This is a genomic window from Pandoraea horticolens (assembly GCF_902459555.1).
In the GTDB taxonomy this organism is placed as follows: domain Bacteria; phylum Pseudomonadota; class Gammaproteobacteria; order Burkholderiales; family Burkholderiaceae; genus Pandoraea; species Pandoraea horticolens.
The window spans coordinates 1-57,671 of the sequence record NZ_CABPSM010000024.1 but is presented as its reverse complement, the minus strand read 5'-3'; the positions used below and the strand labels follow the sequence as shown (position 1 = coordinate 57,671).

37 protein-coding genes, 1 tRNA gene and 7 pseudogenes (1 of these 45 running past the window's edge) are annotated in these 57,671 nt (G+C 60.8%); 15 read left to right on the top strand and 30 right to left on the bottom strand.

The window, feature by feature from the left end:
* Positions 1 to 775: the 5' end (the start) of an acyltransferase family protein gene (locus tag PHO31112_RS24925; RefSeq protein WP_150624118.1), read on the bottom strand. The gene continues 812 nt to the left of window position 1, outside the view; only the first 775 of its 1,587 coding nucleotides appear in the window; the start codon lies at positions 773 to 775; the stop codon falls past the left edge of the window.
* 935 nt (positions 776 to 1,710) lie between these two features.
* On the opposite strand from PHO31112_RS24925, the gene PHO31112_RS24920 reads away from it, so the two are divergent.
* Positions 1,711 to 3,081, top strand: a complete 1,371-nt coding sequence (locus PHO31112_RS24920) for a hypothetical protein (protein WP_150624116.1) — start codon at positions 1,711 to 1,713, stop codon at positions 3,079 to 3,081.
* Between the two features lie 258 nt (positions 3,082 to 3,339).
* Here PHO31112_RS24920 and PHO31112_RS24915 read toward each other — a convergent pair whose 3' ends face one another.
* The gene (locus PHO31112_RS24915; protein ID WP_150624114.1) at positions 3,340 to 5,652 is read right to left on the bottom strand and encodes an NEL-type E3 ubiquitin ligase domain-containing protein; all 2,313 of its coding nucleotides are present in this window, start codon (positions 5,650 to 5,652) and stop codon (positions 3,340 to 3,342) included.
* A gap of 370 nt (positions 5,653 to 6,022) precedes the next feature.
* Between PHO31112_RS24915 and PHO31112_RS24910 the strand changes: the two genes are divergently transcribed.
* Positions 6,023 to 6,466, top strand: coding sequence for a hypothetical protein (locus tag PHO31112_RS24910; RefSeq protein WP_150624112.1), 444 nt, complete (start codon positions 6,023 to 6,025; stop codon positions 6,464 to 6,466).
* A gap of 135 nt (positions 6,467 to 6,601) precedes the next feature.
* On the opposite strand, the gene PHO31112_RS24905 is transcribed toward PHO31112_RS24910, so the two are convergent.
* Positions 6,602 to 7,846 (bottom strand): MFS transporter, encoded by a 1,245-nt coding sequence (locus tag PHO31112_RS24905; protein WP_150624110.1) that lies wholly within the window; start codon positions 7,844 to 7,846, stop codon positions 6,602 to 6,604.
* Entirely contained in the window at positions 7,843 to 9,798 is a 1,956-nt protein-coding gene (locus PHO31112_RS24900) for an IucA/IucC family protein (protein WP_150624108.1), read from the bottom strand. Before PHO31112_RS24900 ends, PHO31112_RS24905 begins: the two co-directional genes overlap by 4 nt.
* Positions 9,799 to 10,377: 579 nt before the next feature.
* On the opposite strand from PHO31112_RS24900, the gene PHO31112_RS28295 reads away from it, so the two are divergent.
* Positions 10,378 to 10,839, top strand: a complete 462-nt coding sequence (locus tag PHO31112_RS28295; RefSeq protein WP_150624106.1) for a hypothetical protein — start codon at positions 10,378 to 10,380, stop codon at positions 10,837 to 10,839.
* Positions 10,840 to 11,157: 318 nt separating this feature from the next.
* Positions 11,158 to 11,538, top strand: a complete 381-nt coding sequence (locus PHO31112_RS24890; RefSeq protein ID WP_150624104.1) for a hypothetical protein — start codon at positions 11,158 to 11,160, stop codon at positions 11,536 to 11,538.
* 26 nt (positions 11,539 to 11,564) lie between these two features.
* On the opposite strand, the gene PHO31112_RS24885 is transcribed toward PHO31112_RS24890, so the two are convergent.
* Positions 11,565 to 22,850 (bottom strand): Tc toxin subunit A-related protein, encoded by an 11,286-nt coding sequence (locus PHO31112_RS24885; RefSeq protein ID WP_174995878.1) that lies wholly within the window; start codon positions 22,848 to 22,850, stop codon positions 11,565 to 11,567.
* Positions 22,851 to 22,950: 100 nt separating this feature from the next.
* Here PHO31112_RS24885 and istA point away from each other — a divergent pair.
* Positions 22,951 to 23,463 (top strand): annotated as a pseudogene (gene istA / locus PHO31112_RS24880) (IS21 family transposase); the annotation flags it as partial.
* Positions 23,464 to 23,489: 26 nt separating this feature from the next.
* Here istA and PHO31112_RS24875 read toward each other — a convergent pair.
* Positions 23,490 to 23,882: pseudogene (locus PHO31112_RS24875) on the bottom strand (integrase core domain-containing protein); the annotation flags it as partial.
* A 437-nt stretch (positions 23,883 to 24,319) separates the two neighbouring features.
* Entirely contained in the window at positions 24,320 to 24,553 is a 234-nt protein-coding gene (locus PHO31112_RS24870) for a hypothetical protein (RefSeq protein ID WP_150624100.1), read from the bottom strand.
* Between PHO31112_RS24870 and PHO31112_RS24865 the strand changes: the two are divergent.
* A pseudogene (locus tag PHO31112_RS24865) lies at positions 24,461 to 25,301 on the top strand (IS110 family transposase). The gene PHO31112_RS24870 and the pseudogene PHO31112_RS24865 sit on opposite strands and share 93 nt — an antisense overlap.
* Before the next feature lie 189 nt (positions 25,302 to 25,490).
* On the opposite strand, the gene PHO31112_RS24860 reads toward PHO31112_RS24865, so the two are convergent.
* Both PHO31112_RS24860 and PHO31112_RS27815 read right to left on the bottom strand, forming a co-directional pair.
* Complete coding sequence (locus PHO31112_RS24860; protein WP_150624098.1) at positions 25,491 to 26,546, bottom strand: TRAP transporter substrate-binding protein; 1,056 nt, start codon at positions 26,544 to 26,546, stop codon at positions 25,491 to 25,493.
* Between the two features lie 222 nt (positions 26,547 to 26,768).
* Positions 26,769 to 26,870 (bottom strand): annotated as a pseudogene (locus PHO31112_RS27815) (site-specific integrase); the annotation flags it as partial.
* 249 nt (positions 26,871 to 27,119) lie between these two features.
* On the opposite strand from PHO31112_RS27815, the gene PHO31112_RS24850 reads away from it, so the two are divergent.
* Positions 27,120 to 27,365 carry a BTB/POZ domain-containing protein gene (locus PHO31112_RS24850; RefSeq protein WP_150624094.1) on the top strand — a complete coding sequence of 82 codons (246 nt, stop codon included), beginning with the start codon at positions 27,120 to 27,122 and terminating at the stop codon, positions 27,363 to 27,365.
* Between the two features lie 94 nt (positions 27,366 to 27,459).
* Here the strand turns inward: PHO31112_RS24850 and PHO31112_RS24845 are convergent.
* The 10 genes from PHO31112_RS24845 to PHO31112_RS24795 form a co-directional block, all read right to left on the bottom strand.
* Positions 27,460 to 27,533 (bottom strand) — tRNA-Gly (locus PHO31112_RS24845).
* 871 nt (positions 27,534 to 28,404) lie between these two features.
* Complete coding sequence (locus tag PHO31112_RS24835) at positions 28,405 to 28,737, bottom strand: winged helix-turn-helix transcriptional regulator (RefSeq protein WP_150624092.1); 333 nt, start codon at positions 28,735 to 28,737, stop codon at positions 28,405 to 28,407.
* 68 nt (positions 28,738 to 28,805) lie between these two features.
* Positions 28,806 to 29,351 carry a hypothetical protein gene (locus PHO31112_RS24830; protein ID WP_150624090.1) on the bottom strand — a complete coding sequence of 182 codons (546 nt, stop codon included), beginning with the start codon at positions 29,349 to 29,351 and terminating at the stop codon, positions 28,806 to 28,808.
* Positions 29,352 to 29,593: 242 nt separating this feature from the next.
* Entirely contained in the window at positions 29,594 to 30,520 is a 927-nt protein-coding gene (locus tag PHO31112_RS24825; RefSeq protein WP_150624088.1) for a S1 family peptidase, read from the bottom strand.
* Positions 30,517 to 32,073: a hypothetical protein gene (locus PHO31112_RS24820; protein WP_150624086.1), complete on the bottom strand. Its 1,557-nt coding sequence runs from the start codon at positions 32,071 to 32,073 to the stop codon at positions 30,517 to 30,519. Before PHO31112_RS24820 ends, PHO31112_RS24825 begins: the two co-directional genes overlap by 4 nt.
* Before the next feature lie 879 nt (positions 32,074 to 32,952).
* Positions 32,953 to 33,150: a hypothetical protein gene (locus PHO31112_RS24815; protein WP_010808136.1), complete on the bottom strand. Its 198-nt coding sequence runs from the start codon at positions 33,148 to 33,150 to the stop codon at positions 32,953 to 32,955.
* 271 nt (positions 33,151 to 33,421) lie between these two features.
* A complete protein-coding gene (locus PHO31112_RS24810) occupies positions 33,422 to 33,703 on the bottom strand; it encodes a hypothetical protein (RefSeq protein ID WP_150624084.1) in 282 nt (93 codons plus the stop codon).
* 79 nt (positions 33,704 to 33,782) lie between these two features.
* Complete coding sequence (locus PHO31112_RS24805; RefSeq protein WP_010808134.1) at positions 33,783 to 33,995, bottom strand: cold-shock protein; 213 nt, start codon at positions 33,993 to 33,995, stop codon at positions 33,783 to 33,785.
* Positions 33,996 to 34,294: 299 nt separating this feature from the next.
* Positions 34,295 to 34,615 carry a hypothetical protein gene (locus tag PHO31112_RS24800; RefSeq protein WP_174995877.1) on the bottom strand — a complete coding sequence of 107 codons (321 nt, stop codon included), beginning with the start codon at positions 34,613 to 34,615 and terminating at the stop codon, positions 34,295 to 34,297.
* Between the two features lie 41 nt (positions 34,616 to 34,656).
* Positions 34,657 to 35,370 carry a glycosyltransferase family 87 protein gene (locus PHO31112_RS24795; RefSeq protein ID WP_174995876.1) on the bottom strand — a complete coding sequence of 238 codons (714 nt, stop codon included), beginning with the start codon at positions 35,368 to 35,370 and terminating at the stop codon, positions 34,657 to 34,659.
* A 232-nt stretch (positions 35,371 to 35,602) separates the two neighbouring features.
* Here PHO31112_RS24795 and PHO31112_RS24790 point away from each other — a divergent pair, with 232 nt between their 5' ends.
* Both PHO31112_RS24790 and map read left to right on the top strand, forming a co-directional pair.
* Entirely contained in the window at positions 35,603 to 35,857 is a 255-nt protein-coding gene (locus PHO31112_RS24790; protein WP_150624080.1) for a ParD-like family protein, read from the top strand.
* Complete coding sequence (gene map, locus PHO31112_RS24785) at positions 35,857 to 36,687, top strand: type I methionyl aminopeptidase (RefSeq protein ID WP_150624078.1); 831 nt, start codon at positions 35,857 to 35,859, stop codon at positions 36,685 to 36,687. Before PHO31112_RS24790 ends, map begins: the two co-directional genes overlap by 1 nt.
* A gap of 36 nt (positions 36,688 to 36,723) precedes the next feature.
* On the opposite strand, the gene PHO31112_RS24780 is transcribed toward map, so the two are convergent.
* From PHO31112_RS24780 to PHO31112_RS24755, 6 genes are all read right to left on the bottom strand, one after another.
* Entirely contained in the window at positions 36,724 to 37,551 is an 828-nt protein-coding gene (locus PHO31112_RS24780) for a hypothetical protein (protein ID WP_150624076.1), read from the bottom strand.
* Positions 37,552 to 37,763: 212 nt separating this feature from the next.
* On the bottom strand, positions 37,764 to 38,885 hold the full coding sequence (locus PHO31112_RS24775) for an HPP family protein (RefSeq protein ID WP_150624074.1): 1,122 nt from the start codon (positions 38,883 to 38,885) through the stop codon (positions 37,764 to 37,766).
* Positions 38,886 to 39,453: 568 nt separating this feature from the next.
* Positions 39,454 to 41,013, bottom strand: a complete 1,560-nt coding sequence (locus tag PHO31112_RS24770) for an efflux transporter outer membrane subunit (protein ID WP_150624073.1) — start codon at positions 41,011 to 41,013, stop codon at positions 39,454 to 39,456.
* 12 nt (positions 41,014 to 41,025) lie between these two features.
* A complete protein-coding gene (locus PHO31112_RS24765; RefSeq protein WP_150624071.1) occupies positions 41,026 to 44,211 on the bottom strand; it encodes an efflux RND transporter permease subunit in 3,186 nt (1,061 codons plus the stop codon).
* A gap of 110 nt (positions 44,212 to 44,321) precedes the next feature.
* Positions 44,322 to 45,671: an efflux RND transporter periplasmic adaptor subunit gene (locus tag PHO31112_RS24760; RefSeq protein WP_150624068.1), complete on the bottom strand. Its 1,350-nt coding sequence runs from the start codon at positions 45,669 to 45,671 to the stop codon at positions 44,322 to 44,324.
* Positions 45,668 to 46,615 (bottom strand): alpha/beta hydrolase, encoded by a 948-nt coding sequence (locus tag PHO31112_RS24755; RefSeq protein WP_150624066.1) that lies wholly within the window; start codon positions 46,613 to 46,615, stop codon positions 45,668 to 45,670. Before PHO31112_RS24755 ends, PHO31112_RS24760 begins: the two co-directional genes overlap by 4 nt.
* A 241-nt stretch (positions 46,616 to 46,856) precedes the next feature.
* Between PHO31112_RS24755 and PHO31112_RS24750 the strand changes: the two genes are divergently transcribed.
* The 4 genes and pseudogenes from PHO31112_RS24750 to PHO31112_RS24735 all read left to right on the top strand — a co-directional run.
* Positions 46,857 to 47,870, top strand: coding sequence for a LysR family transcriptional regulator (locus PHO31112_RS24750; RefSeq protein ID WP_150624064.1), 1,014 nt, complete (start codon positions 46,857 to 46,859; stop codon positions 47,868 to 47,870).
* Complete coding sequence (locus PHO31112_RS24745; protein ID WP_150624063.1) at positions 47,867 to 48,433, top strand: GNAT family N-acetyltransferase; 567 nt, start codon at positions 47,867 to 47,869, stop codon at positions 48,431 to 48,433. The genes PHO31112_RS24750 and PHO31112_RS24745 overlap by 4 nt, the downstream gene beginning before the upstream one ends.
* A 517-nt stretch (positions 48,434 to 48,950) precedes the next feature.
* Positions 48,951 to 49,313 carry a hypothetical protein gene (locus tag PHO31112_RS24740; protein WP_150624061.1) on the top strand — a complete coding sequence of 121 codons (363 nt, stop codon included), beginning with the start codon at positions 48,951 to 48,953 and terminating at the stop codon, positions 49,311 to 49,313.
* Positions 49,314 to 49,479: 166 nt separating this feature from the next.
* Positions 49,480 to 49,993 (top strand): annotated as a pseudogene (locus PHO31112_RS24735) (IS6 family transposase); the annotation flags it as partial.
* A 227-nt stretch (positions 49,994 to 50,220) separates the two neighbouring features.
* Here PHO31112_RS24735 and PHO31112_RS24730 read toward each other — a convergent pair.
* The 5 genes from PHO31112_RS24730 to PHO31112_RS24710 all read right to left on the bottom strand — a co-directional run bounded on the left by PHO31112_RS24730 (position 50,221) and on the right by PHO31112_RS24710 (position 53,857).
* On the bottom strand, positions 50,221 to 51,945 hold the full coding sequence (locus PHO31112_RS24730) for a DUF8189 domain-containing protein (RefSeq protein ID WP_150624059.1): 1,725 nt from the start codon (positions 51,943 to 51,945) through the stop codon (positions 50,221 to 50,223).
* 406 nt (positions 51,946 to 52,351) lie between these two features.
* Positions 52,352 to 52,573 (bottom strand): hypothetical protein, encoded by a 222-nt coding sequence (locus PHO31112_RS24725; protein ID WP_150624057.1) that lies wholly within the window; start codon positions 52,571 to 52,573, stop codon positions 52,352 to 52,354.
* Positions 52,574 to 52,696: 123 nt separating this feature from the next.
* Positions 52,697 to 52,972, bottom strand: coding sequence for a type II toxin-antitoxin system RelE/ParE family toxin (locus PHO31112_RS24720; RefSeq protein ID WP_150624055.1), 276 nt, complete (start codon positions 52,970 to 52,972; stop codon positions 52,697 to 52,699).
* Positions 52,972 to 53,238, bottom strand: coding sequence for a CopG family ribbon-helix-helix protein (locus PHO31112_RS24715; protein ID WP_150624053.1), 267 nt, complete (start codon positions 53,236 to 53,238; stop codon positions 52,972 to 52,974). Before PHO31112_RS24715 ends, PHO31112_RS24720 begins: the two co-directional genes overlap by 1 nt.
* Positions 53,156 to 53,857 carry a GIN domain-containing protein gene (locus PHO31112_RS24710; protein ID WP_150624051.1) on the bottom strand — a complete coding sequence of 234 codons (702 nt, stop codon included), beginning with the start codon at positions 53,855 to 53,857 and terminating at the stop codon, positions 53,156 to 53,158. Before PHO31112_RS24710 ends, PHO31112_RS24715 begins: the two co-directional genes overlap by 83 nt.
* A 216-nt stretch (positions 53,858 to 54,073) precedes the next feature.
* Between PHO31112_RS24710 and PHO31112_RS24705 the strand changes: the two are divergent.
* Positions 54,074 to 54,624: pseudogene (locus PHO31112_RS24705) on the top strand (recombinase family protein).
* Between the two features lie 2 nt (positions 54,625 to 54,626).
* Positions 54,627 to 57,599: pseudogene (locus PHO31112_RS27990) on the top strand (Tn3 family transposase).
* Positions 57,600 to 57,671: the final 72 nt, after the last annotated feature.

Below are 57,671 nucleotides of genomic sequence, written 5' to 3'. Positions count from 1 at the left end.
CTGTGCTCGCATAACTATTTTCCATGGCAACGCGGCGCGACGGGAAGCCTGCGCTAAGGAAGTTGCCGTAGCCCATGGCGACCGCAAAGAGTGCAACGGCGCAAAGGGCAATCGTCTTGGCTGATGCGTTACCCCCAAGCCGGATTGGACGCTCCACTAGCCGATATGTCAGCCATGCAAGAAGAATACTGACGCCGACAGCTACAAGTCGCAGTGTAAGCGGCGCAGATTGTCCATCGATGATGCGTAGAAATGAGAGGATCGGCCAGTGCCAGAGATAGAGCGGATAGCTGATGATCCCGACAAAAACCATGACTCGATTGTCCAATAGCGTGCGATTTATCCACGCCGTTGGACCTGCGAGCAGAAGCAGGAAGCTTCCTGCTACCGGTAGGACCGCCCACCACCCGGGAAACTGCATGTTGGAATTGAGGCCGAATACTGCACCAATGACCAATACGATCCCGGCGATAGACAGCGTGTTTCGTGCCAAATCACCTGACCCGCGCGCGAGAAATTTCCCCTGTAATAGCTGAATCTTAGCTGCCTCGAACATCTGAGCATATGCAAGGAATGAGCCAGCAAGAAGTTCCCAAAAGCGCGTTTGCGGTAGGAAGAAGGTGCGAACTGGATCCGTTTTCACCCCCTGGACGTTCAGGAGGAACGACACGGTAGTTTGCAAGACCAGTACCGATAAGACATTCCGCCGTAAGCGCCAAGCAGCAAATATCAATAGCGGGTAGCCACTTAACCTGTGCAGGTTTCGCTGGATCATTGCATGGCCTCCTGGGACATTTTGATATCTCTCGACAGGCAGCACCGATAGTTCGTGATCCCAGCATAGACACGAGCCCAAAGTGCCTTCTTCGGCGCAGCTATGGACGGATGATCGGGTCGACTCGTAAAAGGCCGGTTGTACCAGGCGTAGCGGCGCACGGGAAAGCGGCCAAGTGGGTCTGGCAGGCGCACGGCGGGAGCTACGGCTTGCCACCCCAGTGAGCGATTCATGCAAGCGCTGATGGCGAGCTTATGTAACAGTGAGACTGCCCACAATGGGCCATCTGGCGATGGCAGGCACATCGCGAACAAGAACTTCTATCAGGCAACGCCATGCTTCCCGTTTCCGGCGCAGAGGCCCGGCGCCTCCAGCCCTCAGTGGCTGCATCAATCTCAGCATCGCCCCGACAGAGCGCACTACCGCCGATTACGCTGGCCGCCAGCGTGTACGCGGTGTATCAGACCAGTGAGTCATCCGGCATGCCATCGAGCTCGCCTCAACGCCCGTCTCGCCCCTCAACAGCAGCAATACTTGACGCGGTGCTGGACATGCAAGGGATACCGGCATCGCATACCGGTGCGTTCTCTGGCATGCCGCCGAGTTCGCTTCAATATCCATCTCGCCCCTCGACAGCAGTAATACTTGACGCAGTGCTGGACATGCAAGGGATACCGGCATCGCATACCGGTGCGTTCTCTGGCAGGCCGCCGAGTTCGCTTCAACATCCATCTCGCCCCTCAACAGCAGTGATACTTGACGCAGTGCTGGACATGCAAGGGATACCGGCGTCGCATACCGATGCGTTCTCTGGCATGCCGTCAACCTCGGCCCAACGATCGCCGCACCCCGAAACTCAGGGGCTGCATGCCAGCGGTTGCCATCGAAAGCGCGTAGCGCCACAGGACGCAGACAGTGGGAGATGTGCCGGTTTAATGCCTCCACCGGCCCAAATCCTCCGCAAAGAAACTGGCACGGGGCGCGCAAGAGCGACAGTCACCGTCGAGATGTTGCGGGCGTGGCAGCGCCTCGGCGAGCAAGGGATTGATGAGGCGGGCGGGCTTGACGGCGTGGCCAGACAGTACGGCGTCGCGTCAGGCGCGCTGAGAAATTACCTGCGCGCAGACGGCACGCTGACGAAGCGCGGCGAGGACCGGCTCAACCCGCCTGGCGGGGAAGTCACCCTCGAGATGTTGCGGGAGTGGCAGCACCTCGGCAAGCAGGGGCTTGGTAAGGCGGGAGGGCGTGACGGCGTGGCCAGGCAGTACGGCGTCGCGTCCAGCACGCTGAAATATTATCTGCGAGCAGACGGCACGCTGACGAAGCCCGCCGAGGACCGGCTCAACCCGCCGGGCACGGAAGTCACCCTCGCGATGTTGCGGGAGTGGCAGCGTCTCGGCAAGCAAGGGATGGATGAGGCGGGCGGGCTTGACGGCGTGGCCAGGCAGTATGGCGTCGCGTCTGGCGCGCTGAAACATTACCTGCGTGCAGACGGCACGCTGACGCAGCGCGCCGAGGACCGGCTCAATCCGCCGGGCACGGACATCACCCTCGAGATGTTGCAGGAGTGGCAGCACCTCGGCAAGCAGAGGATCGATGAGGCGGGGGGGCTTGACGGCGTGGCCAGGCGGTACGGCGTCGCATCGGCCGCGCTGAGAAATTACCTGCGTGCAGACGGCACGCTGACGAAGCCCGCCGAGGACCGGCTCAACCCACTTGGCACGGAAGTCACCCTCGAGATGTTGCGGGAGTGGCAGCGTCTCGGCAAGCAGAGGATTGGTCAGGCGGGGGGACTTGGCGGCGTGGCCAGGCAGTACGGCGTTGCGTCCAGCGCACTGAAAATTTACCTGCGCGCAGACGGCACGCTGACGAAGCCCGCCGAAGACCGGCTCAACCCGCCTGGCGGGGAAGTCACCCTCGCGATGTTGCGGGAGTGGCAGTGCCTCGGCAAGCAGGGGATTGGTCAGGCGGGGGGACTTGACGGCGTGGCCAGGCAGTACGGCGTCGCGGCCAGCACGCTGAAACATTATCTGCGAGCAGACGGCACGCTGACGAAGCCCGCCGAGGACCGGCTCAACCCGCCTGGCATGGAAGTCACGGTCGGGATGTTGCGGGAGTGGCAGTGCCTCGGCAAGCAGGGGGTTGACAAGGCGGGTGGGCTTGACGGCGTGGCCGGGCAGTACGGCGTCACGTCTGGTGCGCTGAGAATTTACCTGCGTGCAGACGGCACGATGACGAAGCGCGCCGGGGACCGGCTCAACCCGCCTGGCACGGAAGTCACCCTCGAGATGGTGCGGGAGTGGTAGCGTCTCGGCAAGCCGGGGGGTGACAAGGCGGGCGGGGCTTGACGGCGTGGCCAGGCAGTACGGCGTCGCGTCCAGCGCGCTGAAAATTTACCTGCGCGCAGACGGCACGCTGACGAAGCCCGCGGAGGACCGGCTCCGCAAGGATGACGTGGGGCCGATGTGAACCGCAGGTTGTCTCGCGGACTGCTTGGTCCGAAACCGGCCGGCGAAGGCCCCTGACCGCTTGTACCTCGCTGACGTTGAGAGGTGCCGGCGCTGTCACCGGTTGCCAGCGCCCATGATCCGGTCCATGAGCACCTCCTCACCCCGCTTGCACAAGAACTCCCGAGAGAGCTCTTTATAGACCTCCAACTGCTGCGCCTTCATGATACCGACCCCAGCCTGCGCCTGCGCATCATGATCTTTCGGCAGACTAATACTGGCCAGTTGCGCCGCCACTTCTTGCTCATATCCGAGGAGCATGTCCTGTAATTTTTGATGGGCTCGCTCGGTCCCCTCAGGGTCCAACCGCGCCAGCACCTGCTGCCAAGGTGCCCATTCCACCAGGAAATATTGAGCGAACTCCGTGGACTCTCGAGCGCGAACCTCTTGCTCGGCGTCCATCAGATCGTTCGGCGCCACCCCTGCGACGTGGAAGAAGCGCATGTTTGCGATGTCAGTGGGCAATTCCAGCCGGTCGCGCAACTGGACCTGATAGGCTAGGTAGACCTCGATTTCGTCAACCAGCGATAACGTTTGGGCTTTCTGGCGGGCGATCTTCTCCAGCGCGTCCAAGCGAAATGCGCCGCGCCCACGGTCGACGATCTCGTCGAGCCTGGCATCGCACTCGCCACGGGTGACGGCGTGCGCATGGCTGAGTTTCGTCAGGGTGTTATAAGTGAGCGCGACCCGATCCTCACAGGACTCGGTGGCCCCTTGAACGACCTGGAAGGCCAGCTGCCGAAGCTCCCCATCCTGGGCGAGCCTGGATAACCAACTGGCGACGGCCTTCTTGAAGTCAGCGTTGTAATTGACGGACTCTCTCAAACGGTCCAGAAACCGAGAGAACTCCGCCGCGTGCGCTTCCTCGCCGTGCATCCGCCATTGGCTCATCTGCGCCTGCTCATCGTTGGTGAACCAGTCCCGAACCGCGTCGGGAAGCGGGCGCGTCGCTGCGATGCTCACGCCGGCAGTCGCCATGGAGAAGTGGATCCGAGGCCCGCTGTATCCTGGTGCCGACAGCGCAGCACGCAATCGTTGCAGGTAGGCAGGCGAGAATGGGTTGTTATCGACAAATACCTGACCACTGTATGGCAAGCTCAACACGCTTGGCGGCAGGCGAGTCAACTGGTTGTTACGGGTGTCCAACCTCCCGAGGCTCGCGGGCAAGGCCGGCAGCTCGGTCAGATGGTTGCCATACACACAGAGATCCATGAGGTTCGCGGGCAAGGTCGGCAGTGCGGTCAGCTGGTTGTCACCCACGCTGAACAGCTTGAGACCCGCCGGTAATTCCGGCAGCTCGGTCAGATGGTTATCGCTTGCGTAAAGTGCCGTGAGGCTCGCGGGCAGTTCCGGCAGATGAGGCAATTGGTTGCCGCTTACGCTAAGCATCGTGAGGCCTGCGGGCAACGCCGGCAGTTGGGTCAACTGGTTGAAGCCTGCGCCAAGCGCCGTCAGGCCCGCGGGCAAGACCGGCAGGCGGGACAACTGGTTGCGTCTCACGTTAAGCTCTGTGAGGCTTGTAGGCAGTTCCGGCAGATGAGGCAATTGGTTGCCGCTTACGTCAAGCATCGTGAGGCCCGCGGGCAATTCCGGCAGCTCGGTCAGACGGTTGTCGCTTGCGTAAAGTACCGTGAGGCTCGCGGGCAGTTCCGGCAGATGAGGCAATTGGTTGCCGCTTACGTCAAGCCTTGTGAGGCCCGCGGGCAATTCGGGCAGATGCCCCAACCCTAAGCCAAGCAAATCCAGTTTGCCGTCGGCCATATTGAGAATCCTGTCCCTGGCGATCGCACGCTCTCCCTTCCCGCCCCACTCCAGCGGCGCGATAGCCACCCATGCGCATAGCGCAGACCGGTAGAGCTCATCAATGCCGTTGTCATGTCCTCCGCGCCGCTCAGACAAGCTTCCGAGCAGTTCGCACAGGAGCTCGTGCGCGTCCACGCGAGTATCCAGCGTGGCCAGCACGTCACGGGCGAGCTGCACATGAACTGGCGAGGGATCGGGGGATTGGCTACCGTGCGCGCTAACAACGCAAAGGCTTGCGAGAGTCTCCGCCAATGCCTCGGCGTCTATGCCTTCTCGGCATGAGCGCGCCAAGTGTTGCGTCAGATTCCAGTGCACCGACTCCATGTCGTCACCGCCCGTCTGGCTGAACTGGCGATGAGCCCAGGCGAGCGCGGCCAATAACGCGGTGCAGCGCCGCTCGTGCCCCGGATCGTCTCCTTGACCTACATACTCAAGCGCCAGCCTTTGGGCTTCATTGACTTGCTGGGAAGGGAAAGACAGCGTGCTCAGCGGCCGAGCCGGCGCAGCTAGCGAATGTGAACTGGTGGGAGTAATCGGCATGGGTAACATGGCAGTGGAGAAAGGCATCGCCGCCGAGTTTCCCGGCAACTGGCTCGGCTCTCTCTCGTAGGATGTCTGGCATAGGCGGACTCAACTGCCATCGCCAGCCGGATAGACGCATGTTGGACGATGAGCCGCATCGCCGACTATAAAAAAAAGCGCATCTGGCCGACTACAGATCCTTCCCGGCCTCGGCGTGCGCGATCATGAAGCCACCACGCAAGTGCGTTTGATCGCAACACTTTTTATGTATCTTTGCGCCGACCGCCGAGGCTGGTACTGCACTATTAGGAAAACGAAATGTTCACTTTTCCTGCCCCCCGCCGGCGCTGATCTTGGCGTCGCTGCATCACGGGTGATCACAGGTCAGGTTGTGCTCCCGGCCTAACGGCGATAGATGCGGCAACAGGGCGTCGATTCGCGACAGTTCTGTGCTACGTTTGACGCATCGCCGCATTTTCACGAAGCCGCCGACGTATTTGCGCTCAAGACGTTCGAGAACGAATATCTGGTATCGCGGGCGGGCCAAGAGGGATGGTTGGAGGCGTCCGAGATCTCCCACAAGAACAACGAGTCACGCGTGCGCAAGCTGTTCGGCGACGAATTGCGGCAGGTTGGCAACAGGTGGGAGATGGTAGAAGGGGCGCGGTACGGCCTACCTAAGACGCTGATGGTCCACGAGGTCACGCAGGCCACTTTGGTCGAACTGAAGGGCGCACGATTGTGCGAGGGGAATCAGGTCCTCGGCTTCCTTCCTGTACGTGCACCGCTCACGGGTATTGAGCTCTTGCATATGATTCGCAAGGGGCAGATGCCCAGTTCTGCCACCTGCTCCGTGTGACCGTGGCGACCAGTCCCGCTGAGCTTGCGCAGGTCGAGGAAATGCTGGCCGCGCGGCATCAAGGCCACCTACGAAACCGTGCAACGTTGGTCGATGCATTGGGGCCTGGCTATTGCGACAGAACCTTGCAAAGGCTCACTGGCCAGCGGATGTCGTATCCCGCTGTCTTTGCCAATCAGCAAATGCCGATTTACCAAGCAACCAGCGCAGGGGGATCACGACAGCCAACGCCACCCCATACACCGCTGCCATCGCTACAAACCCAGCTCGCCATCCGAGCAGGCCGGTCGAAACAGCTGACACACCGAGTCCAATGAGTGCCCCGGCTTTGGCGGCACTACTGCATAGGCCCATGATAAATCCCTCGCGATCCTCTGGACTGGCTTCGGATACCAGACTGTTTAGCACCGGGAGCAATCCACCCAAACATAACCCCCACGCGAGACGCGCAATGACAAAACTCGTGTTGTTCCACGCATAGCCTTGCCATAGTGCGATTGCCGCGCACAGAGCGATCAGCGCGCAGACTCGCCTAAGTATTCTTGAGGGCGGCAGATTGACGAAATGCTTCGCCCACCAGCGAGCCGATAGCGCGAGCGTGGCTGCCGTTGCACCATACGCGATGCCGACAAGTATGACTGAGCCGTGAAGTGTCTCCGCGACGTACGGTGCGAGGAAGCTCTGTGGCATGATGCGTGCGGCCTGCACGACCACAATACCCAGCAACAAACCGACTACGAAGCCGCCCAACGGTGATGCGGTCGCGACGTTGTTCCTGCGAGCGCACAGCACGGGGGCGACCGGCGGCAAGAACCGCATGGCGAGCGCAATGCTGGAAAGGATAAGCACAGCTCCCGTCGTGTTAGCCATCCGAAAGCCCAACCAGTCCACCAGCCATGCGCCAATCAACGGTGCCATGAAGCTGCCGCAAGCGGTCACTGTCTGCAGGTCAGCAAATATCTGATGTCGCGCAGTCGGCGGTGCTATGCGTATCGCATAGACCTGTGCCGCCGCCAAGAAACCCGCCAACCCTCCTTGTATGGTCCGCGCTAGCAGAACGCTAACAGCGGAGTGGGCATAGCTCGTCCATAGTTGTGACGCGGCCAACGCAATTAATGCGCGAAGAAGCATCGGCTTGGGGCCGACCCTATCCGCAAGGCGTCCCCACCAAGGGGCCGTCACCATCGTGGCGGCCATGGGTCCGAAGTACGCCGCGCTCGCCACCCACGCAAACGGGACATATGGTACCGGTTCGAGCTCACGAAGGAAGATGGGCCAGAATGGGCCGGTCATTTCCATCGCTCCCATGGACAGCGTTTGAATGATCAGCAACCATCGGATGGCGCTGTGCCATGCGTTGATCGGCGCCGATTGGCTCATTCCGGCTCGGTGAGCAGACCACCTTTCGCAAAAGGATTGGGCAGGGTAGCGTGCATGTCCTCTGATCTGTCGAGCAGGCGCATGCGTACAAATGTCTTGAACGTCCACGGTGCATCGAGCAACGCGCGACGCTCGCTGGCCCACGTAACGGGATCAAGGTGCATTCGCTGTTTTTCGAACTCAGCGTGCATGGCGTCGCTCCATTGGTGCAGGCCCTGCGTACAACCCTTTTCAGGGAATAACGCGAGCACCAGTTCGCCGACATGACATAGCAGAAAGGCGTGGATCAGTTTCTTGCGAGGAATGTCGTGGTCGGGATAGGCGGTGTGTCCAGCACGGAAGGGCGAGATAGAGAAGCCCTGTGCTTCGAGTGCTGGCGAGGCGATCTTCACATCACCGAAATCTCGCACCACTAGCCGCTTTGGCATGCCGACTGCGTCGATTGCAATAAACGTATTTTGCTGGTGGGCTTCTAGAGCGATGCCATATCGTAGATAGAGTCCCACGATCGCTGGAATAGCCGCACGCAGATAAGCGTCGAAGAAGCGCGCGGCACGTTCGGCGCGACTACCGTACGCTTGGCGTGCGAGTACGGTGTCGAGCAGTGTTGGTGCCCCGGCACTGGACATGTCTGCGGTGAAATCTGGCGTGAACAGTGCGCCGACGGGCAATAGGCACTGGCCCTCGGGAACGTATGCTGTCGGCGTATCGCGCACGATCATCGAGAGATGACGAGCTCGGTTGTCGTCTGGATCGATGAAATGTAATCCGTGACGTTCAGGAACGATTGACAGTGTGCTGGCTAAGTCGCTGTCGGCACTCAGAATCGACTCGATCAGTGTGCTAACACGTGGGCCCATCACAGCCGATTTTGGGGATACAGTCCGCTCGACACTGGTCAGTCGCATCGATACTGGAAGTTTCAGCATTGGGCCACCGCGTGCATCGGTCGCAGCCACGGTTCGGAAAGACATGGTGGGATGTGCCGCAATAAATACGTCTGGCAGGAAGATCAAATCACCGGAAGCGAGTTCTGAAGCAAAGATCTTCCGAAGCGTTGCATCACGCTGCCACGGATGTACAGGCAACGGTAACCATTCCTCGAGCGCCAGTCCTCGTTGCTCAAGTGAGAGACGGAACTTCGCTATCTGCGCGGGGAAGGTTTCGGCAAACCAGTCGTTGTATGCAGTAGTGCCTTCCATGGTTGTCACGCTCAGGCGGTGTACGGCAACCGCAGCGACACCGACTTGCACCCGCGCTTCGCACTCTGGAGACAGCGACATCACCTGCGCGGGTGTCAGCCCCAAGCGAGCCTTATGACCCGGATGCCATGGATGCCCGCCTGTCCCCCACTGCTCGGTGCGTGCCAAGGCATACGGCGTGCCGTGACCTGTGAGTAGGTCGACGGCATCCCGTGTGCTGCTGGCGGCCAGTTCACTCGCAAGCCGCTCGCCCCAGGCAAGGCGGTATGCCTGGCACAACGTATCGTTTTCCTGACTGTTTTCAAGTTCTCGAGAGAGGCGTTCGACAGCAGTCAGGTTGGAAATGTCGGCTTCCTGTGTGCTGAGCAACGGTTTAAGGCAACGGAGCAAGTCGGACGCGCACCCAATAGACACGGCGGCATGATCTTGTGTCAGCAGGACCGCGTCGCCTGTCAGAGTCCAACTGCCAAGCGCACCCGCGCGAAGGCCGGTAAAGCGCAACAACGCTCGCTGAGGCCAGATTGGAAGTAACGTGACGTTCGTGCTTGGGTCAACGATTAACTGGTCGGGATTGAGCAGCGCTTCGCGAAACAGCGCTTGCAACAGCCGCGAGAATACACGTCGGCGGGCCATCTGTTGTGCGCTACTCCAGTGTGCTGCGGTGACTCCGGCTTGTACAAGCGGGGAAGTCGCTTCGTGTGACAGTGGAACGGTGGCAACGGCGTCAATGTTGGTTTGGCTATGCATCATGGCTCCTATGACCGGGCATGGGGGAGGGGGCTGAGACAGCCGCCGCTCGATGCAACGGACCTCGACGGCGCGTCAGCGCGATGTGCGTATGCCATGAGCTCGGATCCCATTGCTGGCTCGATTTGTAATCGTTCTCGCATCCAAACAGGTGGTACGCGTCCGAAGAGCTATCCAGTGCGCCGCCGAATGCCGACAAAACAGGCAGCCAATGCCACGGCGAAATGCTGCACGCCCACGAGTTCGTCTCCTTTGTTTGTGTTTTTAAGCTACCCGTCGAGAATCAAGCACGTCTGAGTACGTGCTAAAAAACTAGAGGATCCGGTTTATGCAGTCAAATTAAATATTGAAATTTGGTTTTAATTTCATTTGTGTTTCATTTTGACTCCACTCTTCTTCAGGTCAATGCATTTGCAATGCGTAGATGAACTACCTCGCAGAAAGCCACGGGGTATCTCAAAACAGCGCGAGCTGATGATCTGATTGGAGCTTGTTGTATTCGGCGTTGTTGCATAAATCGGGAGACATAGTTGCTTGTGCCGGGCTGTCTACAGAGGGGGTTCCTGGGCAGATTCTCGATTTTTGCTTGCCGAGAAGATGCGCGGGGACACAAGCAAGACGCAGGAGTCGAAGAAGCGCTACCGGGTCAAGAACTGGGCTGCGTACAACACCGGCCTGATAAACCGAGGTAACGCCACGATATGGATCAACGAAGCTGCGCTTGCGAGACCAAAATGCGCCGGCGGTACGCTCCCTCCGATATACACGCTGGTGCGGGGCCACTCCTACGCATACGACAAGGGATGTTTGGTGGAGGGGGGGAGCAGTTCTTCACTGGTGCCGATGATGAACGTATTGCGTGCGGTGGGTGTCACGCCTAAGGCCCTTGCCGACCTGGACTTCGCATTCAAGTTGGCGCCAACCTTGGGACTGATTCCCGCTACGGCCCCGGACATTTTGGCTTGCAAGGCTTGGTTCGCCGCCAACGCACCAGGACTTAATGTGTTTCTTGGGGATGGGATTTCCCACTACGCACGGGCGTAATGGTGCACTCTCGGCGCTTAAACCGGCCGATGCCTTTGAGCGGATGGCTCAGGCAATGGCCGCAGAGGTGGGGCGGATTGTTGCGGTCCTTCCGAGCGCGTGACGTTTGGGTTTGGACTGGCGGGGCCATCGGAACCCACCTTGGCATAGCAAAGAACGACCCAGCCCGCATGGCTTCGTAAATGCAGTGCGCCAGAGCGGTAATCTGCAGCATGCGACCTCGCCGCAGGTTTTAACGGACTTAGCGAACTGGATGTGAGCTAGGTTGGCTCTGAAGCGTCTCATGATATTGTCGCTTGGTTACGTCTAAGGTCCGTAATGACGAACTCTCTCGAACACGACATTCTCGATCGGTACAAAAGCAAAACGCTTCTATCGTTACTAGTTCCACGTTTGGGCGAGGCTGAAGCATATGGACAAGCAGATGTCATCGCCGCAGTCGTCAGACTCCACAACGCCGGAAGTTTAGATTTTCTGTCTGTTCCGTCATCCATTGGAGGCGATGACGCAGATCATTACGAGATGATCCAGTTCCAGCAGTTTTTTGGCCAAGTACTTCCGGGGCTAGTTGCCAATACGAAAAACGTCATGGACGCCGTGGGATCACTGATGGCTATTGGTGGTCGTGCTATAGAACCGCACCTGATTTGGTTTTCAAGCAGTAAATCATTGATCTTAATAGTGCTGCAATACGGCTAACGTACTATTTCTTCCGAATCTTGAAGCTACCCAGAGAGTTTCACGTCTCCCACGTAGTAAAAAACGATCTCTATATTCTTCAGCGCATCCGCATTCAGCTTGCCGTCGGTTTTCAGGGCGGCGGGAGTATTCTTGAGATCGAAGATGATCTCGGCCGGCCTGGACGTAATGTCTTTGATGTAGGGCCTGTCATTCTCCCCGAACATACAGGACATGGTGTTGGCCGCATCGAGCTTCACCTCGTCCGGGGCCCGTTGCTTGCTGAGATCCACGCTGATATAGGACCCCGCTACAGACTGATCGGCCGACAGACGAATGTAGAAGCCCATTAGCTTTGCGTTGTCCACGTGCGGCGGCACGAAATCGGTGATGGGCAGCGACAGGGTCTGCGTGTCCGACGTCGGACCGACGGGGGCGAATAAGCGCTGCCAGGCGTCGGAATACATCGAACGGCAGTCAATATATTCGAAGCCCGCGAGTGTCTTCAGCTCAGCGAGCTCGGCCACCTTGCGGCGAAAGGCGTCTCCGCCATCACTGGCTGTGTATTTCAAGCGGATGGTCACGTCGCTGATAGCATCGAAGGCGATGTGGTTGGTGCCCTTCGGAAGGCTCAACAGCCAAGACGACACGGCCCCGGTGCCCTCGAAGGGCAAATAGCGGCTGTCCTCCAGGTTGAGCGCGAAAAGGCCGCTGTCTTCCTGCCCGTTCGACAGTACGATCTCCTGGTGGTTGCGCCAGTTGCTGCGCATCGCCGAGGCCGGCGGCACTGTGGCGCTCTCCTCTCCAAGCAGAAATTTGACGGCATTGAGCCCTTGGTTGTCGGACTTCAGGACGACCTGGTTGCTGAGCTGCGTCAATGTTCCTTTGATGACCCGATAGGGCCCGACTGCGGAGACGATCGAGACCGAGAGCGTTTTGATCTTGCGGCAGTAATGACCGGGGAAGTCATGGTCGAATAGGCTCTCGGAGAATTCGAAGAAGCACTCGCCTTTCTCGCGCAACTGGACCAGAGCCAGGGGGTTGATATCCGTCAGCGAGATGGTGCGCTCGATTTCCAGCGATCGAGGCGTATCGAGCACGCTCGCCGCCATCTGGGTGAGCGCCAGTTGTAGACCCTCGCCCGAGGTCAGGCCGCCATGAGCGGCGTCCCAGTAATCGAAGGTCACAAAACGGCGATCGCTGTTGTATTCGAATTGATAGGCGCGCTGTGCCGTCAATGCGAGCTGATGGGCGACCGTATAGGTTTGGAATTGAATGCGGCTGATCTGATTGACCATCCATTGAAAGAGCGCCTTGTTGGTGAACTTGTCCTTGAGGAAGCTTGCCCGCTCCCGGTTTTGCCGGATCGTCTCCTCCTGAATGACAAGCCCCTGCTTGGCGAGGGCGATGCGGATGGAGTTGGCTTGGATTTGGTTGTCGATCTGCGCCACGTCATGGGCGGCGATCTGTTGCTGCAGGCGCCACTCCTGGGCGCGGCGCTCATAAATGGCGAAGGTCGAGATCAGCTTTGACGATAGGTCCGCGACTGCTCCTGCTGTCTCGAGCACGGTGGCGGCAGACGTGAGGGCGGCGCCGATCTGCGCTCCGCCATAGGTCATGGCGAAGGGCGAGCCGGCCTGGGGTAGGGCATAGCCGATGGATGCCGACGCCTTCACGATCCCGCTTATCATGTTTAAGGTTTTCCCGACTATCATGCTGTCGAGACTCGACTGCTCCCGGGCCGAGATACCGTTACTGATCAGGCCAACATAATAAGCTTGGCGGTCATGCGCGCTGGCGAGGCTCTCCTCGAGCGCCTTGCCGTTGGCCTCGGCTTCGGCGACGTCCTGCTCCTTAATCATGGTGGTCATCTTGAGGAGCAGATTCTCCTGCTCCGTGGTCAGCAAGCTTAGGGCCTCCGCATCCCGCCTTGTCAGGTTCAACGAAAAACTGACGTGGATGCGAATAAGTTGCTCGACGATAGCCTGGGCCCGCTCGATGAGGAAGTCGAAGCGATAATGAGGCACCCCCTCCGTCAGGGCGTTCGCCAGCGCCGCGGCCCCGCCGCCGGCCATCGCCTGGATCAGCATCGCCGGGTCGATCGGCGGCGCAAACAGCGCCAGCGGCACCGCCTGACCGTCGATGTTCATGCAATGGCGGATCTTGAACAGCCGGTCATCGACACGATCCCAGTATTTCATGAAATCCGCATTCTCCGGCACCGCGAAATAGGCGATCACATCATTGACCGGCTGGCTCGCGTAACGGGCGTTGTCGTCGAGCCGCGTCAGGAACGGTGTGTTCTCCAGGTCGACGAGGAACTGCGGGATCTCGTCCTTGTATTTCGCCTTGAGCTCACTGAAGCTCTTGGGCTGCGGCAGTGGCAGCCGCCCCTGCGAGACTGGTTTGGCGCCGAGCAGGTCTTGGGCCAACACATAAAGATTGGTCGCCTGAGTGATGGTCTCGCGGGTGTATTGCGTGAACAGCGCATCGCCCCAGTCCAGCACCGCGTCGACATAGCGCATGACGATCGCCTTGGCATAGGCGACATGACGGATCGCGGCGATGGCGTCGGGATCGAAGGGGTCGTTATTGTAGGCCTTGATCTGGCGCGGATCGGTGAGGTTGGCGGCCAGCGACGGCTGATCCATGTGGCGGAACGGCCGGAAGCGCCAGAATCGCGTGGCTGACTCCGGCCCGTCATCGGCGCTGGGCGGCTGCATCGGGTTGAAGATGTATTGCAGCCAGGACAGCGCGTCCTCGAACTTGCCGACGCCCTGCAGGCGGTCGGCGACGAGGAACGGCGCGTGGAAGAAGAGTTCCCAGAAGTAAAGGCCGAAGGCGCCGTCGAAATCCATCAGCGTCGAGGTCGGCGGCACGACCTGCGGCTCCGGTGCGGTGGCCGCGCCGGAAAACCGGTCGAACGGCAGTTCCGGCAGATATTGCGACGCGGGCGAGAGCAGCGCATCGATGCCGTCGAGGAACAGTCGGCGCTGCAGTTCCGGCATCACCGAGGTCGACAGCCGGGTGAAGCTGAAGCGGGTCTCTGCGAGGGGGCTGCCCAACGCCGTATAGTTCCCCGTGCTCAGAATCTGACTGCTGACCAGCTCCTTCTCCGGCCACGGTCGCGGGCTGCGCAGCAAAGTTTCGGAAAGGTGCCGGATCGTCGGGTCGTCCGGCCGCACCAGGAAGGTCTCGTCGCCATTGTCGAACAGGAACGAGCCCGGCTTGTTGCCGACGGGCAGGAGCGAAGCCTTGTCCGCGTTGATGTTAAACAGCAGGTCGACGCTGCCCTCCACCGTCGGATTCCGGTCGGAATCGAGCAGACCGGGCAGGTTTGTGCCCCAATAATTGTCATAGAGGAGATTATCGCTGGGATGGACGGAGAGGCGCGCGAACTGGCGCGGCAACTCGGGACGATAGGGGCGGCCATTGGCTTCGGAGCCATAGGCATAGTCCGCCCACAGCACCTTGGCTGACGAGCGCGCCAGATTGGCGTCGAGGAAGGTGCAGTTCGACACCGGCACGTAGCCGGCAACAGGATTGCCGCCACCCTTGGCGGCAGGGCGATAGTGATACGCCAGCCGCATCGCGTCGGTGACCGATTGGCCGACGCTATTCCGTGCGGCGATGAAGGTGTCCTCGGTGCCGTTGGGCACAGGATTTAAATTCGTGTAGCTTCCCGCGTCCACCGTTTGCTGCCATGTGCTGTAGCCGACCATGATCGCCTCATCGCTGCGCCGGCTGGAAGCCACGGTATACGCGGCATTCTTGTGCGCATCGGTCCAGTTCTGGTTGACCGTGAGTTGTTCATGGCTCTGAATATCAAGGACTACGTAAGATTCTCCGCCGATGGCGATCCTGTCGGCTAAAGCGACTTCATCGAGGAAACGCGTGCCCTTGCCGGTGACGCCCGCACTGTTTGCAGTCGTCGAGACCTTGCCTGTGCCGGTAAAGGGTATGAGATGGCTGGTCTCGTTTACTGGAATGATCTTGTATTCAGCCTGTTCAACCGTGCCCGACCAGGGTTGCGTGACGACGAGCTGATCGTTATTTGCCACGAGGCTGACGATACGGCTTTCACCAAAGCAGACGACGGTATCGCCGGCCCGCACCTCACGCGTGAACTGGGTACGGACGCCATTGAGAACCGCACTGTCTTTGGAGAATTCCACACGCCCCGTTCCAACGAAGCCACGGCCGGTGGCGAGCACATAAGGAAACTGCCAATAGCTGTTCTTCCTGCGCAGGGAGTTTTGGAACCTGTCGGTGGGGCCGGGGGAATAAGAGGGCGATGGATAAGTGTTGAGCAGCGCCATGTCGTCGAGCAACTGGGCGGGCGACCATTCGCCGTCATTGTAGAAGGCATAGCGAAGGGTCGCCTTGTCGATGGTTTGCGTGCTCGAGTTCTGACTGGCGACGGTGCCGCTTTGCGACCTGTCGAACTCGCTCCAGAAGATAAAGAGCCGGCTGAAGGCATGGATCGGCGACAGGCGCTCGCCGGCAATGGTGAGGTCAATGGCCTGCCAGGGACTCCACTCGACCGCATTGTCGAGGGTGCAGAAATAGAATTGATAGGGCTGCGCCCGGGTGCGGCCGACCACGAACAGCGTGTCCTTTTCCTCGCCCGTCTGCGGATCCCTGCGAAGCGCCTGATAGGCGCCGGCCGGGGTCAGGCCGCCGAGCACCGCGAGCGCCTTGAGAAAGGTCTGGAACGGTTTGACCACATTGTCCTTGGTCGGGGCATTCTGAAGCAACTCCGAGGCCAGGGTCTCGAAATCCGGTGTCGCATCCTGTCGCAGCGACGGCTCGAGATAGTTCTCAGGGTAGAGGAAGATCCGGCGGTTGGCCTCCCAGATCCGGTAGTTCATCATCCATGACCACCAGATTTCCGGGATGTCGAGCGTGAGCACGCCCGACTCCTGCATCATTCGCGCCCGCTGCAGATAGAGCTGCGCCGAGGCGATGGCTTGGGCGATCGGCGAGGTGGTGGTGCAGGAACCCATTTCGACATCGAGCAGCAGGTAGCGGTAGAGATCGTTGACGCTGACGATCGTCGGGTTGGCGGCGTTCATCCACCACAGCACGTTGCCGACAAGCGCATTGCGCGATGCGGCGTTGACCTCGCCGTCGATGGTCGCATCGGCGTCGGTGCGCGCCTGGTCGCTGAAGGTGGCGCTGACGATGCCGCGGGCGGTCTCGGCCGCGTCCTCATAGGTCTTCCAATGGGCCGGATCGACGCTGCCGGGCGTCTCCTTGGACTCGATCGGCAGATGGCTGGTGGCGATCAACTCCTTCAGCGTCTGCGCGCGCACGCCGAGCCGGCGCTCGATATCGAAGACGGCGGCAAGCCGCGTCAGCCCCACGACCGTATTGGCATCGTCCGGCGCCGGTTTCGGCCAGAAATAGGCGGTGAGCACATCGACATCCCTAGCGTCCCATCCGGTCGCCGCCACCAGCGCCGCCGCTTTGCCGCCAGGACGGTCCTTGTTATCGGCGGGCGTCTTGAAATAGGTGATGATCTCGGCCCTATCGGCCCCGACGGCGTTGCGCAGCGTCACATAGGCCGCGATGTCGCTGATATCGCGGATGTTGAAGACGGGCCAGTGGATGTTGAAATGCTCCCCGCCATCCGTTGAGGTGAAATAGGCTGTCTCGACCGGATTGAGCCGGCAGGTGCCGGCGACGAGACCGAACCGCGCCACCTCGGCGATGAACGCCAGCGCTGGCTTGGGCAGCGTGCTGCCCTCCGGCAGCGGCGTCAGGAAAACCTCCAGATAATCGGGCAGGGGCGCGCGCTCGCTCGCGAAAGGCAGCAGCGCCGTGACCGTCGGCTGCGCCACGCCGATGAAGCTGGCCAGCGCCCGGGTGAAGGTCGTGTGCTGCACCTGGAGCGTCTGGTCGAGAATGTTGATAAGGCTGTCGATCCCATCGCGCGCCGCCAGCAGTATCTGGCGCACGGTCTCCACCTTGGCGATGGCGCCATTGGAAAAGAACGAGGCGAGGAAGGAGATATTGGTCGCTTGCCCGAAGGATTGTGCCACCGCGGCGGTCCCGGACGGCTGTGGCTCGAGGATCGGCGGCTTGTGCTGGAGCAGCGCGGCATAGACATTCTTCGACTCCTCCGCGCTGATGCCCTTGTTGGCGCTGGCGAAGGAGGCGTCGTTGAAGCCGAAGACGGAATCGTTCCCGCCGACGTGGACCGGAAGCAGATCGGCGACGGCGTTATAGCTGACCGTATGGTCGGTCGCTTCTTTCTTCTTGTCGAGCGGCAGCACGATGCCGGTTGCGGTGACGAAACTCTCCTTTACCAGCTTGTCGAAGAGGGCGTCCGCCTGCGCCGCATCGAGCTGCACGGCGGCAAGCGTGGTGCTGGAGAGATGCGTCGACGCGGCAATGGCGGCGAGATCGGCCATGAAGCTGGCGACGTCGTCTTCGGCATAGGGCGGCGAGAAACCCTGGGCGGTGCCGTTGACGACATACTGGATCTGTGCGATGTCGAAGTCGCTGTCCTCGACCCAGTGCGCCAGGGCGAACTGATCCGTGAGCTTGTCGAGTGCAAAGCTGACGGCGTCCTTCGGCGGGAGGAAGTAATCCTTCGCCGTTGGATAATAGGCGAGGCCGAGGAAGGTCAGGTAGGCGTCGACCGTCCAGCCGAACCGCTTCGCGGTGGCGGCGAGCCGCCACAGCCAGCTCAGGTTGGCGAGCGTCAGGCTCATCTCGTCGGGCTTGGCGGCGCCGGTCAGGCACTGCACATAGACGGCGAGCCGCGTCAGATCGGCGTCCTTGACCTGCAGCGCCGCGCGCAGACGGCTGCGGATGACCTCGTCCGTCCCCGTCTTCTTTCCCTCCTCGGGGTTGATGTTCCAGAGCTGCGGCGGCTGACGGAAGGGATCGAACGGCGTCGACGAGTCCTTCGCATAGGGATCGGCGCCCTTCAGCATCATGGGGGCGTTGTAGATCTTGTCGAACGGGTCCTGCGGTTTGGCCTGATCGACGCGGCCCGTGGTCTTGAGATCGTGAAAAAGCGCGGTGATCTCAACGACGCCGAGCTTCTCGCTCTCCATCAGCGCGGCGATGCGGCCGAGAGCCATCACCAGCGCATCGGTGATCTCGGTGGCGCCGCTCGCCGTCATCGCCCATTGCAGATCGGTGAACGACCAGCCGAGGCTGTGCGCCAGGCGCACGAAGCGGCTGATCCGGTCGAGCCGCTTCAAGGTCAGGCCGGACAGGCGCTGCACCGGATTGCCCGGGTCGTTGCTGAAATAGGTGGTGATCGTGGCCGGCGTCTCGCCCGTATCGTTGATGAAGAAGCCATCGGCGCCGCCCGCCTTGAACTCGGCGTCGTCGAGGTTCTGGCGCAGCAGCGCCGTCAGCTCCGTGGGCGTCAGCCCGGTGCGCTCGCGGAAGACGTCGACGACGTCGAGCCCGTCGTGGGCCAGGATGGTGAAGTGGAGTGTCCCCTGGGTGATAGGGGACTCGCTGTCGAGCTCCGCCTCGCTGTCGGAGATTATTTCCGTCACGGTGCGTGTCATGTGCGTCTCGTCGCCGACCATGACAGGAAACACGATCTGATCGCCGACCTGAATTTGCCTGCGGAAGGCTGTGCCGCTGCCAGTGAGGCGCGTCGAGTCCTTGGTGAGCTCGACCGTGCCGGTGCCCGCTTTCGGCAACATGTCGAGGATTCTGCCGCTGCGCTCGGGCGGCGCGATCATCAGACCGGCGCCGCCATCGGTGCGCCACCCGGCCTCCACGGTCGCGCTTGTGTCCGAGTCGACCTTGGCGACCGGGATGGTGACGTCACCGGCGCGGATACTGCCGCCATTGGCGAAATCCACGGTGAAGGTCGTGCCGATGCCCTCGACACGGATGTCGCCCCGCTTGTAGATGATGCCGCCCGAACCGATATAAGCCGGGGGCTGCCCCCCTCCGGGGACGATCAGGTAGGAGAGATAGTCCCCTGCAAAGGGAAAAGGCCGGTCGATCTTCAGGTTCGTGTCGGAGAGGACATCCGTTACAGTGCGCGCATGGTCGCGCACGATGATCCGATCCCCGGGCGCAACCTGGCGCAGGAAACTGGCATCAGAACCCTCTTTCCAAACTTCATTCTTATCCAACCTGACATAAACCTGGCCTTTGCCCACGAATGTGCGGTTGGTCGGGATGTACCGGTAGAAGACGTTGGTCCCGTCAGAAGTAAAAGGCTGGTCGATCGTCAGCTTGGTATTGCTGATAACCTCGACTATGGTGCGTGTCTCACCTCCCACGATGATCTTGTCGCCGGGCGCGTTCCAGGTCAGGAAGTTCGTGGAATAGTAATATTCCACCACGTCGGTGCTGTCCGCACGGACGTTGATCGTGTTAGCACCCGGAAATCCACGGTAGGGCCAGTCGACCTGGTAGGGGACGTTGTTCTTATCAAAGGAAAAAGGCTGATCGATCGTCAGCTTTGCGTCGCTGATAACCTCGACCACGGTGCGCGTCTCACCCTCCACGATGATCTTATCGCCGGGTGTGAACTGCCATCGGAAGTTCGTATTACTGCTGTACTGCACCACCTCGTTGCTACCCGCTTTGATCGTAATCGTGGCCGTGCCAGGAAATGTGCGGTGGGGCTGGCCAGTTCCCGGCGCCGGCACGGCGACGTAGGAGACGGCGTTGGTGGTCTTCCACGGGGTGTCCACCGTCAGCGCCGTATCGCTTTCGATGGCGTTGACGGTATGGGTGACATGGCCGATCGTCAGTTGATCGCCGGGGACGATCTCGGACTGAAAACGCGTGTCGATGCCGATTACCCGTGGTAAGCCGGCGAGGGAGCCGACGATGCCGGTGCCGGCGAAGGGCGGCGAGGTGCGCGGGATATCGTAGCCATAGGCGCGCGACACCGCCGCCTCGCTCCCATCGGCCAGCGCAATCAGATAGCCCGCGCCTGCTGCTTCGGACCACGGTGTGGCCACGGTCAGGCTCGTGTCCGACGCGACTTTGGTGACCGGGACGGTGACGTCACCGACACGGATCTCGCTGCCAGCGGCGAAATCCGCGATGAAGGCCGTGCTGATGCCCACGACCCCGGTCTCTCCTCGTCTGTAGACGATGCCGCCCGCGCCCTTCCTCACCGAAGTAATCTTGTAGCCTTTGCCATCATAGGAGGCGGGCCAAGGCCGGTCGACCGTCAGGCTCTTGTCAGAGACTATATTGGTCACGGTATGTGCCGGCAGATCCTGATCAATGAAAAGGCCAATCGCGTCATGGACCTTGACATCGGTCAAGAACTTCGTGCCGGTTCCCCTGATCGTCGTATCGTCCTTTTCAATAGCGACCTTGCCCTTGGTCGGGTTGCCCGAAGTGATCAGGTACGTGTTGCTGCCATGTGACGTGGGCCAAGGCCGCTCGACCGTCAGGCTAATATCGGAAAGGATCGAGGTCACGACGTGAGTCAAGCCTACGTCATCCCCCAATCCCCTGATGGTAATCGAGTCGCCGGGCTTGACTTGCGTGAAGAAGCTCGTGCCCGTTCCGGTGGCTGTCGTCTCACCCGCCGTGATGGCGACGACCCCGCTGCCCGGGAGTTCGATTTTATAGGCGCCGTCAAATGACACGGGCCAAGCCTGCGTGACCCTCAGGACATCATCGGAAATGACCTCGGCCACGGTACGAAACCCCAGATCCTCATGATCGAAGGTAATGGTAATCTCGTCGCCCACCCTGACCTGGGTTGTGAAGCCCGTGTCCGTTCCCGTGACCGTGCTGCTCCCCTGCGTGACGGCGACCTCACCCTTGCCCGCATTGAAGGGAATAATCGTGTAGGCGATCCCGTTGAACCCGAGAGGCCAAGGATGATCGACCGTCAGGCTCGTGTCGGAGACGATAGCCGTCACGGTGCGAACCGGTTCTATCCCGTCTATGGAAATCTCAGGCATGGCAATCCGGTCGCCGACCCTGACCTGGATCGAGAAGCTCGTGCCCCTTCCCGTGACGATATCGTTAGACGTTGTGCCGTCTATCGTGCCTTTGCCCGGGAACCTGTTCTCTCCTCGCACGGCCTCGTAAGAGACAGCGGTGGCCTCAGTCCAGGGGCTCTCTACCGTCAGCGCCGTGTCGCTGGCGATAGCGGCGACCTTATGAGTCTCCGGCCCGATCGTTAGCCAGTCGCCAGCGGCGATGTCGGACGTGAAGCGCGTGCCGATGCCGACAACATCAGGCGAACCGGCCACGGTGCCGACGATGCCGGAGCCAGGGAAGCTGTAGGCGGCGTCGCCCGCAGGTTTGGTGACGAGGACAAGCTCGGCGATCGACAGCCCCGTCGCCTCGCGCGCCACATCGAGCGGCAGCACCGCATTATCACCGTCGGCGGCGGGGGGGGCATGGTCGACTTCCATCGCTCGGTACAGATCCACCAGCGGACACTGCATGACGGCGAGCGCGCGGCGCAGCGCCAGCAGCGGACGGTTGAACGGCAGATTGAACGGATAGGACGCAAGCGCCAGATATTGATAGGCCTCGCCCATGCCGCGTGCCGTGATCAAATGGGCGAGAATGTCATTGACCAGCGCCAGTGTCGGTACCTCGTCGAAGGTATTCGCGGGCGTGAGCTTCAGCTTGAACAGGTCGGGGCGGCGCTCCTCGAGCGTATAGCCCTGGGGGATGGTCCTGATTGGCGTCGTGTTGGGATGGGTGACGTATTCGTCGATGATCCGCATCAGATCAAAGAAATAGGCCGCCGGGCTGAAGACCGTCTGGCCCGGATCGGTCTCGAAATAGTTCATGTTCGCGAACAGCTCCGTATAGCTGGGGATTTGCGTGAAATAGTCGACCAGTTCTGGAGTGACACTGTTGAAGGCCGCTTTACGATAGGAGGGGGAGGCGACCAGTTCCTTGACGCTGCCATAGAGATGCAGCGCCGCCGTCTTGATATGGCCTGCCTTGGCATGGATGGCCCGCGCTGCCGCCTCGTCGTCGCCGAAAACCGGCTTGGTCGTCTGGACAAACCGGGCTGGCGACATGGCGGCGATGATTGCCGCCGAATCGAGCCCGAGCGAGACGAGAACCTCCGCCGTCGCGCCGTCGCCGGTCAGGCGCAGCATGCGCTGGTAGGCCTGCAGGGCATCGACCTCCACTATATTTTCGGAGGTCGTCGACCTCTTCGGCTTGCCGGAAGCGCGCACTTTCTCTGTGGGGGAGCTGTCAGTATCCGCCAGGCCGCCGGCTTGGAGCAGTGCTTGAACTGCAGACTTGTCGAAAAAATCAAAAGTGACTGGATCGAAATCCGGATTATTCTGCAAAAATTTCTGGATAGCTGATTTTTCGGTCCGGCCAGACTGTGACACGCCCATGATCAATCCCCCAATTGCCATGCTACGAAAGGAAAATCATAAAAGCGAAGAGTAGCCTACAAAATTATTGATTCGGTATAAAAGAAATTTAATTCCCTGAATGCGGGAGATATCACGGGAATTGGGACTGTTGAGGAACACCGTGCGCAAATACTTACGCAGTTGTGCTGAGCAGAATCGCGCGCCGCAGTCGGGGCGCACGCAGAAGTTTGATCCGTTCAAGGTCTATCTGCATGATCGAGCTAGAGCGGCGCATCCGACCTGGCTGCCGGCGACAGCGCTGCTGATTGAGATTCGTGCGATGGGTTACGACGGCGGGCTGACGCAGCTCCGGGCCTATCGCGGTCGTTGAAGTCAATCAAGGCGCCGGAGCCGCTGGTGCGCTTCGAAACCGATCCGGGACAGCCGATGCAGGTCGACACGGATCGTGTTCCGTCGTGGCAAGCTGCTGCTGTCTGCATTCGTCGCGACGCTCGGTTACAGTCGGGCGAGCTACGTCGAGTTCGTGACCGACGAACGACTGCCAACGCTGCTGGGTTGCCACGAGTGTGCGTTCGATTTCTTCGGTGGGGTTCCTCGCGAGGTTCTGTACGACAGCGTCAAGACGGTAGTCCCCGTGGTTGAACTACGTTCGCTAGCCCGTCGAAATTCTGCCGGGGTTAGGTATTGCAAACTCGAATGCGGGCGCACTTCGTTGTAGTGTGTTCGCCAGTCTTCGATCACGATCTTCGCTTCGCTTTGATTCCGAAACCACTCCATCGCCAAACATTCATCACGGAATTTTCCGTTGAAGCTTTCGTTGGTGCCGTTCTGCCATGGCTTGCCTGGATCAATTAGCGCTGTCTCGATCTGCTCCTGGACCGCCGATTTCAAAAGCGCCGTACTGACAAACTCCGGCCCGTTGTCTGACCGAAGATAACGTGGTGCGCCGTGCACGCTGATCAATCGACCGAGCACCTCAATGACTCGACGTGAGCGAATCGATCCCGCCACATCGATCACGGCCGAGGACGATACCTTCGCGCTCACCACTTTTTTGCGCCGATCTCCCGCATGACCTCAATCTCGAGGTCCCGCTTGGCCACCTCAGGCACGGTGTCTCGATCCGCCTCGCGCAGTATCCGCACAATCTGTTCGTCGCTGTACCGGCTCTTCTTCACGCTTTCGGATTCTGGTATGACGTTCCAGAGCCAGAAGAAGATGTCTTCGTGGCCGCACTCATCTCTTTGACAATTCTCGCTAATTCTTGCCTGAAACAGCCCACTTAACACCTATCCGATCATATAGGGCGAATGAGCGTGGGCAACCTGTTGAGTGCCCCCACGTATCTGAGGACACGAGGACTCTCTTAGGGGGCATGCCGGGATAAAGTCGGAAATGACACATAACATCAATAGTTATGACAATAGTCCGTCTTATCTCTAGATTTAAGGGACGGTGACACCCGAAATCTGTTGCCGGCACTTGCGCTATTTCCATGCAGTAAAAGTCTGGCTCATCTGTCTTGCTCGTTGGAGCTCGTCGCTATGCAAATCGCCGAACGCCGAACGCGCCAACGGCGGCAACGCGACTTTGCCGTGTTTTTCGCCTTTGTCGTCGACATGCGGCCAATGCTCCCCTTGCTCGCTTGGCCGGATGTCGCCCAGCGTGGCACCCACCAACTCGTCCGCTTCGATCTTGCCAAGAACATATTCGCCGTTCACGGCGTGAACGAGAGTGGCAAGGCGGTACTGACCAAACCGCGCGTCTCACGTGACCAGTTGGTTGCGCTGATCGCACAACTTCCACCGTGCCATGATTGGCATGGAGGCCTGCTCCGGAGCGCATCACTGGGCTCGTGTGTTCCAGCAGCACGGCCACATGGTGAAGCTGATGGCGCCGAAGCTCGTGGCCCCATACCGGATATCGGGCAAGCGAGGCAAGAACGACGCTGCCGATGCGGCGGCCATATGCGAAGCAGTGATGCGTCCGAGCATGCATTTTGTGCCGCTGAAGGATGAACACCAACAGGCCACGCTCTGCCTGCACCGGACCGGGCAGGGTTTCGTCGAGGAGCGCAGCAAGCGGCTGATGCAACTACGCGGTATCGGTCCGACCACGTCGAGCGCGCTACTCGCGAGCCTTGGAGCCGGACATGACTTCAGGAGCGGACGCCAGGTGGCCGCATGGCTTGGCCTAACGCCTGATACAGCAGCGGCGGCAAGGCACGGTTGGGTAGCATCACAAAGGCAGGCGACGCTTATCTGCGCTATCTTCTGGTGGAACGGTGCGCACGCCATTATTGCGAGTCTCGGCGAGAAGCAGGACCGCTTCAGCCGTTGGGTGCGAAGCCTTGTTGAGCGGCGCGGATATTGGCGCGCGGCCGTGGCGATCGCAGCGAAAAATGCGCGAATGGCGTGGGCGATCCTGAAGTACGGTGATGATTTCAAGCACGAGCCTGCGGCCTCGTAAGTTCCACAAGCCGTTCATCAGGCGAACACCAACAGAAGTAACGGTAGTCTGAGCGAATAAACGATCGCTTTGCACTGCCAGCGGTGATGTGAAGCGGGTTGGACCCGCGCGGAGCATGCCTGAAAATCGTACGGGGGAGATCTACTTCCCGATTAGCGAACGAGGTCCTTGCGCTCAACGGGGAAGCCCTTATAGTGCGTTTTTTTCCGTTTTCTGCGACGCCCCCAGGTAAAGCTTCAGCAATTGCGCTCCACGCTCGCCTACGCGCGATTGCCAGACGCCTACCGCGCTCAGACCCGCGTCGCGCAGCGCCTGTTGCACGGACGGCGTAGGCGTGTCCTGAATCGTCACGCCGTTGCCACGCATGCGGGCGGTGTTCTCCGCCACTCGTGTGTTCAGCCGTGCCCACTGCTTGTTTTCGGTGGCCTTGGCTGCGGAGGTGACGGCATCGCGCTGGGCCGCCGTCAAGGCCTGCCATGTGGCGGTGTTCATACTTGTAAACGACAGTGGCATGGCATAGCCGATGGCCGTGAAGTACGGCAGGTACTCCCACAGCTTGCGACCGGCACCGCCATCGCCCGACGACAGGACGGCATTCACCGAGCCGTCCTTCAGGTCCGGCATGGTGTCGGCAAATGCCAGGTTCTGCGCTTTCGCCCCGGCCGCGCGCATCACCTCCGCAGAGGTTTCATCGTAGGCGCGCACCGATAGCGTGCGCAGATCGTCAGGCGTGTCAACAGCCTTGCGTGACCACAGGCCTGTGGGCGGCCAGGGCGTGATATAGAGCAGGTGCTGGCCTTGCTTCTCAAAGGCGCGTGCGTAGTCGGCGCGAGCCAGGTCCGCCAAGCGGTGTGCCTTGTCGACGGACGTTGCGACAAACGGCAGGGAAGACAGCAGGAAGATCGGATCGACCTCGCCCAGCGCACCGCCAAATGCGTCGCCGGCTTGCAGCTTGCCCTCGCGGATCGCGGCAGGCATCTGGGCGGATTTGACGCCAGCGCTGGCATCGAAGGTTGGTTTCGGGACGATTGCGCCCTGCGTGCGGGCAGCAACTTCTTGCGCAAATGTTGTCAGTCCCTCGCCCGGCATCGACGTTGCCGGGTATTCAGTGGCCATCTGCCAGACCATCGGCGCAGACTGCGCATGGGCGATGGGGGCGAGCAGGGCGAGGACACCAACAGCAAGGCCTGCGGTGATGGCAAACCGCAGCGCGGCCTGAGCAAATGGATAGCGAAGAGGGCGCATGGTAGGGACGGATGAGGGCGTAGTGGTGCAGAGGGGATGATCTTGGCACAGAGGTAGCGTAACAACTGTAAGTTTTTGGTGCTCGTGACGTTAAGCGCGATACCGATTGAATTTTCACAATACGGAAGACGGAATTTTCTGGGATTTCGGCTTACTATCCCAAAGTTGAGGGAACTCTAGGAGAAAGGGTTGCCGGTAGATCCCGAGGTGCTCAAGGTGCTTCCCCATCTGCTTCGCAACCCACATCGGATGTTCGCCGGCAGAGAGCATCATTGACGCGTACGTGTGCCGGGTCTGATATGGGTTTCGGTACCGAACTCCAGCGTTGATCGACGTCGGTGTCTCGGTCTGGCGCGATGAGGTCCGGCGCTTCGAGAAGCTGCCAGCCGTTCAGGTACAGCGGCGCAGGCTTCTCGCGCTCGCCGCCATTCACGGGCGCGGTGTATAGCGCAACGCCGGATTTGCGATTGATGATGCACGTTGCATTTACGCCGGGGGTTTTCTGAAGCCACTCGACGTCCTCCTCAACGCCGTCGAGGTCGTCTTGAGACATGTTGGAGATCGACACCAGGGGTGGCCGCCGGGAATCAGGCGAAGGGCCTGGAGTTCGGTGTTGAGCACGTCTCGCGCCCAAGCAATGGCTTTCGCGTTGTGCTGTCGGCATGTCCCAGACTGTTCGAAATCGAATCCATCGACGACGATAGCGACGCCATGTGTGCCGTCGCGTTGGATGGTGATACGCCCGATCTTTTTCAGGTCGGTGTAGTCGGGGTCAGGGCGAGCGAATACGTGGCCGGGCATCGGGAACCTCGGAAGTGAAAGTTGGGAAGGGCACTCCGGCAGAACGCCGGGGCGATGCGGCTTTAACCATGTCGGCCATGGCCTGTGAGCGTTCAGGCTCGCTCCGGTGCAATGGAGCGGGCTACCGGGATCGACCCGGTGTATTCAGCTTGGAAGGCAGGTGCCTGACCACTCAGCCAAGCCCGCGCTTATACTTTCCAGAACTAACATCTAGGAAATCTCTGATGCGCCGGCGCAGCAATGAGCATTTGATGTGGCCCGTCGTCGACCGCAGGCGGCGTGCCGTCTGGATCCGGCTTGGCTTTCTGGCCGGAGCGGCACTACTTCTTGGATTAAGCTACTACTGTCTATCCGCAGCGTACGAAGCTTTCGCGTTCCATAAGCCTCTATTGTGGGGGCGTTACTCGCCCAGAACCTATCGGTTCGAGGATGGAACCACAGCGTACTTCTACGTTGCCAGCCTGCACCTTGTCGGCGGTATCACCTCTGGTGGCACGAGCGTCTGGTACTTGCTCAAGGGAATATTCGAACGACCGTGGCTCTAGGACTCTCGAGAGAGCAGCCCCGATTTGCCAGCGTATCGGGGATACGGGCTATTTAACATCGCCGCGCCGACGCGGGTCTGCTCGCTTGAAGGTGCTTCTGTTACGATTCAATTTATCGAAACGTGCAACGCACGTCCCTCAGAGGTGGCTTCCTGAGGCTGATGATGACAGGCTCGCTTTTTGCTGTAGCTACTGCTGGGGCTAAGCCGTCGTTAAATTGATGCGGGCGCAGCCAGTTGTATCGGCGCATCAGGTAATGGCAATCAGCGCGTACGTTCGATCCCTTCCGACATTAAGAGCGCGGTAGCTTTTTTAAATGGCCTTCTCGCGCTCAAGGCGATCGATGCGCGCCTCAAGCTCCTGGATCGATTGGACCATTACAACTCCGACATCGCGTGCCAACCTGAACACTCGCTCCGGTGACAGGGAGGATATGCTCATTTACCTGTTTGCCGGTTCGAGCGGCGATAGTCGACGTGAATACGACGACTCGGCTGCTCCGGTGTTAAACGCTATCTCGCGTCATATTTTCGTTGTGCATCCCTGACTTGCTCCCCGTTGTCCTTGGCCCAATCAACCAGTCCTTGAGTCGGGGCCAGTAAGCTCTTTCCGAGATCCGCCATCTCATACTCGACGCGCGGCGGCACCTCAGGAAACAACTCGCGAATTACCAGGCCGTCACGTTCGAGATTCTTCAGGGTCGAAGAGAGCATCCGTTGCGAAATCCCCGGAATCGCACGTTCAAGCACGGAGAATCGAGCGCGTCCGCCGAGAAGGTCAAGCGAAAGCACACTGAAGATCGTCCACGTGTCACCAATCTTCGTTAGCAGTTCTCGAACTGCCATCGGGTCAGAGCATCAGGTAAGCCAGCGAGCAACGGTGCTCGCCGGTTGATGAATAGAAGCGTGTGACATCAGGCCACACGTTCCCAAGCGGTAAAGTTCGCGTTTCCGGTGGACCCCATTGCTTCGATCACGACCTCGTTATCAAAACCGCGAAGCCGCTCCTGCATGGCTTTAAGAAGCCGGTGGTCACTGTCGGCGTGTTGAGGGTAGGCAAGCTTGAGGGCGTCACCGACGTAAAGCTCCCAGAAGACATCGTCAACGACAGGCCCCTCGTCCGTCGTTCTGATCACGATCTTTGTCAGCACATCCCAATTCACCGACCGGGTGCGCCCGTTCGGGAATGTGACCGTAATGGAATCATCGTCGTGCGTCACAGTGATTGCGCCGACATTGCCCGCCACTGGACTCGCCGCCACCTTACGGTTATGCGTTCGTAGGGGCAGGAGCCGCAAACCGAAATAGATGGCGGCAAGGCCAAAAACGCTTATCCCGATAAGTCTGACGGCGTCGCTCGTGTCGGGTGACGTGCTCAGAAATCCGACGGCCGCGAAAGCCAATCCGGCCAGTAAGCGGGCGAAATTGCCCCATTTGGTTGATTTCGAGTTGGTTTGCATCGCCAGTTACAAGGAGTACTTCGGTCGTCGATCGCGAAGGTAAGGCTAGCACAACGAAGTTTCCCGGGACATTCGAAATGCCACCGACTCGGCGTGATTCGGGTTCAGTGTCGACACGGCACTTCGCACGGAGGGTAGCCCCATCAGCGGCGCAGTTCATTTCTCCAGCTTTTCTCTGCTTCTGGCGACCACCGACGTTTCTTCTCCAGGCCAGTCAATGCGACCCCATGACGCGAATGGCATCAGCACAACCTCTTCTCAATGTCTGCCGCAGTGCAGCCTAGTGAGGGAGCTTGCACCGCGCCTTTGCCGGTGATCGTCGAAATCCATTGCCAGTACATCGCGACGTCGGTGAATAGATTGGGCCGATCAACTGTACTGCATTGAAAGGGCCCGAAACTGACGACGCCCAATTGTATTTCGCTGGTGCCCCAATGTCCGACCAGTGGGCCACCGCTATCACCGCTGCAAACGCCCACTGGGGTACCCGCTGATTTTTGCGCCGCGCAGAGCAAATCGGTGCTGAGAATACTAGGCTGCCAGGCAGTCGAGCACGTTGTGGTGTCAACGAAACTGAGTGATGCCGACTGTAATGTCGAAGGCGAGCCGGATCCCGATTTCGTCGTCCCCCAGCCGCCAACAAAGAGTGAGTCAACGTCTGCCTTTTGAGACGCGGCGCTCGCGATATACAGACGAGGTGTAGGCGCGCGGGCAGCCGGAACACGAAGCAATGCAATGTCGTGTCCCATTGGAAGCGGCTTGTTTGCCGCTATGTCGATGCGCTGTTGTTTGAGTGGGACGCATTGAAAATTCTCGTGGCGACGGATGTCGGTCACTGGGCGCGTGGGGCTGTTTGCCGTCTGGACGAGTACGCCAGCAGAGACTTTGAGCGATTGCGGGAGAATCTCCTGGCACTCAACGTTGAATGTGCAATGGGCCGCTGTCAGCACCCAGCCATCGGCTATTACCGTGCCGCTGCATATATACCCGGCTGGGAAGCTCGCCCCCTCCTGGATGATTGCGGCCATATATCTGGCGGTCTCGGGGGCAGCCTTGGTGCCGCCATTAATGAAAGGGTCATAGGCTCTCATTCCTAGCGGCGCGACTTGGGCGCTTGCCATTGATACGAGGCAAGTGGCAAGTAACCCCGCAGCGAGACGAGCGCTCATTGGTCCGTTTCCGGATAAGGAGGGGGACGGCCTACAGCACGATACGCATTATTTGCTGCATACCAAGCCGCCTGGCGCTTCATCCGCAACTCAGTGAACTTGCTCGCGGGACTGTCTGCCGGCAACTCGTCAAGCCGGTTCTGAGCCAAGGTTACCTGGAAATCGGCGTCCACCACGGCTTGCTGTAGCGCTCGCTGCGCGGAATCCTTCGCATCCTTCGCCTGGTCCGTCATCGGTGGCAATTGATCAGTAATGACCTTGCTGACGTCGGCTTTACTGTCTGCCAAAACGTCACCGAAGAACTTTGCGGCCTTGCTGCCAGGAATAACTTCCGACACAACGACCAGCGTCGCGACCCGAGTATGGAGTTTAGAAGGCGCCTCCGCGAGGGTGCTTGGTTCCGTGCAGATGTAACCCTTTGGCGCCGGCATGGCGAGCTGCTGCTTTCGCACGGTTGGGTCGGGCCAGCAAGTCTTTGCGGCCCAGACGAGCGAGGTGGGGCGGAGTTCGGCGTCTGCCTTTGTGGAAGTCGCGGCTTCAAGGGCGACTTGGTTACGCCAGTTGCATTCGGCAGGTACCGTACGCTGAGCACTGGCCAATGGCTTATTGCTCTGCGCCACGCCCTTGCAGTAGGCATCAAGCTTGGCCGTGTAGCGTCCGTCGTTGTAAACGCTGGGCTCCTTTCCCGGAGGCGCCTCATAGCCCGGTTCGGCTCGCTTCTTCTTCTCGTTGGAAATCTTGTACTGAGCGTCGAGGAGCGATGCTGCCCGGTCTTTGCTGGCCCAGGCGGTCTCAACATCACTGACGTACTTGGCACCCCCGGTCGAGACTTCTGGAAGAGGCATAAAGTCTGAGACCTGTGCACTTAGCACTGGATCGGACGCGACATAGACAGTGTGATCGGAGAGCCCCTTGAATGCCAGGTCGGTTGATGCGAAGGGTTTGGCTGCACCAATGGCTGTCAGACTGACGGTGAAGTTGTAATCGCGCTTGCTGCCACCGAAGAACGAGTGGACACGCCAGTCGCCGATTTCGAGATAAGTGGGTACAAGCCTGAAGAGCTTGCCTTCCGGGGCGGGTTCAACCGCCGCCATGAAGATCATGCGTGGATTGATAAATCCACCCACGTGCGGGGCGTTGATGCGCCACCGGTGCGGTTCTTCCTCCGTTAGGGGCGCGTTGAAGTTCTCGGCCTCGACAGCGACGATGCACCTGGCCTGAAGGGCGTTCCGGCGTTGGCGGAGATACTCGTAGAAGAACGCATCGGTGCGCGCGGAAAGCAGGTCGGGTCTGTCGCTTCCCGCAGCTTGTAGCTTCTTGGCGGCCAGGTCGATGCCGGCCGCTATCAGCTTCGGTGCGAGCACGGTGATTACTGCTCCCACTATCGGCGCAAACTTCTGGGCGCCTTCTTCGGCGTCTTGTGCGGGTAGTCCTTTGGGACATGGGCTATTTAGCCATTCCACGCGAAGCTCATTGGCGCCAGCCGCGTTGCTCAGGGTCAGAACGACGGCAAGGGCGACGGGATACACGCGTTGCTTACCATTGCTGACCATATGCACACTCCCCCGAGTAGTTTGCAGAAGTCTAACTGGGGCGAATGACTCGTCACATCATTCAAACGGAGGATGGTTGAACCGGAAGAAGGCCCTCATCACTCATTCGGATGCGCGCGCGCTGATCGTGGTCGGGAAAACGGTCACCGCTCGAAAACAATCGGGTAAGCAATGTGGGGCGTTAATGCGCAATTCTCCTCGGCCGAAGAACTTGCACTGACGGTCGGGCGCTTCCGCGCATCAAACGTTACGGCATTGAGGTCAGACGTTCTTGTCCTCCTGGTGCCTATCGGTCAGACAGATCAGCCTATCGATAAAATGGCGTCCGGAGGGCGAGAAGACATCGCTCCGTGTCCATATCATTTTGAGGGCCTCACTCATGCGAAAACTCACTTTCCTGTTCCTCGCCTGCACGGTCTTGCTCGCAAGCTGCGCCGTGTACGTTCCTGATGACGGTCCCCATGGCGGGCGCGGCGGCCCCGGCAACGGTTTCTGCCCGCCGGGACAGGCGAAGAAGGGGAACTGCTGACGAAACTGGCGCGGCCGGCGCCAGCATCTGCATTGCCAGCGATGGATGGCGGCGAGAAGACGGTGATGGTGGGTGGCGTGGCTATCGATCCGTCGAAGACCATCGCTCAGATGTGATCCCGGTTATGGGCAAGGTGTCGATGCCACAACGACAACGGGGGCATCGAAGACGCCGATGCCCCGCTTTCGAGCGCGAGATAGGCGCCCGTGGTCAGATACGTTCTGAGAGATTTCCCGCCATTCATCCGCATCCGAACCGCGCTTGGGGCGCGACTCGGAACGCGTCACCTTCACTGTCAGGCGAACTGCGGATTAGTGTCTTACAGTCGTCTCAAGTGGACCGCCGACAACTCACCACGACGGCCGCACCGCATAGGCGTTGCGACAATACGAGCGACCAAACTGTGTCGGCTCGAAGTGCTTGCCGACCCGGTGGATCAGTTCGCGAGCAAGAAGGGCATTGATAACCGCATCGGAGGGCTGTTTGGCGCTCTTTTCAGCGATGCGCTGAAGTGCGACGGTGATGGCCTGCGTCGAGAGGGTGAGCATGACATGCTCCTGTAAAAGTTCTATGGACCCTTAGGGCCTTCTTTGACAAGCGTGCTTCTCAATTGGGCAATTTGCGTTCGCCATTACCGGACAGGCAAAACCATCTCGAGATTCGGCGATGCTGGGCCAGTCTGGTCCCAAGGCTCCTGTGGCTCAATGCGATCGCATACGCCACGGCGGCGACGGAGAAAAGCCTGGCGCCATCTGGCGGCAGGTACCCGGCGTAAAGAAACCAGTTCGGGGCGATGACCATGGCGATCTCGGGATTCGCTCAGGATTTGACAAGCCCGTCGCGGACGATGTCGTCAATCAGCGACTGCGCGTAGCTATTTCCCGCACGTCGCGCCTCGCCAATGGAGTCGAACGGCAGACTCTCCAGGCGAAACACTTTGGGATCAGTGGACGACGTCGGATCTTCCAGCGTGGTTCGGGAGATTCGAACAGATACTCCGAACGTCCGGTCGTGCTTTCGCTCGACCGAGTCAGCGTCTTGATGGCGGAATACGAACGTCTCTAGGCGGAAGCCCCTGTAAAACGGGATTACGTAGGCCATACTGCCTCCGGCTGTGCGAGTCCCCACGGTCCACCGCACGCAGTGGCGGTGACATGAGGGAACCCGCAAACGGGACTAATTAGGTCGGCTTGATGTTCGAAGCCTGCAAGCCCTTCGGGCCGCGCGTGACGTCAAATGAGACGTGCTGATTTTCCTGAAGGCTTCGGAATTCAGTGCGTCCTTGCGGCTGAATTTCCGAAAAGTGCGCGAACAAATCGTCGCCACCGTCATCCGGCTTGATGAAGCCAAAGCCTTTGCTATCGTTGAACCACTTAACAATTCCGGTACTCATGCAAACTCCTGGTTTTCCCGGCGTGCAGCCATCGCGGAATGCATGGGACAGCGCCAGTGGCGGACAAACAAGAAATTCAGAGATCGGAAGTGTCTCGCAAAGATCGGTGAGATCGACGCTGGATCGATAAAAGTCAGACTTGATGTTCGATCAGCTACTTATACGCGGATTTGACCGACAAAACAACACTTTTCGGCGCGCCTAGTGAATGTCCTGTGTGCCCAATGGCCCGCCGTCGGAGGGGCGCGATACCCCTCCACCCGCAGTTTGCCATCACCGAGATGAGCCGCCTCCCATGGTCATCCTTTCACGATGGGCGGCTCCCCCTTGCCGGGCGAGTACAGGATGAGACTCGGGTTGACCAATCGGTCTGACGACACTACCGCGTGCGCATACGTATCGAAGTAGATCGCATTTTCGGAATCTGCGACGTGGCGCTTCTGTATTTCTTTGGTCAACTCACACCACTCGAAACCCAGGTACTTCTTCTGCTCGTAAAACCAGACGACGTGTCCTTCGCGGGCGAGCGACCGGGGAATGAACAGTGCCGCATCCTGCTCGCCGGGTGTCATGTCAGTGTCGTTCGTTGGATTGTCGTCGCTATTGCGCGAATCGTTCATCGAGATCTCCTGCGCTTGAAGTGCTCCGGGGGCCACTTCGATCATCGCAGTTTTGCCGATACCCGCGTTTCAGTAACTTCCGAATTGATCGACATTTCGGTCGAGGTGTCCATTGAGGCCGATGGGTGAAAAGCCCGCGATATGCAGGAATTCGTCGTTGCCGGGCAGCCAAGAAATGACGTGACGACGAACAGGGCCGGCAGCACGAGAACGCCCGGTTGCAATATCGCGGGGAAGTATGACGGCAGCAGCGAGAGCAATGGAAGGCACCAGGCGAGGCAGACGATGGCACGGTCGCGGTTCGTCCATGCGTCTCGAGTCGTCCGATCGTGGCAAAGATAGACGATCGGCAACAGCAGCCATGCCAGATCGTAGTGAAGGATGTACGGCTGGATCATCAGCGTAGCGATGACTGCGGCCGTTGCCTTGACTGCGAAGCGAGCCCTGCGGGTCCAAAGCCGGAGCGTCGTCAGCACGACGGGGATGGCAACGACGGCATGTACGGCATACGCCACCGGCACGCTGCCCCCGAGCCGCCTGACGGTGGCGAACACCGATGGCATTGCCCGCATGACTCCGCCCGAGGCGTTTTCAGCGACAGTCGCGTTGAACCACGATGCCGCCTCGAAGCACTTGATCCAGAGGGGGATGCCGAACGTCAGGCCGCTGACGGCCGTGAAGAGCGTCGCCGTGATCGCCATCGCAGCCAGCGCCCGGAAATGCCGTCCGCAGAGGAACAACAAGGGAAAGAGCACGGCCACACGGCCAAGTGGGGCTTGAACATCAGCATGCCGGCGCAAACACCGGCCAGCCACGGGCGGCGCACCAGCAGACCGAACGCGCCGGCGACAATTGCCGCCGCGCTCATGACTGCCTATGCGTCACCATGACATCCCGGTTGTCTCTCAATGACGATTAGGCGAGACAACTCCGCGCGAGCCTGATAATATACGTTTCGTAGTCATTTCATATATAAAGGTCCGTAACATGGGTATCGTCAAGATATCGGAGCAAATGCATGAGGCGCTGCGCAATACCAGCGGCGCGCTTAGTCGCTCGATCAACGCGCAAGCCGAGCATTGGCTGCGTGTCGGCATGCTCGCCGAACTGAATCCCTCGCTGAGCTATGGCGAAATTTGCCGCAAGCTTATCGAATCCGATGCGGCATCGGCCGGTGAGGCCGGTGCGATCGCTCCCCCGGCAACCGGTGCACCTGTCACCGCATTCAACAAGGTGGCGTAATGGTGCGCGAACACGTTGTTATTCGCTCGAAAGAAGAAATTGCCCTGTCACGTCGCGCAGGTGAAATGGCTGCGCAGGTCCTCGCGATGATCGGCGAACATGTCAAGCCGGGCGTCACGACCGATGAACTCGATCGCCTCTGTCACGACTTCATCGTGAACGAACTGAAGGCGGTCCCTGCGAACATCGGCTATCACGGCTATCCGAAGACGGTGTGCGCGTCGGTGAACCACGTTGTCTGCCACGGCATTCCCGGTGAAAAGAAGCTGCATGACGGCGATATCGTGAACATCGACGTCGCGCTCATCAAGGATGGCTGGTTCGGCGACACGAGCCGCATGTACTACGCCGGCAAGCCAAGCATTCTCGCCAAGCGTCTGGTCGACACGACTTACGAGGCGATGCTCGCGGGCATTCGCTCGGTGCGCCCTGGCGCAACGCTCGGTGACGTTGGCTATGCGATTCAGTCCGTGGCACACCGGGAAGGCTTCAGCATCGTGCGCGACTATTGCGGGCACGGTATCGGCACCACGTACCACGACGATCCGCAAGTGTTGCATTGCGGACGTCCGGGCACGGGGCTTACGCTGCGGCCGGGCATGATCTTCACCATCGAGCCGATGGTCAATGTCGGCAAGCCGGATACGAGGCAACTGGCGGACGGCTGGACTGTCGTGACCCGCGACCGCTCGTTGTCGGCGCAGTGGGAGCACATGGTGGCCGTGACCGAAACGGGCTTCGAGGTTCTCACCCAATGGCCAGACGGCCTGGGTGAATATGCCCGCTTCGGCACGCTTGAGAGCAGCGCGGCCACCGCCAACGCCGCCTGATTTCGGGGGATGCACTGGGGCGCGGTGTTTGCCGCCTCAGTCATCGTCCGGTGCGTCGCCGAGCATCTGCAGATGCTCGGCGAAGCGGTGGTACAGCCAGCCGGAAACGCTGGTGGCGACCGCTACCCATGCGATGGAGAGCGCCGTTTGCAGAATCAGCGTGCCGAGCACGACGGTCGTGGCCGCCGGTCTGAAGTGCAGAACCACTGCGAACAGGATCGTCACGATCACGCCGGCAATGATCAATGGCAGGATGGTGCCGAGCGTCGTGCCGAACATCACCCAGAAGTGCCCGCGAGAGTCTTGCCACGCTGCACGCCAGCGCTTGCTGCGTCCCGCCCCAATCTGCGGAAAGATCAGCGACACGCGAATCAGCACGAAGCCCAACGCGCACATCAACAGAACGAAAAACGTGCCGAGCGCTGCATAGGAATCACTGCGTCCCGCCATACGCGAGGCGAATGCGACGCAGAACGCCGCAATGAACCACACCACGGCGAGGCTGACGCAGATCTGGATCGACGTCCAGAGGTAGCGCCAGAGATCGCGTCCGTACCAATGAGCTTGCCGCGCAGCGTCGGGGCCGAGAACCGTGTAACGCACCACATGGACGGCGAGCACGGAAAACGTCACGATGTTCACGAGCGCCACACCGAAGGACATGAGCGCGAGGCGCAGCCGGAAAACGGCGGGTTCACCGGTTTGCGCCGCCGTGAGCGCGAGTTGCTTGAACGAGACGCCAAGTGCCGACGTGACAAGCAGGACGATGGCAATCGTCAGGCATAGCAAAGGACGATTGCGTAATGCGTTGAAGCCGTCGCGCCATGCTCCTTTGAAACACTGCTTGAACGTAGTCGGTTCCATGTTTCCCCTTGAGCGAATATCGCTTCGTTGATCGAAGCTGTCAGGCGTGAGCGCGTCATGACGCCGCCATTCTTGCAGATCGGCTCAGGACTGACAAATACACCCGCTGGCGGGGTGTCGGCAGGAAAGCCGGACGTGAGGGGCGGAAGACGGGGAGGGCTTTGATGCCTGCGACGCGCAATGCGTCTCGCGGGCGGCGCTTTGGGAACGCGTCAGGCCGCCATGACCTTGCGGAGGACTTCGGCATGCGTGACCACGCCGATGAGCCTTGCTGCGTCGTCCAGCACGGGCAGTGTGCCGTGCCGTTGCATCATGAGTAGCGGCAGCAGTTCAGAGAGCGGCATGCCGGCCGTGGCTGTTTTCAGATTCCCCTGCATGAGATCGCGCACTGCCGGGCGTTGTCCCGCACCGATCGCGACGCCGAATCGCGGCCAACGCTGACGTTGTGCGCGACGCGTATGAAGGTCATGCCGCGTTACCAGCCCGATCACCCGTGCGTCGCCGTCAACGACCGGCAGGGCTTCGAGTCCGTGACGTTGCAACAGGCGCCATGCCGCAGGGGCTTCGTCAGTGGCCCGAACCTTCGCCAGCGGTGCAGACATGACGTCGGCGCAGGTCAGCTCACGGGCGCGTCGCGCATAGGCTTCGCGTTGCGTATCGCGCAGCAGGCTGGCCAGATCTTCGGCGGAAATGTCGAGCATTTCGCTGTGACGGGCGAGCGCTTTTTCCGCATCGGCAGTCGTGACGGGAATGGCTGAGGCATCGACCCTTCGGGCAGGGGCTTGTGCGCGAGCGGCATGCGGATAGCGATGGCCGGTGAGTGCGTGATATCCGATGGCGGCGCCAAGCAGTAGCATCGACTGTAGCGCAATCGGTTCGAGCACGAAGCCGTAGCCGAGCGAGTGAACGGCCGGGCCCCCAAGCACCGCAGTCAGCGCCACGGCGCCCGACGGCGGATGCACGCAGCGCAACGTAAACATCAACGCAATGGAGACGCCGACCGCCGTGGCGGCCGCCACGACCGGCGACGGGATGAACGTCGCGCACGTTACGCCGACGAAGGCCGCCACCAGGTTGCCACCGAGAATCGACCAAGGCTGGGCGAGGGGACTGGCAGGCACGCCGAAGAGCAGCACGGCAGAGGCGCCCATCGGCGCGACCAGCCAGGGGACGTAGGTGGCCGGGCCGAGCATCCAGAGCGTCAGGCCACCGGTCAGCGCGATCCCGCACAGTGCGCCGACGCCCGCGCGAAGTCGTTCTTTCCAATGCACGGCCACCACGGCAGGCAGAAAACCGGCCAGCCAATCCCTCACGTCCCGTCGAGTCACTGCCATGTTGTCTCTCTCCATCGGCCGCACCAATTGGGGGCGGCGTCTTGATATTTTGCGCATGATATATCGTATATCGATGGATTGGGAGGCAGGAAGGCGTGATTTTAATGCTGCGACGCAGCGAAATCATCGGGTCATGCAGCTTGGCGGCGAGATGGCGCACCAAATCGAGGAAAACGAGACGTCAAAGGCGCGAGACTTGCTCAGGAAAAGTCCGACGGATTTCAAGCGAGGGGAACGCGGGGGGGAGCGATGTCTGGCGAAAGCGAGAACCGTGTGTGTCCGTCCTGCCCTCGCAGCCATAAAAAAATGCCCGGTCATGCCGATTCGGGCATGCGCCGGGCGAGCAGGGACGCAGGGAAGAAACCTTTCCGGTACTTACCAACCGATGATCGGGTGCATCGAAACCGGCGGCGTGCTTGGCGCGCGTCGGGGGCGGGTCGGCGCGCCACTCGTCTTGGGGGACACGAGTGCGGCCGCCGGTTCGATGCGTCCGATGCTGGGTGACGGCCCGGTACGTCGGGCGCGTCACGCCTGTCTTGCTGACGTTCTATCGAGTTACGTACGCCAATCAGCGAACGGCCACGGTGGCATTGCCGCCGGGGGAGGCTGCCGTTGCCGGGGCAGAGGGCGCAGGCGTCGCCGGCGTGTTGGCCGCTGGCACATCCCCCCAACCGCCGCCGAGAGCACGGATCAGGTTGACGGTCGACACGGCTTGCGCACCCGCGAGCTGGGCAGCGCTGCGTTGCGACTGCAGCACCGTGCGCTCGGCATCGATGACGTCGAGGTAAGCAATCGAGCCCTCCTGATACTGCGTGCGCGAGAGTTGCGCAGCACGGTTCGACGATTTCACGGCGTCGTCCTGGGCGCGAGTTTGCGCCGCAAGCAGACGTAGATTCGACAGGTTGTCTTCGACTTCCTGGAACGCTACGAGCACCTGTTGACGGTAGTTCGCCACGTCCTCTTCGTACTGAGCACGGGCACGCGACAGATTGCCGCTGCGTGCACCGCCGTCGAAGATCGGCATCGAGAGCAGACCGCCGACCACCGGACCCAGCAAGAACGTGCGGCTCGACCAGTTGAACAGGTCGCCCAGAGTGGCGGCTTCGAAACCGCCCGAGCCGGTCAGCGAGAGCGACGGGAAGAACGCGGCTTTCGCAACGCCGATGCGTGCGTTTGCAGCGGCCATCGCCCGTTCGGCTGCTGCGATATCCGGACGCCGTTCGAGCAACGCCGACGGCAGTCCTGCGGGAATGCGCACCGCGACAGGCACGAGCGGCGACGGCGCGAACGTGAATTCCGCCGGCGTCTTGCCGAGCAGAATGGCCAGGCTGTGTTCAGACGCCGCGCGCAGGCGGGCGACGGCCAGCGCGTCGGATTGCGCCGTGGCCAGTTCGGCCTTGGCGCGTGCTACGTCCAACTCGCCGATATCGCCTTCGGTAAAGCGTCGTTGCACCAGCTTGAGGGCCTCTTCGCGCAGCGTTACCGTCTGCGTGTACAGCGCCTGTTCGGCATCGAGTTCGCGCAGGTTGAAGTAGTTCTGCGCGACGTCGGCTTGCAGCGCGAGCTGCACCGAGTGGAACAACGCTTCGCTTTGTTCGGCGTCTGCACGGGCGGCGGCGACGTTATCCGACACGCGTCCAAACAGATCGACCTCGTAGCCGACGCTCGCTTGCGCCCGCCACAGCGTGAACGGCGCGATATTCGTGCCGTCCGGCTGAAGCTGCGAGGCCGGCGAGACCTTCTGACGGGTGGGACCGAACCCGGCGTCGAGCGTCGGGAAAAGGGCGGCGCGGGCCTGACGCTGCACACCGCGCGCTTGTTGCACGCGGGCGGCGGCGGCCTTCAGGTTCTGGTTGGCGGACAGTGCGTCTGCTTCGAGCTGGTCGAGCGTGGCGTCGCCGAACACCTTCCACCATTCGCCGCGCGCCACGGCCTCGGAGGGCTCTGCGGTCTTCCAGGTCCCGGCTTCACTGGCCGGGAGCGCGGCTTCCTTGAAGGTCGTCGGTGTGCCTTTATCGGTCACCTTCGGCACTTCGTACGTGGGGGCCATCGAGCAGCCCGCCACCACCAGCAGGGTACCGAGCAGGCTCGAGACACCCAGACTGCGTTTGATCCATTGCGATTGCATGATTGGCATCCTTCAGACTTCGGCCTTGACGTTGGCGGGCATGGTCGACGCGTGCGCACTATGCAGCGGCTTTTTGCCTGCCAGCGTACGGAGCAGCACGTAGAACACCGGCGTCAGGATCAGACCGAAACCGGTCACACCGATCATGCCGAAGAACACGGCCACGCCCATGGCATGACGCATTTCCGAACCCGCACCGGTCGACGTCACCAGCGGCACCACACCCATGATGAACGCGATGGACGTCATCAGAATCGGGCGCAGACGCAGGCGGCTTGCCTCGATAGCGGCAGCGATTGCGGTACGGCCTTGCATTTCCAGTTCCCGGGCGAATTCCACGATCAGAATCGCGTTCTTCGCCGACAGCCCCACCAGCACCATCAAACCGATCTGCGTGAAGATGTTGTTATCGCCCCGTGTGAGCCAAACCCCGAACAGCGCAGACATGATGCTCATCGGCACGATCATGATCACGGCCAGTGGCAGCGTCAGGCTTTCGTACTGCGCGGCCAGCACCAGGAACACCAGCAGCACGGAGATCGGGAACACCCACAGCGCCGAATCGCCCGCGAGAATCTGCTGATACGTCAGGTCGGTCCATTCGAACTTCACACCGCGCGGCAGCGTTTCGGCCGCAATGCGTTCCACAGCGGCTTGCGCCTGACCCGACGAGTAACCCGGGGCTGGGCCGCCGTTGATGTCGGCCGCGGTGTAGCCGTTGTAACGCACCACCATTTCCGGACCGTACGTCGGCGAGACTTTCACCAGTGACGAGAGCGGCACCATGTCGCCATTGCCGTTGCGCGTCTTGAGCAGGCCGATGTCATCGGCGTGCGCACGGAACGGCGCGTCGGCTTGCACGCGAACCTGATACACGCGACCGAATTTATTGAAGTCGTTCACATACAGCGAGCCGAGGTAGATCTGCATCGTGTCGAATACGTCGGTGATCGGCACACCCAATTGCTTGGCCTTCACGCGGTCGAGATCCACATTCAGTTGCGGCACGTTGATCTGGTACGACGAGAACGTCGGGCCCAACTCCTTCGTCTGCGATGCCTTCTTGATGAATGCCTGCGTAGCGTCGTTCAAGGCTTCGTAGCCGAGCGCACCGCGGTCTTCGACCTGCAACTTGAAGCCGCCGAGCGTACCCAGACCCAGCACCGGCGGAGGCGGGAACACCGCGATGAACGAGTCCTTGTTCTTCGAATATTCGCCGTTGAGTTTCGCGGCGATGGCGGCGGCCGACAGTGATTTGTCCTTACGTTCGCTAAACGGCTTGAGCGTGACGAACACGATGCCTGCCGACGACGAATTGGTAAAGCCGTTGACCGACATGCCCGGGAACGCCACGGCACTCTTCACGCCAGGGGTCTTCAGGGCGATGGCCGACATGTCGCGGATCACCTTGTCGGTGCGGTCGAGCGACGCGCCGTTGGGCAACTGGGCAAACGCAATCAGATACTCCTTGTCCTGCGCCGGCACGAAGCCGCCCGGGACAACCTTACCCAGCAGTACCGTGATGCCGAGCAGCACCGCGAAGATCGCCATCATGACGGCCTTGCGGCCGATCACGCGGGTCACGCCCTGGCCGTACTTTTCCGAACCGCGATGGAACACGCGGTTGAACGCGCCGAAGAAGCCACCCAGATAACGGTTCATCTGACGCGTGAGCCAGTCCGGCTTGGCGTGATGGTCCTTGAGCAGCAGGGCGGCCATGGCCGGCGAGAGCGTGAGCGAGTTGAAGGCCGAGATCACCGTCGAGATGGCGATGGTCATGGCGAACTGCTTGTAGAACTGACCCGTGAGACCCGACATAAAGGCGAGCGGCACGAACACTGCCACCAGCGTGAGCGCAATCGCGATAATCGGACCGCTCACTTCCCGCATCGCCTGGTAGGTCGCCTCCTTCGGTGAAAGTCCGGCCGCGATGTTCCGTTCCACGTTTTCGACGACCACGATCGCATCGTCGACCACGATACCGATGGCGAGCACCATCCCGAACAGCGACAACGCGTTGATCGAGTAACCGAAGCCGAGCAGCAGGGCAAACGTGCCCACGATCGACACCGGCACGGCGAGCAGCGGAATGATCGACGCACGCCACGTTTGCAGGAACACGATCACCACCAGCACCACCAGGGCGATGGCTTCGAGCAGCGTGTGCACCACGGCGTTGATCGACGAGCGTACGAACTGCGTCGGGTCATACTCGATGCGGTATTCCACACCCGGCGGCATATCTTTCTGCAGATCGGCCATCGCTGCGCGGACATCGTCCGAGATTTGCAGCGAGTTCGCGCCCGGCGATTGGTTGATACCGAGGCCCACGGCCGGCTTGTTGTCGAGCAACGAGCGCAGGCTGTAGGACGAGGCGTCGAGCTGCACGCGGGCCACGTCGCTCAGATGCGTGACGGCGCCGTCCGGCGAAGTCTTCAGGATGATGTCGCGGAACTCTTCTTCCGTGTTCAATCGGCCGCGCGCATTCACGTTCAGTTGCAGCGGCGTATTCGGGCCGGCCGGCGTCGCGCCGATCACACCGGCGGCAACCTGCACGTTTTGCTCGCGAATGGCCTTCACCACGTCCGACGCGGTCAGGCCGCGCTGGGCGACCTTGGCTGGATCGAGCCACACACGCATCGAGTAGTCACCCGCCCCCCACAACTGCACTTCACCCACGCCCTTGATCCGCGAGAGGCGATCCTTGACGTTGATGAGCGCGTAGTTGCGCAGGTAGGTCATGTCGTAACGGTCGTTCGGCGAGATCAGGTGCACCACCATCGTGAGCGTGGGCGAGGACTTGATGGTCGTTACGCCAAGGCGCTGCACGTCGTCGGGCAGGCGCGGCAGCGCTTGCGAGACACGGTTCTGCACGAGTTGCTGCGCCTTGTCCGGGTCGGTGCCCAGACGGAAGGTCACGGTTGTGGTGAGGTTGCCGTCGCTGTTGGCCTGCGACTGCATGTACAGCATGTTTTCCACGCCGTTGATCTGCTCTTCGAGCGGCGAAGCCACCGTCTCGGCGATCACCTTCGGGTTCGCGCCGGGGTACTGGGCATGCACGACGACCGACGGCGGAACCACTTCCGGGTACTCCGAGATCGGCAACTGGAACACGGCGATCAAGCCGGCCAGTAGCGTGATGACCGAAAGAACCCCCGCAAAGATGGGTCGGTCGATAAAGAATTTTGAGATGTTCATGACGAAAGTCTGGGGTGTCGTTCAGCGTGCAATGAATACGTGTGCCTGCACGCGACTTACGAACGGTATGAACGGTATGCGCGTTACGAACACTGAGAACGTTAAGAACATTACGAACGCGACGCCGTCTTCGTCACCGCGCCCGTCTGGGCTGCGGCCGAACGTGTGGCGGCACCATCCTTGCTGCGAGTCTGCGAAGTCTTCTGTGTGGCGTTGGCGTTGTTTGCGGCCGGCGTGGCGGTTTTGCCCGCCGCATTGGCGGTGTCGCTGGCGGCGACCGCGGTGGCCGCCACATCATGGACGTCGCCGGTGTCGCCAGCCATCTTCACGGTCTTCGGCGAGACCGCGTCGCCCGGACGCACGCGTTGCAGACCGTTCACGACGATGCGTTCGCCATCCTTCAGACCTGCGGCGATCTCCACGAGACCGCCGTGGCGCTCGCCCAACTGAACTTCGCGGTACTGCACCTTGTTTTGCGGATCAACGACCATCACGAACTTCTTGCTCTGGTCCGTGCCGACAGCGGCTTCGTCCACGAGCAGCGCCGGATGGGGTTCGCCACCACCCACGCGAATGCGGGCGTACAACCCCGGCAGGAGCGCGCCGTCGGCGTTGTCGAAGCGCGCACGCACGCGGATCGTGCCCGACGTGGTGTCGAAGCGGTTATCCACGGAATACACGGTGCCCTTGCGCGAGTAGCCCGTTTCGTTGGCGAGGCCCAGATCGACGGGCACGCCGCTCGTTTTGGCCGTATCGCGCGAGAGATAACGCAGATAGGTCTGCTCGTCGACGTCGAACGCCGCGTAGATCGGCGAGACCGACACCACCGTGGTCAGCGCGGGCGATTGTGCGCCGGCCGACACGGTGTTGCCGACCGTAATCTCTGCACGCGACACCCGACCGGCGACCGGCGCCACGATCTGCGTGTAGCCCAGATTGATGCGCGCCGTCTCCAGCGCGGCCTTCGCCGCCTTCACGTTGGCTACGGCTTCCCGCGCGGCGTTTTCCTTCTGGTCGAAGTCCTTCTTCGCGATGGCGTTATCCGCAATCAGGCGCTGTGCACGGGCGAGGTCGGTGCTGGTGAAGACGTCACGGGCCTGCGCCGACGCGAGTTGCGCCGCTGCACGGTCCACTTCGGCCGCATACGGACGCGGGTCGATCGTAAAGAGGGCGTCACCCTTCTTCACGAGTTGACCGTCCTTGAAATGCACGGCGGTGATGGTGCCTGACACGAGCGGCTTGATATCGACGCGATCCACTGCGTCGAGCCGGCCGGAATAGCTCTGCCAGTCGGTCACGGTGCGCGAGATCACGTTGGCCACATCCACTTCCGCAGTCGGCATGACTTGGGCGGCGGGCGTGCTGGCGTCGACGCGCACGACGGTGAGCGTGCCGATGGCCAGGAGCGCTAGCGTAGCGGCGGCGGCAATGAGTACAGGTTTGCGAGCGAGGGTGGTCATTTTTGAAAGCTCCGGGATCGGATGGACTCACTGGGTAGAGCCGGCGGCGGGGGTGCCAGCCGGCGTGTCAGGAACGCGGCCACTTCCCGCAACGCGGCGGGCAGAGCGGCCAGGCCGTGGTGGGAAGCGCTGCGATGGCGCGTGACCTGTGTCGGCACGCCGGCCGCGATGAGTTCGGCAGCGTATTTTTCGGCTTCGACGTGCAGCAGGTCGTGTTCGGCAGATGCGATCAACGTGGGCGGCAGGCCCGCGAGACGGCGCGATTCGAGCGGTGCGGCATACGGATGCAAGCGCTGCGTGGCGTGCGGCAGGTAGGCGCGATAGCACCTGGAACACTCGTTCGCTTCGATATCGCTGGGCGTGCGGCCGTCGGCCAGGCGGGTCATGCTGGGGTCGAGCAGCGGGGCGAGCAGCACCTGTGCGGAAACGGCCACTTCGCCGCGATCGCGCGAGATCATCGTGAGTGCCGCAGCAATGTTGCCGCCGGCGTCGTGACCGACCACGGCCAACCGGCGCGGACTCGCGCCGTAGCGGCGGGCGTGGCGTTGCAGCCAGAGTGCGGCGCACCAGGCGTCTTCCGGCGCGGCAGGGAACGGGTGCTCCGGTGCGAGCGAATAGCCGACCGAGACGACCAGCGCCGGGACGTTCGAGGCCAGGTAGCGCGCGGCGACGTCGCCGTCGTCGAGCGACCCTTTGCAGAAGCCGCCGCCGTGGAAGTACAGCACGGTGGGCAGATGCGCCTCGAGCGGCACCACCACGCCGGGCTCGCCGGCATGCTCATAGTCCGCACCTGCGGCGGGGCTGGTGGGCCGGTAAAGGCGCAGCGTCACCGGGCCCACATGGCCGGCGATGCTCACCTCTTCGATGCGCAGTCCATCTTCGGTGCGGTGCGTTTGCCCCGGTTGTCCCGATCGCCCGGAATGCGACTTGGCGTTGGCTGACATATAACTTTGGGTTCGCGCGAGCGATACCCCTCTCATGACATTCGATGGAGCGAAGTCTAGAGGCCACGGACATCGGGATAAACGCCTATAATTTGGCAACACTGTTCGGCCAGCTCGACTAATCGGTGTCGGCCTTATGGGCATTGGCTTATGCCCCCGACCAATATGCATATGCGTGGGGGCGGGGACACAAAATGCCGGATCGGCCAGTGCAACAGTGCTTTTTGAATGGGGAAACATCATGGATCGCTTGCAAGCGATGCAGGTCTTCACACGAGTGGTCGAGGCAAACAGCTTTTCACGCGCGGCCGACAATCTCGGGTTGCCGCGCACCTCGGTGACCACGATTATTCAAAACCTCGAGGCACATCTGGGCACGCGACTGCTGCAACGCACGACTCGCCGGCTCAACCTGACGCCCGACGGCGCGGCCTATTACGAGCGCTGCCTGCGAATCCTCGCGGATATCGAGGAGACGGAATCGTCGTTCCGCGAGAGCAGCCAGCGCGTGCGCGGCAAGCTGCGCGTCGACATGCCGGGCTCGCTCGCCAAGCTTGTGGTGCTGCCGTCGTTATGCGAGTTTCACGACCGCTATCCGGAAATCGAACTCATGGTCGGCATGGGCGATAAGCCGGTCGATTTGATTCAGGAGGGGGTCGATTGCGTGTTGCGCGTCGGCACACTTCAGGATTCGAGCCTCGTCGCGCGGCGTGTGGGCTTGTTCCAGAGCTTGACGTGTGCGTCACCGGCGTATCTGGAGCGCATGGGCATGCCACATACGCTCGACGATCTGCAACGCCACACTGCGGTGCATTACTTCTCGAGTCGCACGGGACGCGTCATCGAAGAGCAGTTCCTCGTGGACGGCAAGGAAGTCGAAATCAATATGCAGGGCCCCATCGCCGTCAATGACGCCGAAGCCTATCTGCAACTGGGGCTCGGAGGCTTCGGCACGGTGCAATTGGCGCGCTTCATGGCGCTTCCGTATCTGCAATCCGGCCAACTGGTCGAGGTGCTGCATCAATGGAAACCGCCGCCCATGCCGATTTCGGCGGTGTATCCGCATAATCGTCATTTGTCGCCTAAGGTTCGCGTATTTGTCGACTTCATCGCCGAACTCTTCGAACGTTGTCCGTTGCTGCAAGGGCTCGACGAAACTGCCGTGCAGTGCAAGCCGACGGTGGCGGCAACCGGCGCCGATGGCCGTTGGGCATCGTACGGCACTGAAATGGCGCCGCAGGAGGTGGTGGTTTGACGGCGATACCGGCTGCGCGAGTTCGCCTCGCAACGCCGGACGATGCGCCCGCACTGCCGCTTATCGAGCGCAGTGCGGGCGCATTGTTTTGTGCGTTGCCGGATCTGGCCTGGCTGGCGGACAGTGACGGGACGCCGCTGGCAAGGCACTGTGAGTTGATCGGGCAGGGCTCGGCGTGGGTGGCCGTCGATCAGGGCGACGCGCCGGTCGCATTTCTCGAGGCCGAAATCTTCGGCGACGAATTGCATGTGTGGGAGATGTCGGTGCACCGCGATTGGCAGTCGCGTGGACTGGGGCGGTCGCTGCTCACGGCAGCCATCGAGCATTCGATACGCGCAGGGTTGGCGGCGCTGACGCTGACGACGTTTCGCGACGTGCCCTGGAACGCGCCGTTCTACGCACGGCTGGGCTTTGCCCCGATAGCCGGCACAGCCCTGAGCGAGCGACTCAGGCGGGTGCTGGCGGACGAGGCTGCCGCCGGGCTGCCGGTGGCGCGGCGTTGGGCAATGCAGCGGGGGCTGGGGGCGCCACAGAATTCGGAAAAAATCGTACGCCAAGGGTGAGAGGTGGTCATTACTCAACCTCAGTACCGCCCCGACAGAGCGTACAGCCGCCGACCACGCTGGCCGCCAGCGTGCGCGCGGTGTATCCAGCCAGTGAGTCATCCGGCATGCTGTCGAGCTGGCTGGAACACCTGTCTCCCACAACACCAGCAATACTTGACGTGGTGCTGGACATGCAGGGGTACCGGCATCGCATGCCGGTGCGTTGTCTGACATGCCGCCGAGTCCGCTTCAACACCCGTCTCGCCCCTCCACAGCAGCAATACTTGAAGGGGCGTTGGACCTGCAAGACGAATTGGCTTTGCATAGCAGTGCGTTCTCTGGCATGCCGTCGACCTCGGCCCACCGACCGCCGCAACCCGAAACTCAGGAAACGCATGCCAGCGGTAGCGATCGAAAGCGCGTGGCGCCACAGGACGCAGGCACTCGCAGCGATGCTGATTTAATGCCTCCGCCCATCCAAATCCCCCGCAAAGAAACTGACACGGGGCGCGGAGGAACGGCGGTCACCACCGAGATGCGGCGGGAATGGCAGCGCCTCGGCAAGCAGGGGGTTGGCAAGGCGGGCGGGTTTGCCGGCGTGGCCAGGCAGTACAGCATCGCGACTGGCACGCTGAACCGTTATCTTCGTGTAGACGGCACGCTGTCGAAGCGCGCCGAGGACCGGCTCAATCCGCCGGGCTCGGAACTCACCCTCGAAATGTTGCGGGAGTGGAAGGCCCTCGGCCAGGCGGGGATTGAGGCTGCGGGTGGATTCGACGGCGTGGCCAGGCGGGACAATGTCCCGGCTGCGGCACTGAGAAGATATCTTCGTGCCGACGGCAGCCTCACCCCATTCGGCGAGAACCGGCTCCGCAAAGCTGGCACGCGGCCTATGTGAACGGCAGGCGCTGTACTGCAAGCCCAGCACGAGCCGACGCAACGCGCAGCACAAAGTCTGGCCGTACCTGCTGCGCGGCATGAGGATCGACCGGGCTAACCGGGTCTGGGCGCTGGACACGAGCTGGCATTGTCACGTTGGCGTGGAGTTCGCGTAACATGAAGCGATGAGAAAATCGAAATCGCTTTATGATGGCGACCGTTTCCCTTCGTCAGTCATCAGCCATGCGGTGCGTTGGTACTTCCGGTTCCAGCTCAGTCTGCGCGACATCGAAGAGTTGCTGTTCGAGCGCGGAGTGGCAGTCAGCTATGAGACGATCCGCCGCTGGTGCGAGAAGTTGGCGCAGGCTTTGCGCACAGGGCGAAAGCGGCGCGCCGTAAGCCGGGGGACACGTGGCACCTCGATGAGATGTTCGTGAGCCTGCGTGGTCAACCGTACCTGCTGTGGCGCGCCGTCGACGAGCACGGCGCGCAACTGGACATCCTGCTGCAGAAGCGGCGCGACAAGGCGGCGCCAAACGTTTCTTCAAGCGCGTGCTGCGCTCGAACCCGGTGCCACGCAAGATCGTTCCCGATCAACTTCGCAGCTATGCGGCGGCCAAAGCCGATATCCCGGATTTGGTCAACGTCAGGCATGTGTTCGTCAAAGCCGCGGCCCGAGTCAACAACCGCGCTGAGCACGTGCGAAGCAACTCGTCGTAGTAGGCGAAGATTCCTCGAGGGTGTGTAGAGCTTGCCATCAATCGAGCGGCGCAAAGCGCCCGGATGAACCGGCCCGGCTGGCGACGCGATGACAAAGGGAGAGGGAACGCACGGAAAGTCTGGGACCGAACGCGATGTTGGGGGGCCGAATGCAGTCATCAAATGAGACTGCTTAGCATTTCATTTCGAATTCAGGTCCGCGGCGCTCACTCCTCGGGGGGCACCACGGAAACTACGAAGTCGTAAGCCTGCGCGCTGGTATAGGTCACCATCAGATTACCAGCGTTATCCTCGTATAACGTCGGGGAACAACGGTCGCTTATATGGTCTATGTCAGTCGTTGGCCCGCCGACGAGCGAGGGCTGTGACCACTTCCCGCCGTACATTACGTACCAGATGGAAGGGCCGTCTTTGTTATGGTACGCGACGTAGAGCATGTCGTCGCGAACGGCCGCAGAGGGGGAGTTGCGCATGGAAACGCCGGGGACCTGCGATTGAGGCGACCAATTCTTCCCGTCTGACGTCGTCGTATACCAAAGGCTGGAGCCATCGGTACCTTGAAAAAACAGGTAAAGAACGTTGTTGAAAACAGCCATCGCGGGCGAACCATTCAGCTTAACGCCGGAGATGTTCGTGTCCTGAGACCAAGCTTTCCCATCGAATACCGTATACCAAAGAGTGTTCGCAGTACCTATAGTGTCGGAGCCCTGATGCGCCAGATACAGGTTTCCATTGAATACGGCCATCCCCGGAGATTCATTCAAAGAAACGTTGGGGATGATAGTTTCTAACGACCAGCTCGTCCCATCGTATGTCGTGTGCCAAAGCACGTGGTCGGTACCGGAGGTCTGATGCGTCAGGTGTACCACCCCGTTGAAAACGGCCATCGCGGGGTAACCATTAAGGAACGCCAAGAGTGCTTGGGTCGTTTGCTTATCCCCATACACGACATTGAGTGCCTGATTCCCGGTGCAGTCCGCATACGCCTGGATCAAGTTCGAATTATAGATGACGGAGGCAACCGTCGGATCCACGGATGGGGGCACAGACTCGGAAGGCGCCACGGAACACTCGACGTCGAAACCGGACGCATCGGGATAGGCCACCATAAGATGGTTAGTGATGGTATCCAGGTACAACGCGGGGGAGCTCCCGTCGGCAATGGGGCGTTCCGAAGCTTGCCCCCCGACGGTCGAGGGTGACGACCAGTCCGCTAGCTCGTTTCCATTGTATGTTGAGTAACCGATGCTCGCATCATCGCTATTATGGTATGCCACGTAAAGGAGACCGTCGCGAACGGCCGCTGAGGGAGAATTGCGCATGGAAACGCCTTGGACCTGCGCTTGAGACGACCAATTCGTCCCGTCCGTCGTCGTCGTGTACCAAAGGTAACCGTCGACACTTTGAAAAAACAAGTAAAGCGTGCTGTCGAAAACGGCCATCGCGGGCGAGCCATTCAATTGAACGCCGGGGATATTTTTGTCCTGCGACCAGGCCCTGCCGTTAGTTACGGTATACCAAAGCGTATTCGCAGTATTTGTACTGTCGGAGCCCTGATGTGCCACATACAGGTTTCCATTAAATACGGCCATCCCCGGAGATTCATTCATATAAACATTGGGGACCTGGGTGTCTTCTGACCAGTTCGTCCCATCGAATGTCATGTGCCAAAGCGTGTGATTGGTACTTGAGGCTTGATGCGTCAGGTGCACCACCCCATTGTACATGGCCATCGCGGGATAACCATTAAGGGACGCAGAGAGTGTGGGGGGCAGGTGATCCGGGTCTTCATTTCCATAATCGACATCAAGCTGTTTATTCCCGGAGCGGTCCGCATACGCCAGGATGTAGAATTTCGGGACGTATGAGATGGCGGCATAAGTCAGATCTACGGATTGATCTATGGATGCAGTCTGATCATTCTTGGTCATAAAGCAGTCCTCATGGTCCGGTTGGCGGGGGGGGGGGGGGGGCGACGCCGCGAATCGTCAAGCAGACTATGTCGATTTCCTGTTCCCCGATTCGCGTTCCGCTTTCTGCTTTTCGCAACAAATCATTATTCAACCACGCCCGACGAGACAGGGCTCAAGCATCCGCGATTCCGCAAATGGCACAACCCTGAACAGTCGTACTAGGGCGTGGCGGCATTTAGCGCAGGCGCGTAACGTCGTGGTGCGTCGGCCGCGCCGCTTGGGCCGCCGACGCATTGCCTGGCGCCGAACCACCAGTGGGCCACACCCGCCGGTCATAGCCAACTATTCGAACTATTAGTATCCAGGTTCTGCTGCAGTAACCCAGCGTGTGGGAGTGGCCGCATCAAGCCGAGCGGCTCGGTATTCAACAGGCCAAGCTACTGAATTGCTTGGCGAAGGACGTGTGTTGTCCGTTGTTCACCGTGGCATAAAGACTGGCGAGGTAAGCCTTAGCCTGCGGTGGTCCACCGGCAAGGAATGACGGCATTGTTTCGACGCTGACGCCAGGATGGTCGGCGCCGTATCCAAGGGTCTCCGCATTCAGTTGTTCGATGTACTGCGGAAACCGGCTGTCGTAGTCGTCCACGCTATGAATGGCTTGTGGCGGGTTCGAGCCACTCAGCAACTCGGCTGCGTCCTGCTCCCCCTTCTCAACCAGGGTGGGCGCAACTTGCGCACGAAGTCATAGTAGGTTGGTGGCAGAGCCATTTCAGCGGTCCTCTCGGGTATGCCACAGCCGCAGCACGTAGATGATCGAACCCTGAATTTCGTAGCGAATCTCGTACTCCCCGACCAGAATTCGCCGTACCCCGCGCGGCTCGAATTGAAACAGTTGCTCGCCGATGCGTGGGTTGGTCAGCAGAATGGTCGGGGCCCTGGTCAGCGCCTGCACCGCTCGCGCGGCGGCGGGTTTGTTCACCAGAGCCAGGAATGCATACAAGCGCGCCAAATCGGCAAGCGCCTTGCTGGTCCACTTCAGCTCCATCAACGCGGCACCGGCAGTGGCTTGTCGGTGCCAAGGCTATCCGCCCAAGCTTGCACGGCCTGGTGGTCGATGACGTGGCCGGCGTCTACGTCAGCCAGCGCTTCTTGGGTCAGTCGGTCGCGCTCCTCTTCCTGAGCGATCCAGGCGGAAAGCGCCTGTTTCATAATCCATCCGCGCGAGCGTTCAAGCCGTGAAGCGATCTGATCCACCTTGTCGGCTAGCGAAAGCGGTACGTGTGCGGTCAGCACTTTGGTTGCTGCTGTCATGTTGCACCTCCTGTCGGAACTTGATCTTGCCGGAGCCGGCAACGCTGTGGTCACGGTGCGGCGGATTGCCTCGCACCAGGATGTCACCGGAGCCGGCGATTTCGACTTCCAGGTGTGCGACTTGCCCATAGGCGGTGATGTCGCCTGAGCCTTCGATTTCGAGGTCCAAACCAGCTTGCCGCAGATCGAGCAGGGTGACGTCGCCGCTACCCTTGATCTTGACGGCCGGTGCCTCGGGCAGTGCGACGCCCACGACCACCTTGCCTTGGCTGATGCTCGTACCCATCGGCTTGCCGTTCACGATGTCGCCCATCACGAACGACCCGACCGAGCCGTGGAACGTCATGTGACTGTTGCCGAAGCTGATGGTCATGCCTTCTCGTTCGATCACCAGCTTTCCGCCGTTGACGTAGGTCTTGACCGACGCCACCGCGTCGGCCATCTCACCGGCCACGATAAGCATCGGTTTGTCGCAGCGTCGGAACACCACATCGACCGCCCCTTTGACGACGATCTTGCGGATCAGCTGGAGCGGCCGTTCCTCCTTGACGTAGTTCTCAATGCGCTCCCAGGCCGAGTCCTTTTGGTCGCTCGTCGCGGGTGGGCGGAAGATGTCCATCGGGTGCGATCCTTTCCGATGAGTTTCGATATTTTACCGATCGTAGTGATTAACATTGAATCGGTCAAGCAAAGTGTCAGACTGAGCCATACCCCAGTTTGACGTCAGCCTTGTCGATTCCCCGGCGTCAGCATAGAGTTGCATCCGGTTTTAATTGACGCATGCGAATGAGGGTTATAGATTTCAGCCTGACACATCAGCCCCCAGGAGAGCATCTTGCACGGTCAGCGCATCGGCTATATCCGCGTCAGCAGCCTCGACCAGAATCCGGAACGGCAACTCGAACATGTCCCCTTGGACAAGGTATTCACCGACAAGGCGTCGGGCAAGGATACTCGGCGCCCGCAGCTCTGACATTCGTGCGCGATGGCGACACGGTGGTGGTGCACAGTATGGACCGCCTGGCGCGCAACCTGGACGATCTGCGCCGCCTGGTGCAGGGTCTCACCCAGCGCGGCGTGCGTATCGAGTTCGTCAAAGAGTGCCTGACCTTCACCGGCGAGGACTCGCCGATGGCGAACCTGTTGCTCTCGGTAATGGGTGCGTTTGCCGAGTTCGAGCGCGCGCTCATCCGCGAGCGACAGCGCGAGGGCATCGCGCTAGCCCGGCAGAGAGGGGCTTACCGGGGCCGGAAGAAGGCGCTCGCGCCGGAGCGCGCGGCTGAACTGCGGCGCAGGGCCGCCGCCGGCGAGAAGAAGGCGCAGCTTGCCCGCGAGTTCGGCATCAGCCGCGAAACCCTTTATCAATATCTGAAAACGGACGACTGACGATGCCCCGCCGTTCGATCTTGTCTACCGCCGAGCGCGAGAGCCTGCTGGCCCTGCCCGACAGCGAAGATGACCTTATCCGTCACTACACACTGAGCGAAGCCGACCTGTCGCTGATCCGCCTGCGCCGGGGTAACGCCAACCGCCTGGGCGTCGCGGTGCAGTTGTGCCTGCTGCGCTTCCCTGGCCAAGGGCTTGCCCCCGATGCTGCCGTGCCGACGCTATTGCTGCAATGGATCGGACGGCAACTACGGCTCGACCCGGCATGCTGGCCGCAGTACGCGCAGCGCAAAGAAACCCGGCGCGAACACCTGCTCGAACTGCGGGCATATCTGGGCATGGAGCCGTTCAGCCTAGCGCACTACCGGCAAGCCGTCCATGCCACGATCGAAGTGGCCTTGCAGACCGACAAAGGCGTCGTGCTGGCCGGCAGTGTCCTCGACTCACTGCGTCACCGCCACATCATCCTGCCGGCGCTGGATGTCATCGAGCGCATTTGTGCCGAAGCGATCACCCGCGCCAACCGGCGGCATCTACGATACCCTGGACGACCAGTTATCCGACGTGCACTGTGGCCGCCTCGACGACCTGCTCAAGCGCCGCGGCAACGGCACGACAAGCTGGCTGACCTGGCTGCGCCAGTCACCCATCAAGCCGAACTCGCGGCACATGCTGGAGCACATCGAGCGCCTCAAAGTGTGGCAAGCGCTCGACCTGCCTTCCGGCATCGAGCGGCTGGTTCACCAGAACCGGCTGCTCAAGATCGCTCGCGAAGGCGGTCAGATGACACCCGCGGACCTGGCCAAGTTCGAGCCGCGGCGCCGTTATGCCACTCTGGTGGCGCTCGCCATCGAGGGCACGGCTACGGTCACTGACGAAATCATCGACCTGCACGATCGCATCATCGGCAAGCTGTTCAATGATGCCAGAAAGAAGCACCAGAAGCAGTTCCAGGCATCCGGGAAAGCGATCAACGCCAAGGTACGGCTGTTCAGCCGCATTGGACAGGCGCTGATCGAGGCCAAACAGTCGGGCCGCGACCCGTTCGCCGCGATCGAAACCGTGATGCCCTGGGATGCCTTCGCCGAGAGCGTCACCGAGGTGTAGAAGCTCGCACAGCCCGAGGACTTCGATTTTCTGCACCGCATCGGCGAGAGCTACGCCACGCTGCGTCGCTACGCGCCCGCCTTCCTTGACGTGCTCAAGCTGCGGGCTGCGCCCGCCGCCAGGGACGTGCTCGATGCCATCGAGGTGCTGCGCGGCATGAACGGCGACAACGCCCGCAAGGTGCCCGCCGACGCGCCGACCGGGTTCATCAAGCCGCGCTGGCAGAAGCTGGTGATGACCGACACCGGCATCGACCGACGTTACTACGCACTATGCGCGCTGTCCGAGTTGAAGAACTCGTTGCGCTCCGGCGACATCTGGGTGCAGGGCTCACGTCAGTTCAAGGACTTCGAGGACTATCTGATGCCGTCCGAGAAATTCAGCAGCCTCCGGTTGGGCGGCGAATTGCCGCTGGCTGTGACCACCGACTGCGACCGGTACCTGCACGAGCGACTCACGCTGCTGGAGACGCAACTCGCTACCGTCAACCGTATGGCACAGGCCAACGAGTTGCCGGATGCCATCATTACCGCGTCGGGTCTGAAAATCACACCGCTCGACGCGGCCGTGCCCGACACCGCGCAGGCGCTGATCGACCAGACTGCGATGGTCCTGCCGCATGTCAAGATCACCGAACTGCTGCTCGAAGTCGATGAGTGGACAGGCTTCACCCGCCATTTCACGCACCTGAAGTCGGGCGACCTCGCCAGAGACAAAAACCTGCTGCTGACCACGATCCTGGCCGACGCCATCAACCTGGGCCTGACCAAGATGGCCGAATCGTGTCCCGGTACGACCTACGCCAAGCTGGCATGGCTGCAAGCCTGGCACATCCGAGACGAAACCTACTCGACAGCACTGGCGGAACTAGTCAACGCACAGTTCCGGCATCCCTTCGCCGGGCACTGGGGTGATGGCACCACCTCATCGTCGGACGGCCAGAACTTCCGCACGGGCGGCAAGGCCGAGAGCACCTGCCACATCAACCCGAAATACGGCAGCAGCCCCGGTAGAACGTTCTACACTCACATCTCCGACCAGTACGCGCCGTTCCACACCAAGGTCGTGAACGTCGGCGTGCGCGATTCGACCTACGTGCTCGACGGCCTGCTGTATCACGAATCCGATTTGCGTATCGAGGAACACTATACCGATACGGCGGGCTTCACCGATCACGTCTTCGCACTGATGCACCTGTTGGGCTTCCGCTTCGCACCGCGAATCCGCGACCTGGGCGACACCAAGCTCTATATTCCGAAGGGCGATGCTGCTTATGATGCGCTCAAGCCGATGCTCAGCAATGAGCGGCTGAACATCAAAGCCATTCGTGCCCACTGGGATGAAATCCTGCGGCTGGCCACCTCGATCCGGCAGGGCACGGTGACCCGCTTCGCTAATGCTCCGAAAGCTCGGCAGCTTATCCGCGCCAGAACGGCCTGGCCGTCGCGCTGCGCGAGCTGGGCCGCATCGAGCGCGCACTGTTCATCCTGGACTGGCTGCAAAGTGTCGAACTGCGTCGCCGCGTGAATACCGGACTGAACAAGGGCGAAGCCCGCAACGCGCTGGTCCGCGCCGTATTCTTCAACCGGTTGGGCGAAATCCGCGACCGCAGTTTCGAGCAGCAGCGCTACTGGGCCAGCGGCCTCAATCTCGTGACGGCAGCCATCATGTTGTGGAATACCGTCTACTCGGAACGGGCCGTGAACGCGTTGCGTAGCCATTGCCACGTCGTTGATGACGCCCTGTTGCAGTATCTGTCGCCGCTCGGCTGGGAGCACATCAACCTGACCGGTGATTACCTGTGGCGCAGCAGCGCGAGGATCGGCTCCGGCAAGTTTCGGCCGCTACGCCCACTGCAACCGGCTTAGCGTATCTATGGACTCCACCCGTTTTGCAAGGGACGATCGTCGATGACCAACGGGTAAAGATTGCGCGTATCT

What these genes read in the sequence shown, in the direction of transcription:
- PHO31112_RS24920 (WP_150624116.1), top strand. Translation starts at nt 1,711, where the DNA reads ATGCCTCCACCGGCCCAAATCCTCCGCAAAGAAACTGGCACGGGGCGC.
- PHO31112_RS24915 (WP_150624114.1), bottom strand. Translation starts at nt 5,652, where the DNA reads ATGCCTTTCTCCACTGCCATGTTACCCATGCCGATTACTCCCACCAGT.
- PHO31112_RS24910 (WP_150624112.1), top strand. Translation starts at nt 6,023, where the DNA reads ATGCGGCAACAGGGCGTCGATTCGCGACAGTTCTGTGCTACGTTTGAC.
- PHO31112_RS24905 (WP_150624110.1), bottom strand. Translation starts at nt 7,846, where the DNA reads ATGAGCCAATCGGCGCCGATCAACGCATGGCACAGCGCCATCCGATGG.
- PHO31112_RS24900 (WP_150624108.1), bottom strand. Translation starts at nt 9,798, where the DNA reads ATGATGCATAGCCAAACCAACATTGACGCCGTTGCCACCGTTCCACTG.
- PHO31112_RS24890 (WP_150624104.1), top strand. Translation starts at nt 11,158, where the DNA reads ATGACGAACTCTCTCGAACACGACATTCTCGATCGGTACAAAAGCAAA.
- PHO31112_RS24885 (WP_174995878.1), bottom strand. Translation starts at nt 22,850, where the DNA reads ATGGGCGTGTCACAGTCTGGCCGGACCGAAAAATCAGCTATCCAGAAA.
- PHO31112_RS24860 (WP_150624098.1), bottom strand. Translation starts at nt 26,546, where the DNA reads ATGCGCCCTCTTCGCTATCCATTTGCTCAGGCCGCGCTGCGGTTTGCC.
- PHO31112_RS24835 (WP_150624092.1), bottom strand. Translation starts at nt 28,737, where the DNA reads ATGGCAGTTCGAGAACTGCTAACGAAGATTGGTGACACGTGGACGATC.
- PHO31112_RS24830 (WP_150624090.1), bottom strand. Translation starts at nt 29,351, where the DNA reads ATGCAAACCAACTCGAAATCAACCAAATGGGGCAATTTCGCCCGCTTA.
- PHO31112_RS24825 (WP_150624088.1), bottom strand. Translation starts at nt 30,520, where the DNA reads ATGAGCGCTCGTCTCGCTGCGGGGTTACTTGCCACTTGCCTCGTATCA.
- PHO31112_RS24820 (WP_150624086.1), bottom strand. Translation starts at nt 32,073, where the DNA reads ATGGTCAGCAATGGTAAGCAACGCGTGTATCCCGTCGCCCTTGCCGTC.
- PHO31112_RS24815 (WP_010808136.1), bottom strand. Translation starts at nt 33,150, where the DNA reads ATGCTCACCCTCTCGACGCAGGCCATCACCGTCGCACTTCAGCGCATC.
- PHO31112_RS24810 (WP_150624084.1), bottom strand. Translation starts at nt 33,703, where the DNA reads ATGGCCTACGTAATCCCGTTTTACAGGGGCTTCCGCCTAGAGACGTTC.
- PHO31112_RS24805 (WP_010808134.1), bottom strand. Translation starts at nt 33,995, where the DNA reads ATGAGTACCGGAATTGTTAAGTGGTTCAACGATAGCAAAGGCTTTGGC.
- PHO31112_RS24800 (WP_174995877.1), bottom strand. Translation starts at nt 34,615, where the DNA reads ATGAACGATTCGCGCAATAGCGACGACAATCCAACGAACGACACTGAC.
- PHO31112_RS24790 (WP_150624080.1), top strand. Translation starts at nt 35,603, where the DNA reads ATGGGTATCGTCAAGATATCGGAGCAAATGCATGAGGCGCTGCGCAAT.
- map (WP_150624078.1), top strand. Translation starts at nt 35,857, where the DNA reads ATGGTGCGCGAACACGTTGTTATTCGCTCGAAAGAAGAAATTGCCCTG.
- PHO31112_RS24780 (WP_150624076.1), bottom strand. Translation starts at nt 37,551, where the DNA reads ATGGAACCGACTACGTTCAAGCAGTGTTTCAAAGGAGCATGGCGCGAC.
- PHO31112_RS24775 (WP_150624074.1), bottom strand. Translation starts at nt 38,885, where the DNA reads ATGGCAGTGACTCGACGGGACGTGAGGGATTGGCTGGCCGGTTTTCTG.
- PHO31112_RS24770 (WP_150624073.1), bottom strand. Translation starts at nt 41,013, where the DNA reads ATGCAATCGCAATGGATCAAACGCAGTCTGGGTGTCTCGAGCCTGCTC.
- PHO31112_RS24765 (WP_150624071.1), bottom strand. Translation starts at nt 44,211, where the DNA reads ATGAACATCTCAAAATTCTTTATCGACCGACCCATCTTTGCGGGGGTT.
- PHO31112_RS24760 (WP_150624068.1), bottom strand. Translation starts at nt 45,671, where the DNA reads ATGACCACCCTCGCTCGCAAACCTGTACTCATTGCCGCCGCCGCTACG.
- PHO31112_RS24755 (WP_150624066.1), bottom strand. Translation starts at nt 46,615, where the DNA reads ATGTCAGCCAACGCCAAGTCGCATTCCGGGCGATCGGGACAACCGGGG.
- PHO31112_RS24750 (WP_150624064.1), top strand. Translation starts at nt 46,857, where the DNA reads ATGGATCGCTTGCAAGCGATGCAGGTCTTCACACGAGTGGTCGAGGCA.
- PHO31112_RS24740 (WP_150624061.1), top strand. Translation starts at nt 48,951, where the DNA reads ATGCGGCGGGAATGGCAGCGCCTCGGCAAGCAGGGGGTTGGCAAGGCG.
- PHO31112_RS24730 (WP_150624059.1), bottom strand. Translation starts at nt 51,945, where the DNA reads ATGACCAAGAATGATCAGACTGCATCCATAGATCAATCCGTAGATCTG.
- PHO31112_RS24720 (WP_150624055.1), bottom strand. Translation starts at nt 52,972, where the DNA reads ATGGAGCTGAAGTGGACCAGCAAGGCGCTTGCCGATTTGGCGCGCTTG.
- PHO31112_RS24715 (WP_150624053.1), bottom strand. Translation starts at nt 53,238, where the DNA reads ATGACAGCAGCAACCAAAGTGCTGACCGCACACGTACCGCTTTCGCTA.
- PHO31112_RS24710 (WP_150624051.1), bottom strand. Translation starts at nt 53,857, where the DNA reads ATGGACATCTTCCGCCCACCCGCGACGAGCGACCAAAAGGACTCGGCC.